This window comes from Cellulomonas chitinilytica (assembly GCF_016862675.1).
In the GTDB taxonomy this organism is placed as follows: domain Bacteria; phylum Actinomycetota; class Actinomycetes; order Actinomycetales; family Cellulomonadaceae; genus Cellulomonas; species Cellulomonas chitinilytica.
Window position 1 is genome coordinate 54547 of sequence record NZ_BONK01000013.1, and the last position, 55485, is coordinate 110031.

At 73.9% G+C, this 55485-nt stretch carries 58 protein-coding genes and 2 tRNA genes (1 of these 60 only partly in view); 33 read left to right on the forward strand and 27 right to left on the reverse strand.

Going from position 1 to position 55485, the window contains the following annotated elements; all coding sequences use genetic code 11:
- Positions 1 to 70: 70 nt before the first annotated feature.
- Entirely contained in the window at positions 71 to 1177 is a 1107-nt protein-coding gene (locus tag Cch01nite_RS17485; RefSeq protein ID WP_203757774.1) for a right-handed parallel beta-helix repeat-containing protein, read from the forward strand.
- Between the two features lie 28 nt (positions 1178 to 1205).
- On the opposite strand, the gene mtnN is transcribed toward Cch01nite_RS17485, so the two are convergent.
- The 5 genes from mtnN to Cch01nite_RS17510 form a co-directional block, all read right to left on the reverse strand.
- Positions 1206 to 1910, reverse strand: coding sequence for a 5'-methylthioadenosine/S-adenosylhomocysteine nucleosidase (gene mtnN, locus Cch01nite_RS17490; protein ID WP_203757775.1), 705 nt, complete (start codon positions 1908 to 1910; stop codon positions 1206 to 1208).
- Positions 1907 to 2359 (reverse strand): S-ribosylhomocysteine lyase, encoded by a 453-nt coding sequence (locus Cch01nite_RS17495; protein WP_203757776.1) that lies wholly within the window; start codon positions 2357 to 2359, stop codon positions 1907 to 1909. The genes mtnN and Cch01nite_RS17495 overlap by 4 nt, the downstream gene beginning before the upstream one ends.
- Before the next feature lie 85 nt (positions 2360 to 2444).
- Entirely contained in the window at positions 2445 to 3488 is a 1044-nt protein-coding gene (locus tag Cch01nite_RS17500; RefSeq protein ID WP_203757777.1) for an NAD(P)/FAD-dependent oxidoreductase, read from the reverse strand.
- Positions 3485 to 4009 (reverse strand): isoprenylcysteine carboxyl methyltransferase family protein, encoded by a 525-nt coding sequence (locus Cch01nite_RS17505; RefSeq protein WP_203757778.1) that lies wholly within the window; start codon positions 4007 to 4009, stop codon positions 3485 to 3487. The genes Cch01nite_RS17500 and Cch01nite_RS17505 overlap by 4 nt, the downstream gene beginning before the upstream one ends.
- A complete protein-coding gene (locus Cch01nite_RS17510; RefSeq protein ID WP_203757779.1) occupies positions 4006 to 5079 on the reverse strand; it encodes a type III polyketide synthase in 1074 nt (357 codons plus the stop codon). The genes Cch01nite_RS17505 and Cch01nite_RS17510 overlap by 4 nt, the downstream gene beginning before the upstream one ends.
- Positions 5080 to 5182: 103 nt before the next feature.
- Here Cch01nite_RS17510 and Cch01nite_RS17515 point away from each other — a divergent pair, with 103 nt between their 5' ends.
- Positions 5183 to 6031, forward strand: coding sequence for a UbiA family prenyltransferase (locus Cch01nite_RS17515; protein ID WP_239070887.1), 849 nt, complete (start codon positions 5183 to 5185; stop codon positions 6029 to 6031).
- 7 nt (positions 6032 to 6038) lie between these two features.
- Here the strand turns inward: Cch01nite_RS17515 and Cch01nite_RS17520 are convergent, their stop codons facing one another.
- Genes Cch01nite_RS17520 through Cch01nite_RS17530 form a run of 3 tightly spaced genes read right to left on the reverse strand, consistent with a single transcriptional unit; the run spans position 6039 to position 9146 of the window.
- A complete protein-coding gene (locus Cch01nite_RS17520; RefSeq protein ID WP_239070889.1) occupies positions 6039 to 6884 on the reverse strand; it encodes an ABC transporter permease in 846 nt (281 codons plus the stop codon).
- A gap of 4 nt (positions 6885 to 6888) precedes the next feature.
- Entirely contained in the window at positions 6889 to 7884 is a 996-nt protein-coding gene (locus tag Cch01nite_RS17525) for an ABC transporter ATP-binding protein (protein WP_203757782.1), read from the reverse strand.
- Positions 7881 to 9146 carry a LolA-like protein gene (locus Cch01nite_RS17530; protein WP_203757783.1) on the reverse strand — a complete coding sequence of 422 codons (1266 nt, stop codon included), beginning with the start codon at positions 9144 to 9146 and terminating at the stop codon, positions 7881 to 7883. Before Cch01nite_RS17530 ends, Cch01nite_RS17525 begins: the two co-directional genes overlap by 4 nt.
- A gap of 94 nt (positions 9147 to 9240) precedes the next feature.
- Between Cch01nite_RS17530 and Cch01nite_RS17535 the strand changes: the two genes are divergently transcribed.
- Together Cch01nite_RS17535 and Cch01nite_RS17540 are read left to right on the forward strand one after the other, a co-directional pair.
- Entirely contained in the window at positions 9241 to 9894 is a 654-nt protein-coding gene (locus Cch01nite_RS17535; protein ID WP_203757784.1) for a response regulator transcription factor, read from the forward strand.
- Positions 9891 to 11243: a sensor histidine kinase gene (locus Cch01nite_RS17540; protein ID WP_203757785.1), complete on the forward strand. Its 1353-nt coding sequence runs from the start codon at positions 9891 to 9893 to the stop codon at positions 11241 to 11243. Before Cch01nite_RS17535 ends, Cch01nite_RS17540 begins: the two co-directional genes overlap by 4 nt.
- Before the next feature lie 6 nt (positions 11244 to 11249).
- Here the strand turns inward: Cch01nite_RS17540 and Cch01nite_RS17545 are convergent, their stop codons facing one another.
- The 3 genes from Cch01nite_RS17545 to Cch01nite_RS17555 form a co-directional block, all read right to left on the reverse strand.
- Positions 11250 to 12059, reverse strand: coding sequence for a pentapeptide repeat-containing protein (locus tag Cch01nite_RS17545; protein WP_239070895.1), 810 nt, complete (start codon positions 12057 to 12059; stop codon positions 11250 to 11252).
- A gap of 9 nt (positions 12060 to 12068) precedes the next feature.
- Entirely contained in the window at positions 12069 to 12296 is a 228-nt protein-coding gene (locus tag Cch01nite_RS17550; RefSeq protein WP_203757786.1) for a hypothetical protein, read from the reverse strand.
- A 106-nt stretch (positions 12297 to 12402) separates the two neighbouring features.
- Positions 12403 to 13344, reverse strand: coding sequence for a DNA-3-methyladenine glycosylase family protein (locus Cch01nite_RS17555; RefSeq protein ID WP_239070897.1), 942 nt, complete (start codon positions 13342 to 13344; stop codon positions 12403 to 12405).
- A gap of 61 nt (positions 13345 to 13405) precedes the next feature.
- Between Cch01nite_RS17555 and Cch01nite_RS17560 the strand changes: the two genes are divergently transcribed.
- Entirely contained in the window at positions 13406 to 14299 is an 894-nt protein-coding gene (locus Cch01nite_RS17560) for a DUF72 domain-containing protein (RefSeq protein ID WP_239070903.1), read from the forward strand.
- 3 nt (positions 14300 to 14302) lie between these two features.
- On the opposite strand, the gene Cch01nite_RS17565 is transcribed toward Cch01nite_RS17560, so the two are convergent.
- The gene (locus Cch01nite_RS17565) at positions 14303 to 14674 is read right to left on the reverse strand and encodes an RNA-binding S4 domain-containing protein (protein WP_203757788.1); all 372 of its coding nucleotides are present in this window, start codon (positions 14672 to 14674) and stop codon (positions 14303 to 14305) included.
- A gap of 135 nt (positions 14675 to 14809) precedes the next feature.
- Here Cch01nite_RS17565 and Cch01nite_RS17570 point away from each other — a divergent pair, with 135 nt between their 5' ends.
- Positions 14810 to 15946 carry a GDSL-type esterase/lipase family protein gene (locus tag Cch01nite_RS17570; protein ID WP_203757789.1) on the forward strand — a complete coding sequence of 379 codons (1137 nt, stop codon included), beginning with the start codon at positions 14810 to 14812 and terminating at the stop codon, positions 15944 to 15946.
- A gap of 29 nt (positions 15947 to 15975) precedes the next feature.
- Positions 15976 to 17211, forward strand: a complete 1236-nt coding sequence (locus tag Cch01nite_RS17575) for an amidohydrolase (RefSeq protein WP_203757790.1) — start codon at positions 15976 to 15978, stop codon at positions 17209 to 17211.
- A 62-nt stretch (positions 17212 to 17273) separates the two neighbouring features.
- Here the strand turns inward: Cch01nite_RS17575 and Cch01nite_RS17580 are convergent, their stop codons facing one another.
- Both Cch01nite_RS17580 and pgi read right to left on the reverse strand, forming a co-directional pair.
- Positions 17274 to 18596, reverse strand: a complete 1323-nt coding sequence (locus Cch01nite_RS17580; protein ID WP_203757791.1) for a pectate lyase — start codon at positions 18594 to 18596, stop codon at positions 17274 to 17276.
- A 208-nt stretch (positions 18597 to 18804) separates the two neighbouring features.
- Complete coding sequence (gene pgi / locus Cch01nite_RS17585; RefSeq protein ID WP_203757792.1) at positions 18805 to 20487, reverse strand: glucose-6-phosphate isomerase; 1683 nt, start codon at positions 20485 to 20487, stop codon at positions 18805 to 18807.
- A gap of 133 nt (positions 20488 to 20620) precedes the next feature.
- On the opposite strand from pgi, the gene Cch01nite_RS17590 reads away from it, so the two are divergent.
- A complete protein-coding gene (locus Cch01nite_RS17590; protein WP_203757793.1) occupies positions 20621 to 20944 on the forward strand; it encodes a hypothetical protein in 324 nt (107 codons plus the stop codon).
- Positions 20945 to 20948: 4 nt separating this feature from the next.
- Here the strand turns inward: Cch01nite_RS17590 and Cch01nite_RS17595 are convergent, their stop codons facing one another.
- Positions 20949 to 22010: an LLM class flavin-dependent oxidoreductase gene (locus Cch01nite_RS17595; protein WP_203757794.1), complete on the reverse strand. Its 1062-nt coding sequence runs from the start codon at positions 22008 to 22010 to the stop codon at positions 20949 to 20951.
- Positions 22011 to 22179: 169 nt separating this feature from the next.
- On the opposite strand from Cch01nite_RS17595, the gene Cch01nite_RS17600 reads away from it, so the two are divergent.
- From Cch01nite_RS17600 to Cch01nite_RS17640, 9 genes are all read left to right on the forward strand, one after another.
- Complete coding sequence (locus Cch01nite_RS17600) at positions 22180 to 23358, forward strand: ROK family transcriptional regulator (RefSeq protein WP_203757795.1); 1179 nt, start codon at positions 22180 to 22182, stop codon at positions 23356 to 23358.
- Between the two features lie 85 nt (positions 23359 to 23443).
- Positions 23444 to 24769, forward strand: a complete 1326-nt coding sequence (locus Cch01nite_RS17605; RefSeq protein WP_203757796.1) for an extracellular solute-binding protein — start codon at positions 23444 to 23446, stop codon at positions 24767 to 24769.
- 103 nt (positions 24770 to 24872) lie between these two features.
- On the forward strand, positions 24873 to 25811 hold the full coding sequence (locus Cch01nite_RS17610; RefSeq protein ID WP_203757797.1) for a carbohydrate ABC transporter permease: 939 nt from the start codon (positions 24873 to 24875) through the stop codon (positions 25809 to 25811).
- Complete coding sequence (locus tag Cch01nite_RS17615) at positions 25808 to 26731, forward strand: carbohydrate ABC transporter permease (protein ID WP_239070906.1); 924 nt, start codon at positions 25808 to 25810, stop codon at positions 26729 to 26731. Before Cch01nite_RS17610 ends, Cch01nite_RS17615 begins: the two co-directional genes overlap by 4 nt.
- A 1-nt stretch (position 26732) precedes the next feature.
- Positions 26733 to 27671 (forward strand): ROK family protein, encoded by a 939-nt coding sequence (locus Cch01nite_RS17620; protein ID WP_239070908.1) that lies wholly within the window; start codon positions 26733 to 26735, stop codon positions 27669 to 27671.
- A 28-nt stretch (positions 27672 to 27699) separates the two neighbouring features.
- Positions 27700 to 28482, forward strand: coding sequence for a glucosamine-6-phosphate deaminase (gene nagB / locus Cch01nite_RS17625; RefSeq protein WP_203757798.1), 783 nt, complete (start codon positions 27700 to 27702; stop codon positions 28480 to 28482).
- 71 nt (positions 28483 to 28553) lie between these two features.
- A complete protein-coding gene (locus Cch01nite_RS17630) occupies positions 28554 to 28949 on the forward strand; it encodes a DUF3039 domain-containing protein (RefSeq protein ID WP_203757799.1) in 396 nt (131 codons plus the stop codon).
- On the forward strand, positions 28946 to 30772 hold the full coding sequence (locus tag Cch01nite_RS17635; RefSeq protein ID WP_203757800.1) for a DEAD/DEAH box helicase: 1827 nt from the start codon (positions 28946 to 28948) through the stop codon (positions 30770 to 30772). Before Cch01nite_RS17630 ends, Cch01nite_RS17635 begins: the two co-directional genes overlap by 4 nt.
- Positions 30773 to 31029: 257 nt before the next feature.
- Positions 31030 to 31185: a hypothetical protein gene (locus Cch01nite_RS17640; RefSeq protein ID WP_203757801.1), complete on the forward strand. Its 156-nt coding sequence runs from the start codon at positions 31030 to 31032 to the stop codon at positions 31183 to 31185.
- 80 nt (positions 31186 to 31265) lie between these two features.
- Here Cch01nite_RS17640 and Cch01nite_RS17645 read toward each other — a convergent pair whose 3' ends face one another.
- Positions 31266 to 32615, reverse strand: a complete 1350-nt coding sequence (locus Cch01nite_RS17645) for a nicotinate phosphoribosyltransferase (protein WP_203757802.1) — start codon at positions 32613 to 32615, stop codon at positions 31266 to 31268.
- A gap of 99 nt (positions 32616 to 32714) precedes the next feature.
- Here Cch01nite_RS17645 and clpS point away from each other — a divergent pair, with 99 nt between their 5' ends.
- The 7 genes from clpS to Cch01nite_RS17680 are packed head-to-tail and all read left to right on the forward strand — an operon-like array spanning position 32715 to position 38533.
- On the forward strand, positions 32715 to 33008 hold the full coding sequence (gene clpS / locus Cch01nite_RS17650) for an ATP-dependent Clp protease adapter ClpS (RefSeq protein ID WP_203757803.1): 294 nt from the start codon (positions 32715 to 32717) through the stop codon (positions 33006 to 33008).
- The gene (locus Cch01nite_RS17655; RefSeq protein WP_239070911.1) at positions 32978 to 33709 is read left to right on the forward strand and encodes a DUF2017 family protein; all 732 of its coding nucleotides are present in this window, start codon (positions 32978 to 32980) and stop codon (positions 33707 to 33709) included. Before clpS ends, Cch01nite_RS17655 begins: the two co-directional genes overlap by 31 nt.
- A 10-nt stretch (positions 33710 to 33719) precedes the next feature.
- Entirely contained in the window at positions 33720 to 34535 is an 816-nt protein-coding gene (murI, locus tag Cch01nite_RS17660) for a glutamate racemase (protein ID WP_203757804.1), read from the forward strand.
- Positions 34532 to 35320: an MBL fold metallo-hydrolase gene (locus Cch01nite_RS17665; RefSeq protein WP_203757805.1), complete on the forward strand. Its 789-nt coding sequence runs from the start codon at positions 34532 to 34534 to the stop codon at positions 35318 to 35320. Before murI ends, Cch01nite_RS17665 begins: the two co-directional genes overlap by 4 nt.
- Before the next feature lie 52 nt (positions 35321 to 35372).
- Positions 35373 to 36155 carry a ribonuclease PH gene (gene rph, locus Cch01nite_RS17670; RefSeq protein WP_203757806.1) on the forward strand — a complete coding sequence of 261 codons (783 nt, stop codon included), beginning with the start codon at positions 35373 to 35375 and terminating at the stop codon, positions 36153 to 36155.
- Positions 36152 to 36778 carry an RdgB/HAM1 family non-canonical purine NTP pyrophosphatase gene (gene rdgB, locus Cch01nite_RS17675; protein WP_203757807.1) on the forward strand — a complete coding sequence of 209 codons (627 nt, stop codon included), beginning with the start codon at positions 36152 to 36154 and terminating at the stop codon, positions 36776 to 36778. Before rph ends, rdgB begins: the two co-directional genes overlap by 4 nt.
- Positions 36779 to 36784: 6 nt before the next feature.
- Complete coding sequence (locus tag Cch01nite_RS17680) at positions 36785 to 38533, forward strand: ABC-F family ATP-binding cassette domain-containing protein (protein ID WP_203757808.1); 1749 nt, start codon at positions 36785 to 36787, stop codon at positions 38531 to 38533.
- A 16-nt stretch (positions 38534 to 38549) separates the two neighbouring features.
- On the opposite strand, the gene Cch01nite_RS17685 is transcribed toward Cch01nite_RS17680, so the two are convergent.
- Entirely contained in the window at positions 38550 to 39104 is a 555-nt protein-coding gene (locus tag Cch01nite_RS17685; protein WP_203757809.1) for an NUDIX hydrolase family protein, read from the reverse strand.
- 132 nt (positions 39105 to 39236) lie between these two features.
- On the opposite strand from Cch01nite_RS17685, the gene trxA reads away from it, so the two are divergent.
- Together trxA and Cch01nite_RS17695 are read left to right on the forward strand one after the other, a co-directional pair.
- Positions 39237 to 39608, forward strand: a complete 372-nt coding sequence (trxA, locus tag Cch01nite_RS17690) for a thioredoxin (protein WP_203757810.1) — start codon at positions 39237 to 39239, stop codon at positions 39606 to 39608.
- A gap of 167 nt (positions 39609 to 39775) precedes the next feature.
- The gene (locus Cch01nite_RS17695; protein ID WP_239070914.1) at positions 39776 to 42931 is read left to right on the forward strand and encodes a glycosyl hydrolase; all 3156 of its coding nucleotides are present in this window, start codon (positions 39776 to 39778) and stop codon (positions 42929 to 42931) included.
- Between the two features lie 82 nt (positions 42932 to 43013).
- Here Cch01nite_RS17695 and Cch01nite_RS17700 read toward each other — a convergent pair whose 3' ends face one another.
- The 4 genes from Cch01nite_RS17700 to Cch01nite_RS17715 are packed head-to-tail and all read right to left on the reverse strand — an operon-like array spanning position 43014 to position 46642.
- Positions 43014 to 44273 (reverse strand): ABC transporter permease, encoded by a 1260-nt coding sequence (locus Cch01nite_RS17700; RefSeq protein ID WP_239070915.1) that lies wholly within the window; start codon positions 44271 to 44273, stop codon positions 43014 to 43016.
- A complete protein-coding gene (locus Cch01nite_RS17705) occupies positions 44270 to 44980 on the reverse strand; it encodes an ABC transporter ATP-binding protein (RefSeq protein WP_203757811.1) in 711 nt (236 codons plus the stop codon). The genes Cch01nite_RS17700 and Cch01nite_RS17705 overlap by 4 nt, the downstream gene beginning before the upstream one ends.
- Positions 44977 to 46026: a peptidoglycan-binding protein gene (locus Cch01nite_RS17710; protein ID WP_203757812.1), complete on the reverse strand. Its 1050-nt coding sequence runs from the start codon at positions 46024 to 46026 to the stop codon at positions 44977 to 44979. Before Cch01nite_RS17710 ends, Cch01nite_RS17705 begins: the two co-directional genes overlap by 4 nt.
- Before the next feature lies 1 nt (position 46027).
- Complete coding sequence (locus tag Cch01nite_RS17715; protein ID WP_203757813.1) at positions 46028 to 46642, reverse strand: hypothetical protein; 615 nt, start codon at positions 46640 to 46642, stop codon at positions 46028 to 46030.
- Positions 46643 to 46803: 161 nt separating this feature from the next.
- Here Cch01nite_RS17715 and Cch01nite_RS17720 point away from each other — a divergent pair, with 161 nt between their 5' ends.
- The 3 genes from Cch01nite_RS17720 to Cch01nite_RS17730 all read left to right on the forward strand — a co-directional run bounded on the left by Cch01nite_RS17720 (position 46804) and on the right by Cch01nite_RS17730 (position 49126).
- Complete coding sequence (locus Cch01nite_RS17720) at positions 46804 to 47466, forward strand: response regulator transcription factor (protein ID WP_203757814.1); 663 nt, start codon at positions 46804 to 46806, stop codon at positions 47464 to 47466.
- Positions 47463 to 48593 carry a sensor histidine kinase gene (locus tag Cch01nite_RS17725; RefSeq protein WP_203757815.1) on the forward strand — a complete coding sequence of 377 codons (1131 nt, stop codon included), beginning with the start codon at positions 47463 to 47465 and terminating at the stop codon, positions 48591 to 48593. The genes Cch01nite_RS17720 and Cch01nite_RS17725 overlap by 4 nt, the downstream gene beginning before the upstream one ends.
- Positions 48594 to 48655: 62 nt before the next feature.
- Positions 48656 to 49126: an LbetaH domain-containing protein gene (locus tag Cch01nite_RS17730; protein ID WP_203757816.1), complete on the forward strand. Its 471-nt coding sequence runs from the start codon at positions 48656 to 48658 to the stop codon at positions 49124 to 49126.
- Positions 49127 to 49170: 44 nt separating this feature from the next.
- Here Cch01nite_RS17730 and Cch01nite_RS17735 read toward each other — a convergent pair.
- Both Cch01nite_RS17735 and bcp read right to left on the reverse strand, forming a co-directional pair.
- Positions 49171 to 49253, reverse strand: a tRNA-Leu gene (locus tag Cch01nite_RS17735).
- Between the two features lie 41 nt (positions 49254 to 49294).
- Positions 49295 to 49762: a thioredoxin-dependent thiol peroxidase gene (gene bcp / locus Cch01nite_RS17740; protein ID WP_203757817.1), complete on the reverse strand. Its 468-nt coding sequence runs from the start codon at positions 49760 to 49762 to the stop codon at positions 49295 to 49297.
- 110 nt (positions 49763 to 49872) lie between these two features.
- Between bcp and Cch01nite_RS17745 the strand changes: the two genes are divergently transcribed.
- The 3 genes from Cch01nite_RS17745 (at position 49873) to Cch01nite_RS17755 (ending at position 50585) form a co-directional block, all read left to right on the forward strand.
- A complete protein-coding gene (locus Cch01nite_RS17745; RefSeq protein ID WP_203757889.1) occupies positions 49873 to 50169 on the forward strand; it encodes a GroES family chaperonin in 297 nt (98 codons plus the stop codon).
- A gap of 70 nt (positions 50170 to 50239) precedes the next feature.
- Positions 50240 to 50443 carry a hypothetical protein gene (locus Cch01nite_RS17750; protein WP_203757818.1) on the forward strand — a complete coding sequence of 68 codons (204 nt, stop codon included), beginning with the start codon at positions 50240 to 50242 and terminating at the stop codon, positions 50441 to 50443.
- 66 nt (positions 50444 to 50509) lie between these two features.
- A tRNA-Lys gene (locus tag Cch01nite_RS17755) sits at positions 50510 to 50585 on the forward strand.
- Between the two features lie 179 nt (positions 50586 to 50764).
- Here the strand turns inward: Cch01nite_RS17755 and Cch01nite_RS17760 are convergent.
- Entirely contained in the window at positions 50765 to 50947 is a 183-nt protein-coding gene (locus tag Cch01nite_RS17760) for a hypothetical protein (RefSeq protein ID WP_203757819.1), read from the reverse strand.
- A 5-nt stretch (positions 50948 to 50952) separates the two neighbouring features.
- The gene (locus tag Cch01nite_RS17765) at positions 50953 to 51528 is read right to left on the reverse strand and encodes a hypothetical protein (RefSeq protein WP_203757820.1); all 576 of its coding nucleotides are present in this window, start codon (positions 51526 to 51528) and stop codon (positions 50953 to 50955) included.
- Positions 51529 to 52123: 595 nt separating this feature from the next.
- Between Cch01nite_RS17765 and Cch01nite_RS17770 the strand changes: the two genes are divergently transcribed.
- On the forward strand, positions 52124 to 53563 hold the full coding sequence (locus Cch01nite_RS17770; protein WP_203757821.1) for a dihydrolipoyl dehydrogenase family protein: 1440 nt from the start codon (positions 52124 to 52126) through the stop codon (positions 53561 to 53563).
- 3 nt (positions 53564 to 53566) lie between these two features.
- On the opposite strand, the gene Cch01nite_RS17775 is transcribed toward Cch01nite_RS17770, so the two are convergent.
- Both Cch01nite_RS17775 and narI read right to left on the reverse strand, forming a co-directional pair.
- Complete coding sequence (locus tag Cch01nite_RS17775; RefSeq protein ID WP_203757822.1) at positions 53567 to 54778, reverse strand: MFS transporter; 1212 nt, start codon at positions 54776 to 54778, stop codon at positions 53567 to 53569.
- Between the two features lie 15 nt (positions 54779 to 54793).
- Positions 54794 to 55485 carry the 3' portion of a respiratory nitrate reductase subunit gamma gene (narI, locus tag Cch01nite_RS17780; protein ID WP_203757823.1) on the reverse strand. The gene runs 52 nt beyond the window's last position, so 692 of the gene's 744 nt are visible here — the last part of the coding sequence; the start codon falls outside the window, past its right edge — the gene reads right to left on this strand; its stop codon occupies positions 54794 to 54796.

A 55485-nucleotide genomic window follows, 5' to 3' on the forward strand; every position in this document is an offset into this window, starting at 1 on the left:
GACGGGGCGTGGAGGAGCGTGGTGCCCGCGCCCGTCATCGCGGGCCGACGAACGCTCAACGGGGGAAGCGATGCGTCTGTCCGTGCTCGTCATGCCTGTCGTGGTGGCTGCCGCCGCGATGACCACCGCGCTCGCCGCACCCGCGGGCGCCTACCCGCCCGAGCCCGCGTGCGGCACGACGCTGACCGTCGACACGTCCCTCCGGCGGGACCTCGCGTGCCCGGGCGACGGGCTGACCCTGGCGCCGGGCGTGACCCTGAACCTGCGCGGGCACACCCTGTCCGGGTCGAGGACGGGGACCGGCCTGTCGGTCTCGGCGTTCGGGCCGGTCGTCGTGAGGAACGGCACGGTCGCCGGGTGGGGCACCGGCATCGCGACCCTCCTGGAGGGCGAGTGGGAAGGTGTCGGCAGTCCTCTCACGGTCGAGCGGGTGACCTTCCGGGACAACCACCGAGGACTGGACACGACCGGGCTGGACGGCACCGGCGAGTACGTCAAGCCGACCACGGTCGTCCGCTCGACGTTCGACCGGAACGACGAGGGCCTCGTCGCCGGCTGGCAGACCGGGGCGAAGGTCGACCGGTCGACGTTCGTCGGCAACGGGGTCGGCGCCTGGTCGGCGGGGTTCTCATCCGTCGACATCGATCGCTCCCGGTTCGAGGGCAACGCCACGGCCCTGCGGGTGTACGAGGCCTGGGCGACGGTGGCGCGCAGCACGTTCGTCGACAACACCCTGGGGGTCACGCACACCAACCTCGGTGCGGTGACGATCGCCGACAGCCGGTTCGCCGGCGGAGACGTCGCCGTCACCGCCTCGTGGGACTCCGACGTCGCCGTGAGCGGTTCCACGTTCACCGGGAGCGGCACGGGCGTGCTCATGGACGTCGGCATCGGGACGTTCGAGCGGAACACGTTCACGTCCAACGGGATCGGGTTCCACCTCACCGTCGCCGGGGCCGGCGTGGTGCTGCGGGACAACGTGTTCCGGGCCAACGGCGACGGGATCCTGTCGGACGTGGACGCACCCGGCCTCCAGCTCGGTGGCAACACCGCACGACGGAACACCGGCTGGGGCATCTACGCGCCGGGCGCCGTCGACCTCGGGGGCAACACGGCACGGGGCAACGGCAGGTCGCCGCAGTGCGTCGGCGTCGTGTGCGCGACGCAGGCGTCCTGAGGGCGCCGCGACGGCACGACCGGTCGTGCTAGCCGGTCACCTCGAGCGAGCGCAGCACCTCGACGACGACCGCCGCGGACCGGTCCGCCGCGTCGTCGACGTGCGCCAGGAAGTCCTCCCCGGCGACGGGCCCGCACAGGTCGGAGATGCCGCGGACCGACAGGAACGGCACGCCGTACAGGTGGCTGGTGTGCGCGAGCGCCGCCGACTCCATGTCGGTCGCGAGGGCCCCGGGGAACGCCGCACGGATCCGGTCCACCCGGCTCGCGTCGATGAACGCGTCCCCGGACAGCACGGTGCCGGAGAGCACGGTCAGGTCGACGGACGCGGTCGCGGCGGCGTCGTGCAGCGCCTTCTCGGCGGCGTACACCTCGGGCATCCCCGGCACCTGGCCGAGCGAGTAGCCGAACGCCCGGGCGTCGGCCCCGGAGTACAGGTACTCGGACCCGACGACGACGTCGCCGACCCGGACGTCGACCCCGACGCCCCCGGCCGAGCCCGCGCTCACCAGGGCGCGGGGGTGGGTGGCGTTGATCGCGACCGCCGCGGCCGTCGCGGAGTTCACCAGACCGATGCCGCACGTCACGAGGAGCACCTGGCGCCCCGCGAGCGTCGCCATCCGGTGCTCGGCGTGACCGACCCGGGTCGCGGGACCGACGAAGTCCGCGCGGTCGGCGAACGGCGCGGCCTCGTCGGCCATCGCCGTGACGATGACGGCGTCGACGGCGATCACGCGGTCACCTGGCTCCACTCGTCGCGCGCGGCGAGGAACGTCCGAGCCGCCTCCTGCGCGCCGGCGAGCGTGTGGTTCGCGCCCCAGCCGCACTGCACCTCGTTCGCGGCGGGCACCTCGGTGGCCGTCGTGACGTCCTGCAGCGTGCTCTGCACCAGGTCGAGGACGTCGTCGTACGCCCACTCGCCCTGCAGGATCAGGTAGAAGCCCGTCTGGCAGCCCATCGGCGAGAAGTCGACGACCCGGTCCGAGTGGTTGCGGGAGTGCTCCGCGAACAGGTGCTCCAGCGAGTGCACGGTGGGCATCTCGAGGTGCGCCACGTTCGGCTGCGTGAACCGCACGTCGTACTTCTGGATGACGTCGCCCGCGGGCAGCACCTTGGTGTCGGCGAGGCGGACGTACGGGGCGGCGACGGTGCGGTGGTCGAGGTTGAAGGACTCGACGTTCATGCGGGGCTGGTTCACGGCAGAGGTCCTGTCGGTCGGGAGTGCTCCATTGTCCCTCGTGAGACCGGTGCGGTTGACGCGCGTCCGCTCAGCGGGCGAGGCGCTCGACGATCGCGCCGTACAGCGCCGGGAGGGCGGCCGCGAGCGGCACGATCCCGCCGCGCACCGGTGAGCCCGCGGCGGACACCAGGCCGGCCGTGATCAGCCGGTAGTCCCGGGTGGCCGCCGTCCACGCCCGCTCGTACGCCGCGTTGGACCGGGCGACGTCCGCGCCGAGCGTGACGACGGCCGCGTGCGCCTGCGCCAGGCCGACCCGCAGGCCCTCCCCGGTGAGCGCGTCGACGTATCCCGACGCGTCGCCGACGAGCCGGATCCGTCCCGCCGTGCGGGCGGTGGTGCGCTGCCGGAGCGGACCCGCGCCGCGGGTGGGACCCAGCACGGGTGCGCCGGCCAGGTGCTCGCGCAGCGCGGGCATCGCGTCGAGCGTGCGGTCGACGTCGGTGCGCGGCGGGCCGAGCAGCGCGATCCCGACGACGTCGTCGGACACCGGCGTCACGTACGCCTCCGTCGTGCGGCCCCAGTGCACCTCGACGAGGTCCGACCACGGCTGCACCCGGAAGTGCCGGCGGACGCCGTACCGCCGCCGGGCGCGCGCCTGGCTGTTCGGGGCGTCGAGCCCGGCCTGGCGGCGGACCACGGAGTGCAGGCCGTCGCACGCGAGGAGCCACCGGCCGCGCACCCCCGCGGCGGTCGCGCCGTCCCGGTCCTGGTGGACGACCTCCGCGCGACCGGCGACCACCGTCGCGCCCAGCTCGTCGGCCCGTGCGGCGAGCGCGGCGTGCAGGGTGGTGCGCCGCACGCCCAGGCCCGGGCCGGTGGCGAACAGGTGGTCGGCGACCCGGTCGCCCGACACGTACCGGATCCCGGTCAGCACGTGGCCCTCGGGATGCACCCCGAGACGTGCGAGCGCCGCCACCGCGCCGGGCATCAGCCCCTCGCCGCACGCCTTGTCGACGGGCGTGGCGCGCGGCTCGACGACGACGACCGACAGTCCCGCGAGCCGCGCCTCGATCGCGGCGGCCAGCCCGACGGGCCCGCCGCCGACGACGAGCACGTCCGCGTCGGTCCTCATGTGCCGGCGGGCTCGGCCGCGCGCAGGGCGCGCTCCTCGGCCGGGATGCGAAAACCGAGCAGCAGCACGGCGTTGAGCACCGTGAACGCGAGCGCCGTGACCCACGCGGTGTGGACCAGGGGGAGCGCGGCGCCCTCGACGGCCACCGCGACGTAGTTGGGGTGCCGCAGCCACCGGTACGGCCCGCGGTGCACCAGGTCGGCGCCGGGCACCACGATGATCCGGGTGTTCCACTGCGGCCCGAGGGTCGCGATGCACCACCACCGCAGCGCCTGGGCGGCCAGCACGGCCGCGAACGCGGTCCACCCGAGCACCGGAAGGAACGGCCGGTCGGCGACGTGCACCTCCACGACGCACGCCACGAGCAGGCCGGTGTGCAGGGCCACCATCGGCGGGTAGTGCCGGGCGCCCGTCTCGACACCGCCCCGCGCGAACGCCCACCGCGCGTTCCGGGACGCGACGACCAGCTCGGCGAGCCGCTCGAACCCCACGGCGAGCACGAGCGCGTCGTACCAGGTCACGCGACCTCCTCCGGCCACCGCAGCAGGACCGCCTCGGCGCTCACGCCCGGCCCGAACGCGAACACGACCCCCGCCGACCCGGGGACGGCGCCGCCGTCCCGCAGCCGGTCCGCCAGCACGTGCAGCACCGACGCGGACGACAGGTTGCCGACCCGGGACAGAGACTCCCAGCTCGCGGCGAACGCCCCCTCGGGCACGTCGAGCGACCGGGCGGCCGCCTCCAGGATCCGCGGGCCGCCGGCGTGCGCCACCCACGTGTCCACGTCGCTCACCTTGAGGCCGTGCGCGGCGAGCAGGTCCACGACGTCGGGGCCGAGGTGACGCTCGACGACGTCGGCGAGGCTCGCGGCCAGCACGATGCGGAACCCGCTGCCGCCGATGTCCCAGCCGAGCATCCCCGCCGTGTCCGGGTAGAGCGCGCTGCGGCTGTCGACGACGTCCACGCCGCCGACGTCCTGCGCCCGGGCGGACCCCACCATGACGGCGGCGGCCGCACCGTCCCCGAACAGGCCGCTCGAGACGACGTTCGCCATCGAGTCGTCCCCGCGCTGCAGCGTCAGCGAGCACAGCTCGACGGACACCAGCAGCGCGACGTCGTGCGGGTGCCCCTGCAGGTAGTCCCGGACGCGGGCGATCCCCGCCGCCCCGGCCACGCACCCCAGCCCGAACACGGGGATCCGGCGCACGTCGTTCCGCAGGCCCAGGTGCTCGACGAGCAGCGCGTCGAGCGACGGGGCACCGATCCCCGTGATCGAGGTGAACAGCACGAAGTCGACGTCGGCCGGCGCGAGGCCGGCGCCCGCGAGCGCCGCGCGGCAGGCGGTGCCCGCCAGGGCGAGGCCCTCGCGCAGGAACGCGTCGTTGGCGTCCGCGAACGACGTGAGCGAGGCGTACGCGTCGAGCGGCAGCGCCGTGTGCCGCGTCGCGATCCCGGTGCCGGCGTGCACCCGCTCGATGACCGCCCGTCGCCGCGGGTCCGCGGTGAGCAGGGGGGCGAGCGTGGCGGTGATGTCGGACTGCGGGTACGAGTGCGGGGGAAGGACGGGGGCGATCGAGGCGATCCGCGCCATGGGGGCATCGTGTCACGCACGTCCGGTTCCGTCGCCCGTTCGCCGGGCCTGTCCGGGCAGGTCGCGCACCTGCGACGATGGCGCGGTCCGGGGAGGTGGGCGCGTGAGCGAGGTGGACGTGCGACCGCGGCGTGCGGCCGTCGAGCTCGCGCTCGCGTCCCACCCGGGACCGACGGTCGCGGTCACGCTCTTCGCGGCGGCGATGGCGCTCGGCGCGGGTGCGCCGGCCCGGACGGCGACGCTCGTCACGCTCGCGGTGCTCGCCGGGCAGCTGTCGATCGGCTGGTCGAACGACTGGGTCGACGCGGCCCGGGACGCCGCCGTCGGCCGCACCGACAAGCCGGTGGGCGCGGGTCGGCTGCCGGTGCGCGCCGTGCGGGCGGCGGCGTGGGCGGCGGCGGCGGCCTGCGTGGTCCTGTCCGCGACGCTCGGGTGGCGTGCCGGGCTGCTCAACGTCGCGACCGTCGCGTCGGCCTGGTCCTACAACGTGCGCCTCAAGAGCAGCGCCTGGTCCTGGGCGCCGTTCGCGTTCTCGTTCGGGCTGCTGCCGATGGTCGTCGCGCTCGCGCTGCCCGGGGCGCCCGCCGCGTCCTGGTGGGCGGTCGCGGGCGGTGCGCTGCTCGGCGTCGGCGCGCACCTGGCGAACGTCCTGCCCGACCTGGAGGACGACGAGGGCACGGGGGTGCGCGGTGCGGGGCACCGGCTCGGCCGGACCGGCACGAGCGTGCTCGCCACGGGCACGCTGCTGGCCGCGACCTTGCTCGTCGTCGTCGCCCCCGCTGGCCGCCCGACGCCGGCGGCCGTGGCGGCGCTCGTCGGGGCGGCCGTGCTGGCCGTGACGGGCACGCTCGTGGCGCTCCGGGCGACACGGAGCAGGCTGCCGTTCGCGGCGGCGATCGCGGTCGCCGCCGTCGACGTCGTGCTCCTCGTCGCCTCCGACTGGGTGGTCTGAGCCCGGCTCAGGACGACACGTCCGCCGTCGTGAACCGCGCCCACGCGAGCGCCGAGAACACCGCCACCCAGGCCGCCTGCACGCCGAGGCCACCGGCGACGACCTGCCAGTCGGGCTCGATCCGCAGGAACTCCGCGAAGTCGAGCCAGTGGTGGGTGAGCAGCCACGGGTGGATCGCCGAGAGCGCCGGCAGGGTGTCGAGCACGCCCGAGACGATCGCGGTGACGACGGTCGCGGCCATCGCCCCGACCGGCACCTCGGTGAGGGTCGAGTAGAACAGCCCGACGGCGACGAGCCCCGTCATCGACAGCGCCACGTAGGCGACGACCCCCGCGATGCGCACGGCGCCGACGCCGAGCGGCACGGTGTCGCCGGACAGCAGGACGACGTCGTGCAGCCCGAAGAACGCCGCACCCGCCACCAGGCCGACGACCGCGATCGCGAGCACGGCCGAGCCCGCGAACGCGAGCGCGGCGAGCGCCTTGACGACGAGCAGCCGGGTCCGCGCGACCGGCACCACGAGCAGGTACCGCAGCGTCCCCGCCGACGCCTCGCCCGCGACCGCGTCACCGGACGCGATCCCGATGGTCAGCGGCAGCAGGAACGGCAGGCACACGAAGATCGACGCGACGACGAGGAAGATCCCGTTCTCGGTGACCTTGCCGACGAACCCGGGACCCTGCCCGGCGAGGTCGGTGTCCCGCGTGAGGAACAGGACGAGCCCGAGCAGCAGCGGCACGGCCGCGAGCCCGGCGAGCAGCACGAGGTTGCGGCGGCGCCCGAGCTGGAGGCGCAGCTCGCTGCGCAGCAGCCGCCCGAACGCGCCGCGGACCTGCACGGGTGCGCCGACCATGGTCTCAGCGTGCGACATCGAAGCCCTCCCCGGTGAGCTCGACGAAGACCTGCTCGAGGCTGGGCCGCCGCACCTCGAACCCCACGACGGGCACGTCCGCGCGGACCAGCGCCGCCGAGACGTCCTCGGGGGCGAGCCCGTCGACGGGGGCGTCGAGCCGCAGGCCGTCGACGACCGGCTCCTCCAGGCCCAGCCCGCGCAGCACGCGGGCGGCGGCGCCGACGTGCCCAGTGGTCGTCGTGACGGACACCCGGGCCTGCCCGCGCTCGGCGAGCACGGACCGGGCGCCCTGCAGCACGAGGTGCCCGCGGCTCATGATCCCGACGTGGGTGCACACCTGCTCGATCTCGGCGAGCAGGTGCGACGAGACGAGCACCGTCGTGCCGGCGTCGGCGAGCTCGCGCACGAGGTGGCGCACCTCGCGGGTGCCCTGCGGGTCGAGCCCGTTGGTCGGCTCGTCGAGCACGAGCAGCTCGCGGGGCTGCAGCAGGGCCGCCGCCAGCCCGAGGCGCTGCTTCATGCCGAGCGAGTACTGCCGGAACCGCTTCTCCGCCGCGGCGCCGAGCCCGACCCGCTCGAGCGCCTCGTCGCGCCGGCGCGCGGCGGTCCGCGGGTCGGCGGTGGCGTCGACCGCCGCCAGCCGGTCGAGGTTCGCGCGGCCGCTGAGGTACGGGTGGAAGGCGGGCCCCTCGACGAGCGCGCCGACGCGGGGCAGCACCGCGGCGCCGGCGTCCGGCATCGGCTGGTCGAGCAGCCACGCCTGCCCGCCCGTGGGGCGCACCAGGCCGAGCAGCATCCGGATCGTCGTCGTCTTCCCGGAGCCGTTGGGGCCGAGGAAGCCGTACACGGCCCCGCGCGGCACCCGCAGCGCGAGGTCGTCGACGGCCACCTGCCCGGACCGGAACCGTTTCGTCAGCCCGTCGGTGCGCACGGCCAGGGGCCCGGTGTCGTCACCGGACCCCTGGCCGACCCGTGCGGGGTCGAGCACGCCTGTGCTCACGCCATCGCCTGCAGCGTCGCGGCCGGCACCGCCCCGGCCAGCACGCGGCCGTCGTCGGTGATCAGGACGCTCAGCAACGCCGAGCTGATGAGGTGTCCCTCGGGGACCTTCGTCGTGAGCGAGTCGTAGAGGGCGGCGGGGTCGAGCCCCTGGAACTTGCTCGCGGGGCCGGCGCCGTCCTGCGGCCCGAACTGGTCGAGCAGGCCCTGCGCGCTCTCCGACCCGATCGTCGGGTGCCCGCTGGGCACCGCGGCGAGCGCCGACGGGTCGCCGGCGACCAGGCCGGGCACGTCCACGCCGGTCGCCTGCACGACGGTCGCCCACCCGGTGCCGGACACGGTCACGCCCTCGGGCAGCTCGCCGTCGGCGCCGGCGGCGTGGTCGGCCGCGATCTGCTCGTCGGTCGGCAGCGTCACGACCTTCTCCGTCGTGGTCGCGCCCGCCGGTGCGGAGAACGCCAGGACCGAGTCGGACGGCGTCGCGAACGTGACGTCGGTGAAGCCGACCTCGAGCGCCGGGGTCTGCGCGTCCTGGGTGCTCCACACCTGGACCCGCAGCGGGGTCTGGGTCTGGGCGTCGATCGCGACGACGACGCGGGCCACCAGCGTGCCGGGCGTCTTCGGTGTGACGACGAGCTGGTACGCGCCGCGGCCGGCGACGGTGCTCTCGGCGTCGAGCGAGACGTGGGAGAGCTGCTCGGCCTGGTCGAGCACCTGCTGGGCGGCCTCCGTGGGGGTCGGCAGGTCCGCGCCGCCCGGCACCTGGCCGGCCGCGGCGTCGTCCTTGAGCGACTCGTAGCGCGCCCGGTCCGCGTCGCTCACGGTGTAGTGCACGACCGCGTCGTCCGAGCTCGCGTACGTCCACACCTCGGGTCCGTCGTGCACGACGGAGAACTCCGACATGTCGCCGAGCAGCGACACCCGGCTGCGCTCGCCGCCGTCCGTCCAGACGCGCAGCGTCGAGGAGCCGTCGAGCAGGTTCACCGGGTCCGCGGTCTCGGGACCGAACGGGAGCGACGGCAGCCCGAGCCGGGCCGTGTACACGACGGTGCCGGACAGCGCCTGCGGCTGCGCGGCCGCGACCGCGGCGACGAGCTCCTCCGGCGTGACCGGCGGGAGCCCGCTGCTGTCCGCGGAGGCGAGCAGGGGCGGGGCGGCGAACGCGGCACCGACGCCGACGGCGACGACCGCGGGGAACGCCCAGCGGGCGCGGGCCGACAGCGTGCGCCGCGGCGACGGGGGGAGAGGCGATGTCTCGGTCATGGCTCCATGCTGCGTCGCGGCCCCTGAGGCCACGCTGAGAGGGTGTCCGGGTCGGGGGCACGAGCGGGTGGGATCCGGGTGGGATGCTGCTCACGTGCGGGTTCTGGTGGTGGACGACGAGCGCGGGCTCGTGCGCGCGCTGCACCGCGGGCTGAGCGCCGAGGGGTTCGCCGTCGACGTCGCGTTCGACGGCGAGACCGGCCTCCAGCTCGCGACGGACCACGAGTACGACGCGATCGTCCTGGACATCATGCTCCCGCGGCGCCACGGTTACGACGTCGTGACGGCCCTGCGGGAGCGCGAGGTCTGGACACCGGTGCTCATGCTCAGCGCGAAGGACGGCGAGTACGACGTCGCGGACGGCCTCGACGTCGGTGCGGACGACTACCTGACGAAGCCGTTCTCGTTCGTGGTGCTCGTCGCCCGGCTGCGGGCCCTCGTGCGCCGCCCGTCGCAGGCCCGGCCCGCGGTGCTCGAGGTCGGGGACGTGCAGCTCGACCCGTCCGCCCGGACCGTCACGCAGGCGGGCAGGCCGGTCGCGCTCACCGTCCGTGAGCTGGCGCTGCTGGAGTACCTCATGCGGCACGCCGACCGGGTCGTCGGGAAGGTCGAGCTGCGCGACCACGTGTGGGAGGGCACCGGCGAGGACGTCAACGTCGTCGAGGTGTACGTCGGGTACCTGCGGCGCAAGCTCGGGCGGCAGACCGTGGCGACCGTGCGGGGCGCCGGCTACCGCGTCGCCGGGTGAGCGTGCGCCCGCGCGGGCCCGGCTGGCGGGGCCGGTCGCTGCGGCTGCACCTCACGGTCCTCACGTCGGGGCTGCTGTGCGCCGCGCTCGTCGCGGGTGCGGTGGCGCTGACGACGGTGCTCTCGACGAGCCGGGTCGCCGCGCTGCACGACGTGGTCACGGCCCGGACGGCCACGGTGGCGGAGCTCGCGGCGGGCGACCGGCTGCCGTCGACGCTGCCCGTGCAGGAGCCCGGCGAGATCGCCCAGCTGCTCGACGCGGACGGCCACGTGCTCGCGACGTCGCCGAACGCGAGCGCGACGCTGCCGCTGCTCGACGCGGGCCCCCTCGCCGACCTGCGGCCGGCGGGCGACGGGGTGGCGGTCACCACGGCGGCGACCGGGTACGACCAGGAGGCCCTCGTCGCCGCCCGGGCCACCACGTTCCGGGGCGAGCCCGCGACGGTGGTCGCGAGCGTGCCCCTCGGCGAGGTCCGCGGGCTGGTCCGCGCGCTGCGGCTGTCGCTCGTGGTGGTGGTGCCCGTGCTGACGCTGCTGCTCGCCTGGACGATCTGGGTGGTGCTCGGCAGGGCGTTGCGTCCCGTCGACCAGATGCGCCGGGCCGCCGCCGAGGTCGCCCGCAGCGGCGGGCCCGGCTCGCTGCCGGTGCCGCACGCCGACGACGAGATCGCCGCCCTGGCCCGCACCCTCAACGAGATGCTCGACCGGCTGGAGACGTCGGCCGCCCGGCAGCGCACGTTCGTCGCCGACGCCGCCCACGAGCTGCGCTCGCCGCTGGCCGCCCTGCGCACCTCGGTCGACGTCGCCCGCGCCCACCCGGAGTCGTACGGGACGGGTGAGCTAGCCGCCGACCTGGAGCGCGAGGTCCTGCGGATGCAGGCCCTCGTCGACGACCTGCTGCTGCTCGCCCGGGTCGGGTCCGCCCCGACCGTGCGCACGGACGTCGACCTGGGCTCGCTGGCCCGCGACGTCGCCGCGATGCCGCGCACCGGCGCGCCGGTGACGGTGGTCGGGTCGGGTGCGGGGCTCGGCCAGGCCGCGTCGCTCGGCCGGGTCGTCCGCAACCTCGTCGACAACGCCGCCCGGCACGCGGCGACGCGCGTGCTGGTGACGGTCGCCGACGGTGCGGTGGTGGTCGAGGACGACGGCCGGGGCATCGCCGAGGCGGACCGGGAGCGGGTGTTCGAACGGTTCGTGCGGCTCGACGACGCCCGCGAGCGTGAGGCGGGCGGGAGCGGGCTCGGGCTCGCGATCGCGCGGGAGGTCGCGCGGGAGCAGGCCGGCGACGTGCTGCTCGGGGTGTCGGAGCTGGGCGGTCTGCGGGCCGAGCTCGTCGTGCCGCGCCGGTGAGGGCCGTCAGGCCCAGTGGGCGGGGCGGGTCACCCGCGTGGGCAGCAGGGTCGTCGCGTCACCGCGTGCGGCCGCGGCCTGCGGCTGGGTCAGGTACAGCGACCCGGTGAGGTCGGCGCCGCTCAGGTCGGCCCCGCGCAGGTCCGTCCCGAGCAGGTCCGCGTCCCGCAGGTCCGCGCGCCGCAGGTCGGCGCCGAGCAGCAGCGCGCCCCGCAGGTCCGCTGCGCGCAGGTCGGCGCCGGCCAGCCGGGCGCCGACGAGGTCCGCGCGGCGGCGGTCCGGGCCGGCGAAGGGTGCTCGCACGAGCCGGCTCGCGGCGGCCAGCAGCGCGCCCACCCGTTCCCGGTGCGGGCCGACGTCCAGGCCGGTGAGCTCGTCGGCCGGGAGGTCGGCGAGGTCGCGCACGTCGTCGACGGCGCGGCCCAGGTCGTCGTGCAGGGGGCGGGTCGCGTCGCGCTCCTGCGCGTCCGTGAGGTACCAGAGCAGCTCGTGCAGCTGGCGGGCCACCGCGAACGCCGCGAACATCTGCCCGGCGACCTCCGGGCCGTCCCGCCACGACCGGCCCTCGAACGTGCCCTGGGTGACGTGCTGGCCCGCGCCGAAGCAGTCGAACACCGTGCACCCCGGGAAGCCGCGCTCGCGCAGGTGCGCGTGGATGCCGCAGCCGTCGTCATGCCGCAGGTGCCGGCACGGGACGCCGCCGGGCTTGTCGAACGCGAAGTCGGTGGACGCCGCGAACGGCAGCGCCACGCAGCACAGGGCGACGCAGCGGGAGCAGTCCGCCCGCAGGTCGCGCAGGCTCAGCGGGGCCGGCACCGGGTCCGGCTACTCGCCTTCGATCGCGGGCAGGATCGTGGTGGGGATCATGAACGCGAGGGTGATGCTCGCGATCGCCCCGAGGAACGTCCACGACACGGTTTCGTCGCCGCTGAACGACAGGCCGAACAGCACGAACCCGCCGATCAGGAACACGAACGCGAAGAACGTCCCGACCACCCGGCCCGCCGACTCGCTGCTCTGCTCGTCGCGAGGCTCGATCACGGGGTACGTCATGGCGGGGGCTCCTTCGTCGTCGAGGGACCGGCGGTCCTGACGTCGAGTTTCCCCCGCGGCGAGGTGCGCCCGCCACCCGCGTCCACGGTGTGTCGGCGCGGGTGCGTCACACCAGCGGCCGGGCGCGCGGGGCGCGGGGCCCGAACCGGGGCGCACGGGACGCCTGCGTGATCTCGAGCAGCCGGATCACGCGCTGCCGGTGGCCGCGCCACGGCTCCAGCAGCCCGAGCATCCCGGCGTCGTCCGTCCGTCGTCCGGTCAGCGCCCACCCGACGAGGTGCGCGAGGTGGAAGTCGCCGACCGACACCGCGTCGGCGTCGCCGAGCGCGCGCGACGCGACCTCCGCGACGGTCCACGGGCCGACGCCCCGCACGGTCAGCAGCCGCCGTCGCGCCTCGTCGAGCGGCAGGTCGGCGCCTGCTTGCAGGCCGCGCGCGACGGTCGCCGCCCGGCGCACGGTCCCGGACCGTGCCTCCTCGACGCCCGCGCGCCGCCACTCCCACACCGGCAGGTCACGCCACACGGGCGCCGACGGAGCCACCCGCATCCCGGACGGGGCGGGACCGGGGGCCGGCGTGCCGTGCCGGAGCACGAGCCGCCGCCACGACGCCCGGGCGTCCAGCCCGACGACGCGCTGCTCGAGGATCGCGGGCACGAGCGCCTCGAGCACCTGGCCGGACCGCGGGATCCGCAGGCCCGGCAGCCGTCGGTGCGCCTCGCGGACGAGCGGGTGCAGGTCCGCCCGGAAGCCCGTGGGGTCGTCGCCCGCTCCGAGCAGCGCCGGGACGCCGTCGACCGCCCGCTCGGCCCCCGGACCCCACGCGGTCGCGTGCACGCCGTCCCGCCGGACGTGCAGGTGGAGGGTCGCCGGACCGGCCGCGTTCGACGTCGCCCACCAGAGTGCACCGTCGGGCGTCGACGCCCAGGTCGGGTCGCCCGCGCCGCGCCGCAGCGGCGACAGGGTCAGCCGGACGTCGACGGGCGCCCGCGGCCGGTAGACGGTGCGCAGCACGCGCTCGTCGTCCGGCGGGGCGACGAGGGGGAGCACGCCACCAGTCTGCGCCCGCGCCGGGATGCCACAGACCCGCCCGACGGGCACACTGCGCCACGTGACGATCCGGGTCGGCATCGCGGGCTGGCGGTACCCGCCGTGGCGCGGCGTGTTCTACCCGAAGGGCGTGCCGCAGAAGGACGAGCTCGCGTTCGCGTCCCGCCGGATGACGTCGATCGAGGTCAACGGGTCGTTCTACTCGTTGCAGCGGCCCGAGAGCTACCAGGCGTGGGCCGCGCAGACTCCCGACGGGTTCGTCTTCTCCGTGAAGGGGCCGCGGTTCGTCACGCACATGAAGAAGCTGGCCGACGTCCGGATGCCGGTCGTGAACTTCCTCGCGAACGGGATGCTGGCGCTCGGCCCGAAGCTCGGCCCGGTGCTGTGGCAGCTCCCGCCGAACCTCGGGTTCGACGCGGACCGGCTGGCCCGGTTCTTCGACCTGCTGCCCCGGACGACGACCGCCGCGGCGGCCCTCGCGGCGGAGCACGACGACCGGGTCGAGGACCGGGCGTGGACCACGACGGACGCGGACCGTCCGCTGCGGCACGTGATCGAGGTCCGGCACGCGAGCTTCGAGCGCCCGGAGTTCGTCGAGCTGCTGCGGGCGCACGACGTCGGCCTGGTCGTCGCCGACACGGCGGGTCGCTGGCCGGTGCTGGAGGACGTCACCTCGGACGTCGTCTACGTGCGGCTGCACGGCGACACCGAGCTCTACACGAGCGGGTACGACGACGCCGCGCTCGACCGGTGGGCGGCCAGGATCCGGGCGTGGGCGGACGGCGGCGAGCCGGCCGACGCCCGCCGGCTGGCCCCGCCTGCGCCGGCGACGGCGGGCCGGGACGTGTTCGTCTACTTCGACAACGACCTGAAGGTGCGCGCACCGGTGGACGCGATGGCGCTCGAGGCGCGGCTCGGGATCCTGCCGGCCGAGGCGGTCACGCCGGTCTCGTGAGCGTCAGTGCCCGCGGAGCTTCTCGATGAGCCGGCGGTCGCGCTTCGTGGGGCGGCCCGCGCCGCGGTCCCGCTGCCCGGCGACGACGACCTGCTCGCGGGGCACGACGGCGGGGGAGCGGTCGAGGTAGCACGCCACGGCGACGTCCGCGCCGACCCGCTTCACGATCGTCCGCTGCACGATCACGATCCGCTCGCGCGCGCCGCCACGGACGTGCACCTCGTCGCCGGGCACCACCTGGGTGGCTGGCTTCGCGCGGTCGCCGTTGACGCGCACGTGGCCCGCCCGGCACGCCGCACCGGCCGCCGACCGGGTCGGGAACAGCCGTACGGCCCACGTCCACGCGTCGACCCGGGCCCGCACCACCTCCGCCATGGCTCGACCTTCTCACGCCGTCGAAACGCTTCACCGCCGTGCCCGTCGCGAGCCCGCCCGCCACGCTCGGCGGTGGCGGGCCGCCGCCCGCCGCCGGGCGACGACGCCCGCCCCCACGCGCCCCGGAGGGACCCCATGACGACCCGACCGACGACCGGCCTCACGCGTCGACTCGCAGGCGTGCTCGCCGCGCTCGCGCTCCTCGTCGGCGGGGCGCTCGCGCTCGCGGGCCCCACGTCCGCGGCGGACCCGGTCCGCATCATGGCCCTCGGCGACTCGATCACCGGCTCGCCGGGCTGCTGGCGGGCGCTGCTGTGGCAGAAGCTCCAGCAGACGGGCTACACGAACATCGACATGGTCGGCACGCTGCCCGCGCAGGGGTGCGGCTTCACCTACGACGGCGACAACGAGGGCCACGGCGGCTACCTCGTCACGAACGTCGCCGCGCAGAACCAGCTCGTCGGCTGGCTGTCGTCGGCCCACCCCGACGTCGTCGTCATGCACTTCGGCACGAACGACGTGTGGAGCAACATCTCGACCCAGCAGATCCTCGCCGCGTACACGACGCTCGTGAACCAGATGCGGGCGAGCAACCCCCGGATGAAGATCCTCGTCGCGCAGATCATCCCCGTCGCGCCGTCCTCGTGCGCCGAGTGCCCCGGGCGCACGACGGCGCTCAACGCGGCGATCCCGGGGTGGGCGGCCGGGCTGACGACCTCGGCGTCGCCCGTCACGGTCGTCGACCAGTGGACCGGCTGGGTCCCGTCGACGGACACGGGCGACGGCGTGCACCCGAACGACGCCGGCATCGTGAAGATGGCCGACCGCTGGTACCCCGCCCTCAAGGCGGCGCTCGACGGCACGACCCCGACGACGACGCCGACCCCCACGCCGACCCCCACGTCGACCCCCACCGTCACCCCGACCCCGACGCCCACCCCGAGCCCGACGTACACGATGCCCACGCCCCCGCCGGGCACCCCCGGCTGCATCGCCACGTACACGCTCGCCAGCACGTGGCCGGGCGGGTTCGTCGCGAGCCTCCGGGTCACCGCCGTGAACGGCCCGATCACCGGCTGGTGGGTCAACTTCTCCCTGCCGGACGGCAAGGTCGCGAACGCGTGGAGCGCGCAGCAGACGATGACGGGCGACCCGCTGCAGTTCGCGAACGCGCCCTGGAACGGCACGCTCGCCGTCGGACAGCACACGGACTTCGGGTTCCAGGGCACCGGCTCCGGCCAGGTGGCGGCCCTGTATTGCACCCCGCGCTGACCCGGGGCGGGCCCGCCTACGGTGGGTCCATGCCTGATGCCAGCACGCCCCACGTCGTCGCGATCACCGGCGGCCACGTCGTCCCTGTCTCCTCCGCACCGATCGACGGCGGCACGGTCGTCGTCACCGACGGACGGATCACCGCCGTCGGCGCCGACGTCGCCGTGCCGTCCGGCGCGCACGTGATCGACGCGACCGGGCGGTGGGTGCTGCCCGGGTTCGTCGAGGCGCACGGCCACGTCGGGATCCACGAGGAGTCGCAGGGCTGGGCCGGCGACGACACGAACGAGATGACCACGCCGAACACCGCCGGGGTGCGGGCGGTCGACGCCGTGAACATCGAGGACGAGGGCTTCCGGGACGCGCTCGCGGGCGGCATCACGTCCGTCGTGGTCAAGCCGGGGTCGGGCAACCCGATCGGCGGGCAGTCGGTCGCGATGAAGACGTGGGGAGGCCGCACGGTCGACGAGCAGGTCATCTCGGCGTCGGTGAGCGTGAAGTCGGCGCTGGGGGAGAACCCGAAGCGGGTCTACGGCGACCGCAAGCAGCTCCCGTCCACGCGCCTCGGCACCGCGTTCGTCATCCGCGACGCGTTCGGCCGCGCCCGGCACTACGCGGCCGGCCGCGCGGCGGCGGTAGCCGAGGGCAAGCCGTTCGCCCCGGACCTGCACCTCGAGGCCCTCGTCCGGGTGCTCGACGGCGAGCTCGTCTGGGACCAGCACACGCACCGGCACGACGACATCGCGACCGCGCTGCGGCTCGCCGACGAGTTCGGCTACCGGCTCGTCGTCAACCACGGCACCGAGGCGCACAAGATCGCGGACGTGCTCGCCGAGCGGGACGTGCCGGTGATCTTCGGGCCGCTGTTCACGAGCCGGTCCAAGGTCGAGCTGCGCGACCGCGCGATCGCGAACCTCGCGACGCTCGCGGCGGCCGGCGTCCGCGTGGCGATCACCACCGACCACCCGGTCGTGCCGATCCACTTCCTGGTGCACCAGGCCACGCTCGCGGTCCGTGACGGCCTGCCGCGGCAGACCGCCCTGGAGGCGCTCACGACGAACCCGGCGTCCTTCTTCGACCTCGACGGGCGCATCGGTGCCCTCGAGCCGGGCCGTGACGGTGACGTGGTCGTGTGGTCGGGCGACCCGCTGGACATCGACTCGCGCGCGGAGCACGTCCTCATCGAGGGCCGCACGGTCTACACGTGGGACGCCGACGAGCGCCGAGGCCGGGTCGTCGAGCGCGCGGAGCGTTTCGCGTCCTGAGCGCGGCGACGGCGCCGTCCCGAGGAGTCCCCAGGACGGCGCCGTCGGTCAGCGGCGAGGTGTCACCTGTAGGCGATCGCCGACGGGTCGTACTGGCAGGCGCTGCTCGGGCCGCTGCCGATCTTCGACGGCTCGCCGGACGTCACGCCCTTGTACTGGTCGCAGATCGAGATCTTCTTCGACGAGTCGCCGACGATCGTGAGGCCGGACAGCTTCGCCTTGTCGCCGAGGTTCGGGTTGATCCCGACGAGGGCCTTGCCCGGCGCGGTGACCTGGACGTTCTCGACGACGACCGAGCGGGCGTACTGCGTCTTGCAGTTGCCGCACGAGCGGTAGAGCTTGCCGAAGTCCGACACCTGGAAGTTCCTGATGACGAACGTGCCGGGGCCGTTGTGCTGGAACACCTTGTCCGACGCCGACCTCGCGCCGCCGCCGTCGACGGTCATGACCTGCGACGACGAGCTGCCCTTGAGGGTGGCGGCGTCCTCCTCGACGTCCTCCCACCACACGTTCTGCAGCGTGCAGGTGCCGGTGCAGTGGACGCCGTCGCCCGCGCCGCTGCCGAGGATGACGTTCTTCAGGACGGCGCCGTCCGAGAGCAGGAACATCGGCGGCTGGGACTCGCTCTGACCGTCGGAGGACAGGCCGTAGTAGCGGACGAGGCCGCCGTCGAACGTGCCGCTGACGGAGATCGTGCTGGACACCTTCTTCTCACCCTTGGCGGACGGCCAGGACGGGAACGTGCCGGGGTTCGACGTCGGGCTGCTCGTCGGGCTGCTCGTCGGGGTCGGCGAGCTGGTCGGCTTCGGGGTGGTCGTCGCGGTGGACGTCGGTGTCCCGCCGCTGCCGACCTTCACGAGCTGCCACTGCTGGTGGTACGACTTCGCGTCGGTGCCCTGGACGATCGCCGCGCCGCTGGACTTCGACGCGTCGGCGACCTCGGCGACCTTGGACGACTTGCGGTTGACGAGCCGCACGTAGTCGCTCTGGTCGACGAGCGAGAACTGCTGGTTCGTCGCGCTCGCGTCGGTCTGCTGGACGATCGCGGCGCCGTCGCTCGTGCTGCCGCCGCTGACGGACACGACCTTGCCCGAGCCGCGGTTCTGCAGCTCGTACCAGCCGCTGCCCGCGGAGACGAACCGGAACTGCTGCGACGTGGCGTCGGTCCGGGTGGTCTGGACGAGGGCGGCGCCGTCGGACGTCGAGCCGCCCTTCACGTCGAGCGCGAGCCCGCTCTTGCGGCTGACGAGCACGTACCAGGCTGACCCGTCGGGCGTGGTGGCGGAGGCGGACGGTGCGACCGCGACCGCGACCGTGGCGCCGAGGACGGCGGCGACGGCGAGGGCGACGGTCTGTCGTAGGTGGGTGGTGCGACGCGATGTCATGAGGCCTCCGTGGGTTGGTAAGCGTTTGCCATGACACCGAACCACGGGTCGACCCTCTCTGGGTCGGATATGAGAGGTTTCACACGATCTCGACCGGTCCAGACTTTCCCGGCCGCTGCGGTGACTGCGTCGACCGCCGTGACGAGCCGGGACGCACGAAGGGCGCCGCCCGCCGAACGGCAGGACGACGCCCCTCGTCGCGGCTGCGTCAGTGACGCAGCTCGAGGTACTTCGCGATGAGCGCCTTCGTCGACGGGTCCTGCGCGTCGAGCGCGGCGGCGTCGCCCTCGACCGCCGGGGCGATCTCGGTCGCGAGCTTCTTGCCGAGCTCCACGCCCCACTGGTCGAACGAGTCGATGCCCCACACGACGCCCTGCACGAACGTGATGTGCTCGTACAGCGCGATGAGCTGACCCAGAACCGACGGCGTGAGCGACGGCGCGAGGATCGACGTCGTCGGGCGGTTCCCGGAGAACACCCGCGCCGGCACGATCTCCTCCGCGGTGCCCTCGGCCCGCACCTCGTCGGCCGTCTTGCCGAACGCGAGCGCCTTGGTCTGCGCGAAGTAGTTCGCGAGGAACAGCGAGTGGACGTCGGTCCCGCCGTCCTTCAGCGGGTGCGCCGGGTTCGCGACCGCGATGAAGTCGGCAGGGATGAGCCGGGTGCCCTGGTGGATGAGCTGGTAGAACGCGTGCTGGCCGTTCGTGCCGGGCTCGCCCCAGAACACCTCGCCCGTCTGCGTCGTGACGGGTGTGCCGTCCCAGCGCACCGACTTGCCGTTCGACTCCATCGTCAGCTGCTGCAGGTACGCCGCGAACCGGTGCAGGTACTGCGCGTACGGCAGCACGGCGTGCGTGTGCGCGCCGAGGAAGTTGACGTACCAGACGTTGAGCAGCCCCATCAGCACCGGGACGTTGCGGTCGAACGGCGTGGTCGCGACGTGCTCGTCGACCGCGTGGAAGCCCGCGAGGAAGTCGCGGAAGCCGTCCGGCCCGATCGCGATCGCCAGCGACGTGCCGATCGCGGAGTCCACCGAGTAGCGGCCGCCGACCCAGTCCCAGAACCCGAACGCGTTGGCCGGGTCGATGCCGAACGCGGCGACCTTGTCGAGGGCCGTCGAGACGGCGACGAAGTGCTTCGCGACGGCGTCCGTGCGGGCCGCGTCGTCGTCCGCGAGGTGCCCCGCCGCGGCGAGCTGCTCCCACAGCCAGGCCCGGGCGAGCCGCGCGTTCGTCAGCGTCTCGAGGGTGCCGAACGTCTTCGACGCGACGATGAAGAGCGTCGTCGTCGGGTCCAGGTCCTTGACCTTCTCGGCCAGGTCGGTCGGGTCGATGTTCGACACGAACCGCAGCTCCAGGCCGGCCTGCACGTACGGCTTGAGCGCCTCGTACGCCATCACCGGGCCGAGGTCGGACCCGCCGATGCCGATGTTGACGACCGTGCGCACCCGCTCACCCGTGACGCCCGTCCACTCGCCGGACCGCACCGTGTCGGCGAACGCGTACACCTTCGCGAGCACCTCGTGCACGTCGTGGTCCACGTCCTGGCCGTCCACCACGAGCGGCGGCTGCGCGCCGGCCGGCCGACGCAGGGCCGTGTGCAGGACCGCACGGTCCTCCGTCACGTTGATGTGGTCGCCGCGGAGCTGGGCCTGCACCCGGTCGGCGAGCCCGACCTCGTCGGCCAGGCGGACCAGCAGCGCGAGCGTCTCGTCCGTCACCAGGTTCTTCGAGAGGTCGACGTGCAGGTCGGCCAGCGGGAACGACAGGCGCTCGGCCCGTCCGGCGTCCGCGGCGAACCAGCCGCGCAGGTCCGCGTGCAGCGTCGACTCGTGCGTGCTGAGGTCCTGCCAGGCGCTCGTGCTGGTCGCGTCGACGGGTGGCGTGGGCATGAGGACTCCCTCTGTGACGGGTGGGCGGCCCGCGGCTGCGCGCGAGTGGGTGGCCGCGTCCAACCTAGTGCGCCGCACGAGGGGGTCGCACGGGACGTCCGGACCTGGGCGGCGGTGTGCCTAGGGTGTGGGCGTGCCTCGTCTCCCCACCGCCGTGATCGCCGCCCTCACCCTCGTCGTCGGGTTCGCCGTCGCCCAGTCGACCGGCGTGCGCGCGCTCGGCGGGATCGTCCTGCTCGCGGGCGTCGCGTGGTGCGCGGTCCGCGCGTGGCGCCCCGCCGGCCCGGCCCGGACGGTCGCGGTCGTCGTCATCGGGGCGCTGTGCTTCGTCGCGTCGCACCTGCTCGCGCCGCACCTGGGCGCGTGGCCGTCGGTGGTCCTCGTCGCGGCGGTGCTCGGGATCTCGACGTGGGTCCTCGTCGACCGCCGCACGAGCGGGCTGCTCGCGCAGTCCTGAGCCTTCAGGCCGAGGCCCTCCCGAGCGCCTCCCGCACGAGCGGCGCGACCTGCGTGCCGAGCAGCTCGATCGCGTGCAGCGACTCGCGCTGCGGCACCCCGGACAGGTCCATCTGGAACGCCTGCCGGTCGTGCCGGAGCACCCCGTGCAGCTCGACGATCCGCTCGGCGACCTCCTCGGGCTGCCCGACGAAGTAGGCGCCGCCGCGGGCGGCCTGCGACTCGAACGCGATCCGGTTCGGCTGGGAGAACCCGCGCTCGGCCGCGATGCGGGCCATCGACTCGCGCCAGTAGGGGTAGAAGAACTCGCGGGCGGCGCGGCCGTCGTCGGCGAGGAACCCCATGCCGGCCACGGACACGAACGGCCCGTCGGGCCGCGGGTTCACGGCGTGCGAGAACGAGAGCCGGTACGTCTCCACGAGGGAGGCGAACGACGCGGGCCGGCCGCCGATGATCGCGTAGCTGACGGGCAGCCCGAGGGCCCCGGCGCGGACCGAGGACCGGGGGCTGCCGCCGGTCGCGACCGCGATCCGCAGGCGCGAACCGAGGCCGGGCTTGTCGGACGGCCGGGGGAGGACGAGGGCGTCCTCGAGCGGGGGGCGGAACCGGCCCGACCAGGTGACGCGCTCGGCCTCGTCGAGGGCGAGCAGCAGGCCGATCTTCTCGTCGTAGAGCTCGTCGTAGTCGTCGAGGGACGCCCCGAACAGGGGGTAGGACTCGATGAACGAGCCGCGTCCGGCGAGCAGCTCGACACGGCCGCCGGAGTAGAGGTCCATGGTCGCGAACTGCTGGTAGACGCGGACGGGGTCCTCGGTGGACAGCACGGTGACGGCCGACCCGACGGTGATGCGGGACGTCTGCGCGAGCCCGGCGGCGATGACGGTCGACGGCGAGGAGATCGCGTAGTCGGGGCGGTGGTGCTCGCCGATCCCGACGTAGTCCAGGCCGACCTCCTCGGCGAGGCGGATCCGTTCGAGGACGTCCCGGAGGCGCTGGGCGGGGGAGGTGGGTGCGCCCGTGACCGGATCGGGGTGAATGTCGCCGAACGTGTAGAGACCCAGTTCCATGTCCACGCAACGTACGGGCGTTCGTCGGCGTTCCGGTGAACGCGCTGGTCGCCGCGCCGCGGCCGCCCGATTCGTCCCATGAGTCGATCGTGTGAACGCACGGTCACGATGTGATCACGGTCACCGCAGAGAGTTGACTTCGATTAATAAGGAAGTTCTACTAACAAACATGAGAGCGACGACGGCGCCGCCCGCGGGAACCGGGCGAGGAGTCGGCCGGGCACTGCGGCCGACGGGCAAGGTGCTCCCCGAGCACGCCCGGGCCCACAACCGCTCGCTCGTCCTCGGCCACCTCTTCCACGCGACCGCCGCCTCCCGCGCCGACATCGCCCGCAGCACCGGCCTCACCCGCGTCACCGTCTCGGGCCTCGTCGCCGAGCTCATCGCCGAGGGCCTCGTCGAGGAGCAGGGGCTGCGCATCGAGGGCAAGGTCGGCAAGCCGGCCACGCTCGTCGCGATGCGCACCGAGGCGTTCCAGATCGTCGCCGTCGACCTCACGAGCGACACGCGCATCCTCGGCGGCGTCCTGTCGATCGTCGGCGACGTCGTCGTCCGCCGCGAGGTCCCGCTCGACGGGCAGACGGGGGAGCGGGCCGTCGACCTGCTCGAGGCGCTCTGCCGCGACCTGCTCACCGCCGCCGACCGGCCGGTGCTCGGCATCGGCATCGCGTCGCCGGGTGTCATCGACCCCGACGGCGTCGTCGTCCAGGCCCCCAACCGCGGCTGGTACGGCGTGCCGCTCGCGGCTCTCCTCACGGACCGCCTCGACGTGCCCGTGCACGTCGGCAACGACGCCAACACCCGCGCGCTCGGTGAGTTCACGTACGGCCAGGCAGCCGGCGGCGGCACGATCGTCGTCACCGTCGGCGAGGGCGTCGGTGCCGGGCTCGTCGTCGACGGCGCCCTGGTCCGGGGCCGGCACCACGCCGCCGGCGAGATCGGGCACGTCACGGTCGTCGACGACGACTCGCGCGACGAGATGCCGCACGAGTGCGCCTGCGGGCGCGTGGGCTGCCTCGAGACGGTGCTCAGCGTGCCGGCCCTGCGCCGCCGCACCCAGGGGCTCGCCCCTCACGACTCCGACGCCGCACTGGCGTCGGTCGGACGACTGCTCGGGATCGCACTCGCGCCCGTCGTCTCCGCGCTCGACCTCGCCGAGGTCCTGCTCTCTGGGCCCCCGGAGCTGCTGGACGGTCCTCTGCGGGAATCGGCGCTCACCACCCTCCGCGCACGCACCATGCCAGTCATCGGGCAGGGACTGGACATGCGGATGGGTTCCTTGGACGAGGACGGGGCTCTCGCCGGTGCGGCGGTCCTCGTCCTGTCAGGTCAGCTCGGGGTCACGTGACGACCCCGAGCCGACCGACTGCAGTCGGAATCACCACCCGGCGTCGCCGTCCGGCGAACGCCTCGCTCACGGGAGGAACCCCAACGTGAAGATCCTACGTTTCGCCGCCGTCGGCGTGGCGGCAGCACTGGCGCTGACCGCTTGCTCTTCTGGCGACGACACCTCCGACCAGCCCAGCGACAACGGCACCCCTGAGGCCGCCACGATCAAGCTGTGGCTCAACGGCACGGACACGCCCCAGGCGCTCCGTGACTACCTGACGACGACCTTCGAGAAGGAGAACCCGGGCTCGAAGCTCGTCATCGAGGAGCAGGACTGGAGCGGCCTCGTCCCGCGCCTCCAGACGGCCCTCGCGTCCGAGGACCAGACGCCCGACGTCGTCGAGATCGGCAACACGCAGTCGCCGACCTTCACGTACGCCGGCGCGTTCGCCGACATCACGGGCATGTACGACGAGCTGGGCGGCGACAAGCTGCTCCCCGGCTTCGTCGAGGCCGGCAAGGCCGACGGCAAGCTCTACTCGGTGCCCTACTACTCGGGTGCCCGCGCCGTGTTCTACAACAAGGACGCGTTCGCGGCCGCCGGCGTCGAGGTCCCGACCACGCTCGCCGACTTCACGACCGTCGCGCAGAAGCTCCAGACGGACGCGGTGTCCGGCTTCTGGTTCCCCGGCCAGGACTGGTACAACGGCGCCGCCTGGATCTACACGAACGGCGGCGACCTCGCCACGTACGAGGGCGGCACGTGGAAGGGCGGCCTGTCGAGCGAGAAGTCGCTCAAGGGCCTCGAGGAGGTGCAGACGCTGTTCAAGACGGCCACGCACGCCCCGGCGGACTCCGACTCCAACGAGCCGTGGGTGCCCTTCAACGCCGGCCAGGCCGCCATGTTCTCGGCGCCGACCTGGGCGCGCTGGAGCATCGACCTGCCCCAGTGCAACAAGGGCGTCGCGGCGGACGACAAGTCCGACGCCGCAAAGGCGCTGCTCGGCGAGCAGCAGGCCTGCAACGAGGAGCACACCGGGATCTTCCCGCTCCCCGGCCTGACCGCCGACAAGGTCGCCACGGGCTTCGCCGGTGGCTCGAACATCGCGGTCGCCGCGAAGTCGAAGCACCCGGAGCTGGCCAAGAACCTCCTGCGGATCATCTTCTCGGGCGAGTTCCAGAACCAGCTCGGCGAGAACGGCCTGATCCCGGGCAACTCGTCGTACGCCACCTCGATGGGTGACGACGTCTACGCCAAGGCGGCCGTCGCGGCGGCGCTCAACGCCAAGCTCACGCCGGCGGCCGAGAACTGGGCCACCGTCGAGGGCGACCGCATCCTCGAGGACTTCTTCCAGAAGGTGGCCTCGGGCGCCGACGTGAAGCAGGCCGCGGCCGACGCGGACAAGCTCATCGAAGACGCGCTCAACTGATCACCGGCGGGCCGGTGACCACCGGCCCGCCACCTGATCCGGGTGCCGGTCGGGCTGCCCATCACGGCAGCCCGACCGGCACCACCAGACAGGAGCCCCTCGAATGGCAGTCACGACCCTCGAGGTGCCGGGCGACGGCACCACGACGACCCTCCGCCGCCGGCGGCCCAAGCTGGGCGTCTACGGCCTGCTGGTCCCCGCCAGCATCCTCATGGCGGTGGCCCTCGGCTACCCGCTCGTCCGGCAGTTCGTCATCTCCTTCCAGGAGTACGGGCTGCGTCAGCAGTTCGGCCAGCCCGCTGAGTGGGTCGGCCTCCAGAACTACGTCGACCTCCTGACGGACCCCTACGTGTGGACCGTCATCGCCCGCTCCATCGCGTTCTGCCTCGTCAACGCCGCCGTCACGATGGTGATCGGCATCGCGTTCGCCGTGCTCATGAACCGCGTCGGCAAGGCCGCCCGCATGACGCTGCAGGTGTCGCTGCTCCTCGCGTGGGGCACCCCCGTGCTCGCGTCGATGACGGTGTGGCAGTGGCTGTTCGACTCGCAGTACGGCGCCATCAACTGGGTGCTCAGCAACGTCCTCGGCCTCGAGGGCATGGCCCACCACTCGTGGATCATCCAGCCGCTGTCGTTCTACTTCGTCGCGACCGTCATCGTCGTGTGGATGTCCGTGCCGTTCGTCGCGTTCTCCGTCTACGCGGGCCTGCTGCAGGTCCCCGAGGAGACGATGGAGGCCGCCCAGCTCGACGGCGCGTCCGCGCGTCAGCGGTTCTGGAACATCACGATGCCGATGGTCCGGCCGGTCCTGTCCGTCGTCCTGCTCCTGCAGGTCATCTGGGACCTCAAGGTCTTCACGCAGATCTACGTGCTCCAGCGGGCGGGCGCGCCGACGCGCGACACCAACCTGCTCGGCACCCTCATCTACTCCTACGCCAAGGAGTTCTCCACGGCGGGGGCCCTGGCCACGATCATGCTGGTCATCACCCTCGCGCTGACCGGGTTCTACATCCGGCAGATGCTCAAGGAGGACGAGCTGTGAGCACGCTCGCCACGCCCGCCCAGCCCGCCATGACGGACGCGGCCGACCAGCCCGTCCGCCCGACGAAGGCCCGCCACGGCGACGGCCCCGCGGCCTCGTCGGCCGGGCGCCGCGCCTGGGGCGTCGTCGCCGTGGTCATCGCCGTCGTCTGGGTGTTCCCCATCTACTGGATGATCAACAGCGCGTTCCTGCCGCTGAACAAGCTGCAGGCGCCGGACCCGACGTTCCTGCCGTTCGGCGGGACGATGGCGAACTTCCGCCAGGTGCTCGACGACCCCACGTTCTGGGCCGCGATGCGCATCTCGCTGTCCGTCGTGGTGCTCGTCCTGGTCGCCGCGCTGATCTTCGCGTTCCTCGCGGCGCTCGCCGTCAGCCGGTTCCGGTTCCGCGGCCGCAAGGCGTTCATCCTCACGATCCTCGTCGTGCAGATGATCCCCGCGGAGGGCCTGTTCATCTCGCAGTTCCAGATGCTCGACGGCTGGCACCTGGTGAACAAGGTCGCCGGGCTCGCGCTCGTGTACATCGCCGCGATCCTGCCGTTCACGATCTGGATGCTGCGCGGCTTCGTGCAGGGCGTGCCGATCGAGCTCGAAGAGGCCGGCATGGTCGACGGCCTGTCGCGCACCGGTGCGTTCTTCCGCATCACGTTCCCGCTGCTCGCACCGGGCCTCGTGGCCGCGGGCGTGTACGGGTTCCTGCAGGCCTGGAACGAGTACACCCTCGCGCTCGTCGTCATGACCGACCCGTCCCAGCGCACCCTGCCGCTGTGGCTGCAGGGGCTCGTCGAGGCCAACCGGGCCACCGACTGGGGTGTCGTCATGGCCGGTGCGGCGCTCATCGCGATCCCGGTCATCGTCTTCTTCCTGTTCGTCCAGAACAAGATGACGTCGGGCCTCGTCGCCGGAGCGGTGAAGGGCTGACGTGGCACAGGACCAGAGGCTGACGATCGGGCTCGACGTCGGCGGCACCAAGGTGCTGGGAGTCGTCGTCGACGCCCAGGGGTACGTCCGTCACGAGATCCTCGCGGCGACCGTCCCGGGCGCGGACGGCGTCGTCGCCGGTGCGGTCGCGGCGGTCCAGACCCTCGCGACCCGGGCGGGCGTGGCCGTCGACGACCTCGCCGGGGTCGGGATCGGCCTGCCGGGCGTGGTGCGCGCCGCGGACGGCACCGTCGAGCACGCGGTGAACCTCGGCATCGAGGGGAGGGTCCCGCTCGCGACCATGCTCGCCGAGGCGCTCGGCGGGACGGTCCCCGTGCGGGTGGAGAACGACCTCAACGTGGCCGTCGTCGGCTCCGCGCACGCGCTGGGCCCGCAGGCGCAGGACATCGGGTTCCTCGCGCTCGGCACGGGCGTCGCCGCGGGGCTGCTGCTCGACGGGCGGCTGCGCCGCGGCGCGTGGGGTGCGGCGGGGGAGATCGGCCACCTGACGCTCGTCCCGGGCGGGCTGCCGTGCAAGTGCGGCCAGCTCGGCTGCCTCGAGCAGTACGCGTCGGGCTCCGCGCTCGACGCGGCATGGCCGAGCCGGCAGGGGCTGCCCTCGCCGGCCGAGGTCTTCGCCGCGGCCGAGGCCGGGGACCCGGACGCGGTCGCGCTGCGTGACCAGTTCGCGTGGGCGGTCGCGTCCGCGGTGCGCATCCTCGTCCTGACGTGCGACGTGCGGCACGTGGTGATCGGCGGGGGCGTGAGCTCGCTCGGGGAGCCGCTGCTGCGCGCGGTGCGCGGCGAGCTGGACCGGGAGGCCCAGGCGTCGCCGTTCCTGCGTACGGTGCGGTTGTCCGAGCGCGTCACGCTGACACCGGTCGGTGTCCCTGTGGGGGCGCTGGGCGCTGCGATCGTCGGACGAGGAGCCCAGCCGTGACGGTCTGGAGCCGGGAGGGAAGTGCCTGATGGAGGTCGTCATCGCCCCCGCCGAGCGGCTCGCGCGGATCGCGGCCGACGCGGTCGAGCGGCTGCTGCGGGACCGTCCGGACGCCGTGCTCGGACTCGCGACGGGGTCCAGCCCCCTCGCCGTGTACGACGAGCTGGCGCGGCGGCACACCGAGGGTGGCCTGTCGTTCGCGCGGTCGCGCGCGTTCATGCTCGACGAGTACGTCGGCCTGCCGGCGGACCACCCCGAGCGGTACCGGAACGTCATCGAGAAGGAGATCGCCTCGCGCGTCGACTTCGCGCCCGGTGCCGTCCAGGGGCCTGACGGCCTCGCGTCGGACGTGGTCGGCGCGTGCGCGGCGTACGAGCAGGCCATCGTCGACGCGGGCGGTGTCGACCTGCAGATCCTCGGCATCGGGACCGACGGCCACGTCGCGTTCAACGAGCCGGGGTCGTCGCTCGCGTCGCGGACGCGCATCAAGACGCTCACGCGGCAGACCCGGGAGGACAACGCGCGGTTCTTCGGCGGCGACCTGGCCCAGGTGCCGACGCACTGCCTGACGCAGGGGCTCGCGACGATCATGTCCGCGCGCCACCTGGTGCTGCTCGCGACCGGCCGGGGCAAGGCCGAGGCGGTCCACCAGCTCGCGGAGGGTCCGGTGAGCGCGATGTGGCCGGCGACGATCCTGCAGCACCACCCGCACGTCACGGTGCTCGTCGACGACGCCGCGGCGAGCAGGCTGCAGCTCGCCGACTACTACCGCGAGACGTTCGCCGCGAAGCCCGCGTGGCAGGGGCTGTAGGGCTCGTCGTGGCGGTCCGCACACCGGCGCGGCCCCGGGTCGCGTCGGACCTCCGACGTACACTCGTCGCCATGAGTGAGCCCTTCCCGCCGAGCACCGGACCCGACGACCCGTCCGGCCCGGACCAGGGCACCTCGACGAGCGTCCTGGAGCGCCAGGAGACCCACGAGCAGGTCGAGCCGGGCGACCACGAGCGCTTCGCGCACTACGTGCGCAAGGAGAAGATCATGGAGTCGGCGCTGAGCGGCCGGCCCGTCGTCGCGCTCTGCGGGAAGGTGTGGGTGCCGGGTCGCGACCCGAACAAGTTCCCCGTCTGCCCGGTCTGCAAGGAGATCTACGAGGGCCTGCGTGAGCCGCAGGACGGCGACGGGGCCGGCGGTGAGTCGGGCGGCTCCGGCGGGTCCGGAGGCTCCGGGGGTTCCGGCGGACGTCGCTGGGGCTTCGGCCGCGGCTCGTCGGCCAAGTGACGGCCACCCCGCGCCCGTCCTCCCTCACCTCGAGCCACGCGTCGTCGTCGGCGGCCTCCCACCTGCCGCCGGCGTTCCCGTCGCGTGCGCCGTGGGGGACTGCGGGCAAGCTGCGCGCGTGGCAGGCCGAGGCGCTGGAGATCTACCGGGCGCGTGAGCCCCGCGACTTCCTCGCGGTCGCCACGCCGGGTGCCGGCAAGACGACGTTCGCCCTGCGGATCGCGACCGAGCTGCTCGAGGCCCGGGTGATCCGCCGGGTCACCGTCGTCGCGCCGACCGAGCACCTTAAGCGGCAGTGGGCGGACGCCGCGGCGCGGGTGGGCATCACGCTCGACCCGAACTTCAGCAACGCGCAGGGCCGCCACGGTCACGGGTTCGACGGCGTCGCCGTCACGTACGCGCAGGTCGCGAGCAAGCCGGCGCTGCACGCGGCACGGACCACCGCCGCGCCGACGCTCGTGATCCTGGACGAGGTGCACCACGGCGGTGACGCGCTGTCGTGGGGCGACGCGGTCCGGGAGGCGTTCGAGGACGCCACCCGGCGGCTCTCGCTCACGGGCACGCCGTTCCGCTCGGACACGGCGGCCATCCCGTTCGTCGAGTACGCGGCCGACCGCGAGGGCATCCGTCGCAGCGTCGCCGACTACACGTACGGCTACGGGGACGCGCTGCGCGACCACGTGGTCCGTCCCGTGATCTTCCTGTCGTACTCCGGCTCGATGCGGTGGCGGACCAAGGCGGGCGACGAGGTCAGCGCGCGTCTGGGCGAGCCGTTGACCAAGGACATGACGTCGCAGGCGTGGCGGACGGCGCTCGACCCGAACGGCGAGTGGATTCCGAGCGTCCTGGCGGCGGCGGACCGCCGGCTCACCGAGGTCCGCCGTGCGGTGCCGGACGCGGGCGCCATGATCATCGCGACGGACCAGACGGACGCCCGCGCCTACGCCGGCCACCTCGCGCGCCTCACGGGCGAGTCGCCGACGGTCGTCCTGTCCGACGACGACGGTGCGAGCGACCGGATCGACGCGTTCTCCGCCGGGGACTCCCGATGGCTCGTCGCGGTCCGGATGGTCTCCGAGGGGGTCGACGTGCCGCGCCTCGCGGTCGGTGTGTACGCGACGAGCACCGCGACGCCGCTGTTCTTCGCGCAGGCCGTCGGGCGGTTCGTCCGGGCCCGTCGCCGCGGCGAGACGGCGTCGGTCTTCCTGCCGTCCGTGCCGCAGCTGCTCGCGCTCGCGAACAGCATGGAGCTGGAGCGGGACCACGCGCTCGACCGCCCGAAGACGGCGGAGGAGCAGGGGCTCGACTACAACCCCGAGGATGCGCTGCTCGCGGCGGCGAACTCCGAGCGCAACGGTGCCGACGCCCTCGGGCCCGACGGCAAGCAGGGCGCGTTCGAGGCGCTCGAGGCGCAGGCGTCGTTCGACCGGGTGCTGTTCGACGGCGGCGAGTTCGGCACGGGCGCGGAGGTGGGCTCGGAGGAGGAGCTCGACTTCCTGGGCCTGCCGGGCCTGCTGGACGCGGACCAGGTGTCGGCGCTGCTGCGGCAGCGTCAGGCGGACCAGCAGAGCGGGAAGCGCCGGGCGGCGTCGGCGGCTGCTGCGGCCGACCTGGCGGCGATGGACCACCGCAAGCAGGCGGAGCTGCGCAAGGAGCTCGCGCAGCTGGTCGGTGCGTGGTCGCGCCGGTCGGGTCAGCCGCACGGGTCGGTGCACAACGAGCTGCGCCGGCGGTGCGGTGGTCCGGAGGTGGCGCTGGCCGACCCGGACCAGCTGACCGCGCGCGTGGACATGCTCCGGGGATGGTTCGTCGGCAAGCGCTGAGCGCTTCGTGAGCATTGGCCGATGCATTGACGACCGTCCGCGCACAAGCCCCGTCTCACATGGTGGACGCAGACCTCGGCCGACGTCGTCGCAGGTCAGAGCCTTGGACGCGTGACCACATAACACCGCGGCGGGAACTCGCAACTTCGCCCTCGACGTGCCGACCGCGCCGACCGCTGCAAATCTCGTGGTGTGCCCAACCGGCCCCGGGTCCCCCCGGACGCCGTCTCGGTGACCATGCAGAAAGAGGTCAACCCATGCCCGCCTGGCTCATCCTCATCCTCGTCGGTGTCGTCCTCCTCGTCCTCGGGGTCGCGACGAACATCGGCTCGTTCCTCATCTGGATCGGCGTGATCGTGCTCGTCGTCAGCCTGATCCTCGGGCTGGTGGGACGCGGCCGAAGCCGGGTCTGACCGGGCCGCCGCCGGCGGGGCGGGCACCCCTGGCCCGCCCCGCCGCGCGAGCGGTCCCGTCTCGACGCTGCGGGTCCCCGTCAGTCCCCGAGCCGCAGCGTCACGGTCGGCACCGCGGCCTCGTCGGCCGACAGCCGTCGCGCCCCCCGCGGCAGCTCGTCCCGCGAGGCGCGGTGCCGATCCCGGGCCCGGGCCACCCCCGACGCCCCCGTCCAGCCCCGGTCCACGACCCCGTCCGCGACGAGCGGCACGTGCAGCGCACGCAGCTCGTCCCCGTCGGGCGTCCAGCCCAGGACCCGCTCGTCGGGCCCGGTGACCAGGACCTCCTCGACGGCCCGCCCGTCGCCGCCCCTCCGCCGCGCCGCCGCCTTGCGGCCCCCGACGCTGACCTTCGACCGCGACGCCTTCGCGACCGGTTCGAGCGTCCCGTCGCGGCCCTGCCGCGCGACGAGCTTGTAGACCATCCCGCACGTCGGCGCTCCCGACCCCGTCACGACCGACGTGCCCACCCCGTAGGCGTCCACCGGGGCCGCGGCGAGCGCAGCGATGGCGTACTCGTCCAGGTCCGACGTCACCGTGATCCTCGTCCCGTGGGCGCCGGCCTCGTCGAGCTGGGCGCGCACCTCCTGGGCGAGCACGCCGAGGTCGCCCGAGTCGAGCCGCACCGCCCCGAGCCCGGTCCCCGCGGCCGCGAGAGCGTTCGCCACGCCGCGCCGGACGTCGTAGGTGTCCACCAGCAGGGTCGTGCCCGTGCCGAGCGCGGCGACCTGGGCCGCGAACGCGCTGCTCTCGTCGTCGTGCAGGAGCGTGAACGCGTGCGCGGCCGTCCCGATGGTCGTGAGCCCGTACCTGCGGCCGGCCTCCAGGTTCGACGTGCCCGCGAAGCCCGCGACGACGGCGGCGCGCGCGGCCGCCACGGCCGCCTCCTCGTGGGCGCGGCGCGACCCCATCTCGAGGCACGGCCGGTCGACGGCGGCGCTCGTCATGCGGGACGCGGCGGACGCGACGGCCGAGTCGTAGTTGAGGACCGACAGCACGAGCGTCTCGAGGAGCACCGCCTCCGCGAACGTGCCCTCGACGACGAGCACGGGCGACGACGGGAAGAAGACCTCGCCCTCCGCGTACCCGACCATCGAGCCCGTGAACCGGTAGCCGGCGAGGAAGTCGAGCGTCGCGTCGTCGACGACCCGGGCGTCCGCGAGCCAGTCGAGCTCGGCCGTCGAGAACCGGAACGCGTCGAGCAGCTCCAGCAGCCGCCCGGTGCCGGCCAGCACGCCGTACCGCCGGCCCGGCGGGAGGCGCCGGGTGAACACCTCGAACACGCACCTGCGGTCCGCGGTGCCGTCCCGCAGGGCCGCCTCCACCATCGTGAGCTCGTAGCGGTCCGTGAGGAGCGCGCTGCTCGTGCCCTGCTCCGGGGACGTGGTCATGTCGCCAACGTAGGGGCGGGGCGCGGCGGGTGCACGCACGTGCGCGGGGCCGGGACGCGGGTCGGAGCACGGGTCGCAGACCCACCTACAGTGGTGGTCGTGCCAGTGCAGACCACGCCCGACGAACGGGTCGAGGCCGTCGAGGAGACGTCGCTCGGCGACCCGTGGGTCACGATCGTCTGGAACGACCCCGTGAACCTCATGAGCTACGTGACGTACGTCTTCGAGACCTACTTCGGCCACCCGCACGCGACGGCCGAGAAGCTCATGCGGCAGGTCCACGAGGAGGGCCGCGCGGTGGTGTCGACCGGCGTGCTGGAGTCCATGGAGGTCGACGTGCAGGCGATGCACGGGTTCGGGCTGTGGGCGACCCTGCAGCGCAGCGGCGCCTGATGCACGGGTTCAAGGCCCGGCAGGGCCGGTTCGTGGCGCGCGTCGACGAGGGTGAGCGGGCGGTCGTCGCGTCGGTCGTCGCCGACGTCCTCGAGCTCCTGGGCGCGCCGCGGCCCGACGAGGAGCACGCCGGCGACGACCGTCCTGCCGCCCCGCAGGAGCCGGGCGGGCTGCCCCACCTGCGGACCGACACGCCCGCGCCGCCCGGCGACCCCGCCGTGCGCCGCCTCCTGCCGGACGCCTCCCGGGACGACCCGTCGCTCGCCGCGGAGTTCCGCCGGCTCACGGAGGACGACCTGCGGGCGCAGAAGGTCGACCGGCTCGAGGCGCTGTGGCGGGCGCTCGAGTCACCGGGCGGGGGCCGCCGGCGCGACGAGCTCGTGGTCAGCGCGCAGGACGCCCCGGCCGTCGCCGCCGCCCTCACGGACCTGCGCCTCGTGCTCGCGGAGCGCCTCGGCGTGCACACCGACGCCGAGGCCGACGCCATGTACGCGGTGCTCGGCGAGCCGCCGCCGCCGGCGTCCGCCGCCCGCGGGGACCACGAGACACGCCGGTACCTCGTGTCCGTGTACGGCGCGCTGACGTGGCTCCAGGAGTCGCTCGTCGTCCTCATGCTCGCGGACGCCCGGCAGGCCCGCCGGGCTCACGGGGACGGCCCGCCCGGGACCCAGGGCACGGGTGACGTCGCTGGCAGCGGTTAGGCTCGGCTGCGTGAACGACGCCCCCATCGGCATCTTCGACTCCGGCGTCGGTGGTCTCACCGTGGCGCGTGCGGTCCTGGACCAGCTGCCGCACGAGTCGACCCTCTACATCGGTGACACCCTCAACACCCCGTACGGCAGCAAGCCCCTCGCCGCGGTCCGGGCGCACGCCCTCGAGGTGATGGACGACCTCGTGGACGCCGGGGTGAAGCTGCTCGTCATCGCGTGCAACACGGCGTCGTCGGCGATGCTGCGCGACGCCCGGGAGCGGTACACGCTGCGCCGCGGCATCCCGGTCGTCGAGGTGATCCTGCCCGCCGCCCGACGCGCGGTCGCGGCCACCCGGTCCGGCCGCATCGGCGTCATCGCGACGAAGTCGACCGTGGAGAGCCGGTCCTACGACGACGCGTTCGCCGTCGCGCCAGGCGTCGAGCTCACCACGCAGGCGTGCCCCCGGTTCGTCGAGTACGTCGAGAAGGGCATCACGTCCGGCCCGGACGTGCTGGCGCTCGCGCGGGAGTACCTCGAGCCGGTGCGGGCCGCGGACGTCGACACGCTCGTGCTCGGCTGCACGCACTACCCGCTGCTCACCGGCGCCATCTCCTACGTCATGGGGGAAGAGGTGACCCTCGTGTCGAGCGCCGAGGAGACCGCCAAGGACGTCTACCGCACGCTCGTCGCGCACCACCTGGAACGGGACGTGGCCGCCGGGCCGCCGCAGCACCGGTTCCTGGCCACGGGCGACCCGGACGCGTTCCATGCCCTCGCCCGCCGCTTCCTCGGGCCCGAGGTCGGCGCCGTCGAGCCCGCGGGGTCGCTGCGATGAGGCTCGTCGTGCTGGGCTGCGCGGGGTCGTTCCCCGGTCCGGACTCCGCCGCGTCCGGGTACCTCGTGCAGGCCGACGACGCCGACGGCCGCACCTGGACCGTGCTGCTCGACCTCGGCAACGGTGCGCTCGGACCGCTGCAGAAGTACGGCGACCCGACCGCGCTCGACATGATCGGGCTGTCCCACCTGCACTCCGACCACATCGCCGACATGGTGGTGCTCAACGTGCTGCGGCGGTACCGCCCCGACGGGCCGTGCGACCCGGTGCCCGTCTACGGCCCCGTCGGGACCGCCGACCGGCTCGCGACCATGGCCGGCAAGGACCCTGCGACCGACGTCGGCGGCCAGTTCGCCGTCCGCGAGTGGGACCCGGCCGTGCCGGTCCACGTCGGGCCGATGACCCTCACCCCCGTCCCCGTCGAGCACCCCCTGCCCGCCTTCGGCGTGCGCGTCACCGGCCCGTCCGACACCGACCCGGCCCGGACGGTCGCGCTCGCCTACACCGGCGACACGGACGCCTGCCCGGGTCTCGCCGCGCTCGCCGCCGGCGTCGACCTGCTGCTGAGCGAGGCGGCGTACATCGAGGGACGTGACGACCACTGGCGGGGGATCCACCTCACGGGACGTCGCGCCGGCGAGGCCGCTGCCCGAGGGGGTGCCGGGAGGCTCGTCCTGACGCACATCCCGGCGTGGAACGACCCGGCGGTGGCCGTGGCGGAGGCGCGCAGCGTGTACGACGGCCCGGTCGACCTCGCCGTCCCGGGCGCCGTGCACGCGCTCTGACCGCCCCGGACCGCGACCGGGACTGTCGGCCCCCGCGGTTAGGCTCGTCCGCATGACTGCCACCACCCCCGTGCTGCGCGCCGACGGCCGTCGGCCCGACGAGCTGCGCCCCGTGACGATCACCCGCCGGTTCCTCGAGGCCGGGGAGGGCAGCGTGCTCGTCGAGTTCGGCGGCACGAAGGTGCTGTGCGTCGCGTCGTTCACCGAGGGCGTGCCGCGCTGGCGCAAGGGGTCGGGCGAGGGCTGGGTCACGGCCGAGTACGCGATGCTGCCGCGGGCCACGTCGAGCCGGTCGGACCGCGAGTCGATCAAGGGGCGCGTCGGCGGCCGGACGCACGAGATCTCCCGCCTCGTCGGGCGGTCGCTGCGCGCGATCATCGACGTCGCGCAGCTCGGCGAGAACACCATCGTGCTGGACTGCGACGTGCTGCAGGCCGACGGCGGGACGCGGACGGCCGCGATCACGGGCGCCTACGTGGCGCTCGCCGACGCGGTGGCGTGGGCGACGGAGAAGCGGCTCGTGCCGAAGGGCCGCACGGTGCTCAAGGACTCGGTCGCCGCGGTGAGCGTCGGCATCATCGACGGCGTCCCGATGCTCGACTTGCCGTACGTCGAGGACGTGCGGGCGGAGACGGACATGAACGTCGTCGTCACGGGGTCGGGCACGTTCGTCGAGGTGCAGGGCACCGCCGAGCACGCGCCGTTCGACCGTCGCGAGCTCGACGTGCTGCTCGACCTGGCCGTGGCCGGGACCGACCGCCTCGCGCAGATCCAGGCCGCGGTCCTCGCAGCGCCGCCGGCCGACGGGTCGGCGACCCGCGTCACGCTCCCGTGAGCGTGCCCGCCGGCGCCAGGCTCGTCCTGGCGACCCACAACGCGCACAAGGTCGGCGAGCTGCGCGCGATCCTCGCGCCCGCGCTGCCGGGCCTCGACCCGTCCGCCGTCGTCGGTGCCCGCGAGGTCGGCGCGCCCGAGCCGGTCGAGGACGGGGTGACGTTCGCGGAGAACGCGCTGATCAAGGCGCGGGCGCTCGCGGCGTTCACGGGGCTGCCCGCGGTCGCCGACGACTCGGGACTCAGCGTCGACGTGCTCGGCGGCGCACCCGGCATCTTCTCGGCCCGCTGGGCCGGGCGGCACGGCGACGACGCGGCGAACCTCGACCTCCTCCTCGCCCAGCTCGCCGACATCGCGCCCGAGCACCGGGGTGCTCGATTCGTCTGCGCGGCCGCTCTCGTGACCCCCGACGGGTTCGAGCACGTCGAGACGGGTGCCCTCGTCGGCACGCTCGCGGGGAGCCCGCGCGGCGAGCACGGCTTCGGGTACGACCCGGTGCTCGTGCCGCTCGGGGAGTCCCGGACGTGCGCGGAGCTGTCGCCGCAGGAGAAGAACGCGATCAGCCACCGCGGGCAGGCCTTCCGTGCGCTCGTGCCGGCGGTGGTGCGGGCGCTCGGAGGGTGACGGCCGGTGGCTGACGCGAGCGCGGCAGACGTCCAGCTGGTCGCCGACGGCGTGACCTTCGGCTACCCCGGGCACCCGGTGCTCGACTCGGTCGACCTCGTCGTCTCGGCGGGCGACCGGATCGGCCTGGTCGGCGAGAACGGCGCGGGCAAGACGACGCTGCTGCGGGTGCTCGCGGGCGACCTGGTCCCGTCGGCGGGCAGCGTGCGGCGGGTCGGCAGCCTCGCTGTCGTGGACCAGGAGCTCGACGTGGCGAGCGACGAGACGATCGGCTCGATGGTCGCGGGTGCGCTGGCGACGGTCCGGGCCGCGTCGGACGCGCTCGCCGCCGCCGTCGAGGCGTTCGACCACGAGTCGGGGGACCTCGCGGCGCTCGGCCACGCGATGCACCGCTACGAGCACCTGGCCGCGTGGGACGCCGACCGGCGGATCGACGAGGCGCTGACCCGGTTCGGCGCCCCGCGCGACCACGAGCGGCGGCTCGCGCAGCTCAGCGTGGGGGAGCGGTACCGCGTCCGGCTGGCGTGCCGGCTGGGGGAGCGGGCGGACCTGCTGCTGCTCGACGAGCCGACGAACCACCTCGACGCGGCGGGGATCGACCACCTCACCGCGCAGCTCCAGGGATGGCCGGGCGCGCTGGTGATCGTCACGCACGACCGCCGGCTGCTCGACGACGTGATGACGGCGATCCTCGACCTCGACCCGGCGATGGACGGCCGCCCCGCGCTGTACGGGGCGACCCGGTACGCCGACTACCGGTTCGCGAAGGACCAGATGCTGCGCCGCTGGCGGGCCCGCTACCGCGCGGAGCGCAAGCGTGCGCTGCAGCTCGCGGAGCGGCTCGACCAGGCGTACGAGGGGCTGTCCGACGAGTGGCGCCCGCCGAAGGGGTCGCAGGCGCACCGCCGGGCCACGCGCGCCCGCATCCACGTGAAGGCCGCGGACCGGCTGGTCGAACGGCTCGAGGCGCAGGCCGTGGAGGTGCCCGTGCCACCGCTCGCGCTGTCGTTCCCGGACCTGCCGTCGATCCCGCGGCACGCAGGCGTCCAGGACCCGGACCGCCCGTCCCGCGACGACGACCTGGCCGCGGCGGCACCGCAGGTCAGGGGACCGCTGCTGGAGGTGCGGGCACCGCGTGTCGAGGGGAGGCTCGACCTGCCCGGGGTCCGGATCGACGTGCCGCCGTGCGGGCGCCTGCTCGTGACCGGGCCGAACGGGTCCGGCAAGTCGACGCTCGTCGCGGCGCTCGCCGGGCGGCTGCCGCTCGACCGCGGGTCGCGGACGGTGGCGCCCGGCGTCCGGCTGGGGGTGCTCGCGCAGGAGGGCCCGACGGAGCACGCGCGCGACGCGGGGAGGTCCGAGCCGGACGTCCCGGGGGCCGTGACCGCGGCGGCGCCGCCCGTGTCGGCCTTCGACGCGTACGCGCGGCATGCGCTCGACCTGCTGCACGGCGGGCTGCTCGACCCGGACGAGCTGGTGCCCGTCGCGGCGCTGGGCCTGCTCACGGAGGAGGACCTGGACCGGCCGTTGCGCGACCTGTCCGTCGGTCAGCGCCGCCGGTTCGACCTGGCGTGCGCGCTGCTGGCGGCGCCGCACGTGCTGATCCTCGACGAGCCCACGAACCACCTGTCGGTCGGCCTGGTCGACGAGCTCACGCAGGCGCTGCGGCTCACGTCCGCGGCGGTGGTCGTCGCGACGCACGACCGCAGGATGCGTGCCGACCTGGGCGACTGGCCGGAGCTCACGCTGTCCTGACGCGGGACGGCGCGAGTCAGGGCAGGCGGCCCACGTGCGCCATCGCCTGCCGCAGCAGGAGCCCCTGCCCGCCGTTCATCTCGACCTGCACCTGCTCGGCGCACGCCTCCTCGGGGGTGAGCCACGCGAGGTCGATGGCGTCCTGCTGCGGCCGGCAGTCGCCGAGCACGGGCACGACGTAGGCGAGCGACACGGCGTGCTGGCGGGGGTCGTGGTACGGCGTGACCCCGGGGGTCGGGAAGTACTCCGCGACGGTGAACGGCTGGGGCGACGAGGGGATCTGCGGGAGTGCGACGGGGCCGAGGTCCTTCTCGACGTGCCGCACGAGCGCGTCGCGCACGCGCTCGTGGTACATCACGCGGCCGGAGACGAGGGCGCGGGACATCACGCCCTCGGGGGTGACGCGCAGGAGGAGGCCGACGGCGACGACGTCGCCCGAGTCGTCGACCCGGACGGGCACGGCGTCCACGTAGAGGATCGGGAGCTGGAGTCGCACGGCGCCGATCTGCTCGGGGCTCAGCCAGCCGGCGGGACGCTCGGGGCCGGAGGGGAAGTCGGCGGTCTCGGTCACCGTGCAGTTGTACCCCTGACGCACCGGGTGCCGGTAACGGGCGCGCGGGCGGCGGGGCGGTCCGCGTCGCCCGGGAATAGTCACCGGTACCGTGACGCTCTACCACGCGACACTCATCACGGGAGGTATCACGTGGCCACGACCACCCTGACCGCCGACACCATCGGTCAGACCATCAAGGACAACGAGATCGTCCTCGTCGACTTCTGGGCGGAGTGGTGCGGTCCGTGCCAGCGCTTCGGCCCGGTGTTCGAGGCGTCGTCGCAGGAGCACCCGGACGTCGTGCACGCCAAGGTCGACACCGAGGCGGAGCAGGCGCTCGCGCAGGAGCTGCAGATCTTCTCGATCCCCACGCTGATGGCGTTCCGCGACGGGATCCTGGTGTTCAACCAGGCCGGCGCGCTGCCCGCGCCCGCGCTGGAGCAGGTCGTCAACGCCGTGAAGGGCCTGGACATGGACGAGGTGCGCGAGAAGATCGCCGCCTCGAAGACCGAGTCCGCCTGACACGAGTCACCTCCAAAGGGAGCCGGTCGTTCACACGAGTCACCGGCTCCCTTTGTGTTGGGTTTGCCTAAACTTCACCCTCGTGGTTACCGTGACTGTGATCTCCCTCACACCAGCACGTCCAATGGGGGCCGTGCGGGGGGTGATCCCCGGGAGACCACGTCGGCGTGGTCACCCGGACTCGGCAGCTCGCCACCGCCCTCACCGCCGAGACGGTCGCGCCTGCCCACTTCTGGGGGCCACACACCATGCAACCTGCGCCACGGACGTCCCGTCCGCTCGTCCTGTTCCTCGCCCTGACCGCCGCCCTCGCGCTCGCCCTCACGGCGGCGCCCGCGGCCTGGGGATCGGTCTCACGCGCGAACGTGCAGACCGCCGCCACCGTCTCCGTCGGTCAGGGCGGGTACGTCGCGACACCCGTCGGACCCACACCCGAGGGGTGCGACGCGATCGAGACGGACCCGCGATCCGCCCTGACGGCGGACGCCCCGCAAGGCGCACTCCCGACGAACGACTGGTGGTCGTCGCTTCTCTACAAGCGCCTCGACTGCCGGTGGAGCCAGCCGCTGCACGCGCACCCCGTGTCCTACCTGCCGTCGGCGGGCGGCCTCGGGCTGTCGTCGACGCGCGTGCCGGTCCTCACCGGGACGCCGGGCGGGGTGGGGGAGTTCCACTACCCGTACTCGCAGGACGTCCTCGTGGGCGTCGCGGGCCTGGCCGCCCCGGAGGTCAAGGTCGCCGGGTGGAGCGACTGGACGGTCACGCCGTCGTGGTCGGACGGGACGCGCACGCTCACGGCGACGATCGGGCACGGCCTGCCGTTCAGCTGGTACCACGTGAGCGGCGGCGCGGCGACGCTGACCGGCACCGGCACGGTCACGGTCTGGCTGAAGGACGGACCGACCCTCGGCTTCACCGCCGGCGGCCACGACTACGTGGCGTACGCCCCGACGGGCTCGACGTGGACGGTGCAGGGCAGCACGCTGACCAGCACGCTCGCCGGGAAGGGGTACCTCTCGGTCGCCTCGCTCACCACCGGCGCCACGAGCAGCGACGCCGACCGGGTGGCGCAGGCGACCGCGTTCGCGCCGTACGCGTACGCCGAGGTCACCGGCACCAAGGCCACGTACACGTACGACGAGTCCGCGTCGGTGGTCCGCACCACGTACGCCCTGACCACGAAGGCGCTCGAAGGCTCCGCGAAGGGGACCGTCGTCGCGCTCTACCCGCACCAGCAGCAGTACGTGACCAGCGCGGGCGGCGGCAGCAAGCTGTCGTCCACCTACGTCTCTCCCCGCGGCCCGATGACGGCCTACGTCGGGTCGCCCTCGTTCACCACCGCGACGCCGTTCACCGGCGTCCTGCCCGAGATCCCCGCCGTCGCCACGAGCACGGGAACGCTCCGCGCCCGGCTCGACGAGCTGCTCGCCGCCGAGGACCCCGACAGCCTCGGGGCGCTCAAGGCCGACACCTACTGGACCGGCAAGGCCCTCGGCCGGGCCACGCGCATCGTCGAGATCGCCGACCAGCTCGGTGACACGGACCTGCGCGACCGCACGCTCGCGACCATCAAGGCCACGCTCACCGACTGGTTCACCGCGACACCCGGCAAGACGTCGCAGGTGTTCGCGTACGACGCGGACTGGGGCACGCTCATCGGCTACCCCGCCTCGTACGGGTCCGACACCGAGCTCAACGACCACCACTTCCACTACGGCTACTTCGTCGTGGCCGCCGCGACGCTCGCACGGTTCGACCCAGCCTGGGCGAGCAAGGACGCGTACGGCGGGATGGTCGACACGCTCGTGCGCGACGCGAACAGCTACGACCGGTCCGAGACGCGGTTCCCGTACCTGCGCGACTTCGACATCTACGCCGGTCACGACTGGGCGTCCGGGCACGGTGCGTTCGACGCCGGCAACAACCAGGAGTCCAGCTCGGAGGGCATGAACTTCGCCGCCGGTCTCGTCGAGTGGGGCGAGGCGACCGGTGACACGGCCGTCCGCGACGCCGGCGCGTACATCTACGCCACCGAGGCGGCCGCGATCCAGGACTACTGGTTCGACGGGTCGGGGGCCATGCCGCAGGGCTTCGGCCACTCCACGGTCGGCATGGTCTGGGGCGACGGCGCGTCGTACTCCACGTGGTTCAGCGCCGAGCCGGAGATGATCCAGGGCATCAACACGCTGCCCGTCACCGGCGGCCACCTGTACCTCGGTCTGCGACCCGACGACGTCGAGGCCAACTACGCCGAGCTCGTCAAGGCCAACGGCGGCCAGCCGTCCGCGTGGCAGGACATCCTGTGGAGCTACCTGGCGCTCGCGGACGGTCAGGCGGCGCTGACCAGCCTGCTCGCCAACCCCGGGTACGCCGTCGAGGAGGGGGAGAGCCGGGCGCACACGCTGCACTGGGTCGCCAACCTCGCGTCGCTCGGTCACGTCGACCCGACGGTGCGCGCCGACCACGCGCTCGCCGTCGTCTTCAAGGGCGCGGGCGGACGGACGTACGTGGCGTCGAACCCGACCTCGGCGCCGCTCACGGTGACCTTCAGCGACGGGACGCTGCTCGCCGTGGCCGCCGGGAAGACGGTCACGTCCGGGGCGTTCACGTGGAGCGGCGGCGGCGCGACGGGCGGTCCGACCGGCACCCCGACACCCACGCCGACGCCGACGCCGACTCCGACGCCGACTCCGACGGTCACGCCGACGCCGACGCCCACCGTGACGCCGACGCCGACGCCGACCCCGAAGCCGACCAAGACGCCGACGCCCACCAAGACGCCGAAGCCGACGAAGACGCCGAAGCCCACGAAGACGCCGACGCCGACCCCGACGCCGACGGGACCGCAGCCGAGCGTGTTCACGCGATACCTCGGCCCGAACGGGTCGCTCGTCGCGCAGCAGCCGACCAGCCCGCCGACGGTCGTCGTCCCGCAGGCGTTCGGCATCGACACGGGCCAGGAGTCCCCGAACGCGCTCGTGTGGACGGCGAGCGGGCTCAACGGCACCCCGACGGGGGCGGGGCCGACGTTCGACGTCGCGCTCGACGCGGGCATGGTCGTCGGCAACGGCACCCGGATCTCCCTCTCGTACGACCTCACGGGTGACGGGACGTGGGACCGGACGGAGATCTACCGGTACTTCGCGACCGACCCGATCCCCGGTTTCGAGCACCTGACGGAAGCCGTCGGGCTGCAGTCGGCCACCGGGACGCTCGGTGCGCTGCACGGCGGGACCGTCCGGGTCGCGCTGTGGAACGCGATCGGGTCCGGCCCGACGAGCGTGGGGGTGCCCGAGACGGTGATCAGGCTGCCGCTGAGCTGATCGCCCCCACGGACGGACGGGCCGCCGGACCCCCCTCGGGACCGGCGGCCCGTCCGCGTCGAGAGGACCGTCCCGACGCCCGTCACGCGGTCCGCAGCGCCTCGGTGGGCGGCACCCGGGCGGCGCGCATCGCCGGGTACAGGCCCACGAGCGAGCCGATGACGAGCGAGCAGGCGAGCCCGGCCACGACGGGCCGCCACGGCACGACGATCGCCCAGCCCTGCGCGGTCGCGTACCCCCAGGTCAGGGCCACGCCGAGCAGTGCGCCGGCCACCCCGCCGAGCAGCGAGAGCAGCACGGACTCCACGAGGAACTGCCCCCCGATGGAGCCCCGGGTGGCGCCGAGCGCCCGGCGCACACCGATCTCCCGGCGCCGCTCCAGGACCGACACGACCATGACGTTCGCGATCCCGACTCCACCGACGAGCAGCGCCACGCCCCCGAGGCCGAGGGCCAGCAGCGTGAACGACCGGGTCGCGGCGTCCTGGGCGGCGAGCGCGTCGGACGGGCGGGACACCTGCACCTCGTCGGGGGCGGCGGGGTTGGCGGTCCTCCCGAGCAGCGCCCGCGTCGCGACGACCTCGTCGGGGTCGACCCGCACGTACACGCCGGACGGCGGCAGGTCCTCGTCGGAGACCGCGTCGGCGACGGTGGTGCCGATGATCGCCGCCTCGTTCAGCTCCGACGCGAGGACCACCGGGTCGAGGATGCCGACGACGGTGAACGGCCGGCTGCCGATCCACACGTCGACTCCGCCGTCGAGCGAGCCGATCGCGAGGCGTCGCGCGGCCGTCGAGCCGAGCACCACCGCGGGGTACCGGGACGTCGCGTCGTCGAGCCAGCGACCCTCGCGGAGCGTCGCCGCGACGGTCCGGAGCAGGTCGAGGTCCGCCGCGACGACACCGATCCCGCTCGTCTCGCTCGTCGGGACCAGGTCGTTGCGCCGGACGGTCGCGTCGACCTTGCGCACGGCGGCGGCGGACTCGACCGTGGGGATCCGGGCGATCATCGCGACGGACTCGTCGGGCAGCGTCGCGTCGTCGCCGAGCACCCCTTGGCCCGGGGCGACCGTGAGCAGGTTGGTGCCGAGCGCGTCGAGCTGCGCCTGCAGGTCGGCGCGCGACGACTCGGACAGGCCGAGCACCCCGACGAGCGCGGTGATCCCGATCGCGACGCCGAGCGCCGACAACGCCGTGCGGCCCTTGCGGACGGTGAGTCCGCGCGCGCCGAGCCGGAGCCGGTCGCCGGCGGACATGCGCCGGACGACGGTCGGGCCGTCCGGCCCGTGCGGACGGCGGTCCCGCGGGCGGGCGACCGGGGGCCCGACCTCGGTGCGCGTCACGACGTCACCCCGGCGGACGACGGCGGCACCGGGCACGTGTCGTGCTCCACGCGCCCGTCCCGCATCGACACGACGCGCGGCAGCCGCCCGGCGATGTGCTCGTCGTGCGTGACGACGACGATCGTCGCGCCCTCCTCGTGCAGCGTGTCGAACAGGTCGAGCACCGCGGCGCCGGACGCCTGGTCCAGGTTCCCCGTCGGCTCGTCCGCGAGCAGGACCCGCGGCCCGTGCACGAGCGCCCGGGCCACGGCGACCCGCTGGCACTCGCCACCCGACAGCTCCGTGGGCGTGTGCCCCGCACGCGCACCGAGCCCGACGCGGTCGAGCGCCTCCCGGGCCCGGCGCAGCCGCTCGGGTCGCCGGACACCCTGGTAGAGCAGCCCGTCGGCGACGTTCTCGAGCGCGGACCGGCCGTCCAGCAGGAAGAACTGCTGGAACACGAACCCGAGGTGCACGGCCCGGACACGGGACAGGGCGGCGTCCGACATCGCGGTGACGTCGTCGCCGGCGAACCGCACCCGCCCCGTCGAGGGTCGGTCGAGCGCCCCCATCACGTGGAGCAGCGTCGACTTGCCCGAGCCCGACGGCCCGACGACGGCCATGTAGTCGCCGGCCTCGACGCCCAGGTCGAGGTCGTGCAGCACCGTGAGCGCCGCCGGGCCCGTGCCGTACGTCTTGGTGACCCCGTGCAGCTCGACGACGGTCATGGCGTGACCACCACCTCGTCGCCCTCGGCGACGTCGTCGCCGGACACCTCGACGTCGGTCCCGGCGAACGCCCCGGTCGTGACCTGGACGTACCGGGTGGAGCCGTCGTCGAGGACCTTCTCCACGCCGTGCCCGCCGGTGGACAGCGCGACGAGCGCGGTGACCGGGACGACGAGCACGTCGGTCGCGACGACCTGGTCGAGGACTACCTGCACGGGCGCCCCCTCGAGCAGCGCCGCCACGGCGTCGCCGGTCGCCGCGATCGACACCTCGAGCTGCTGCTGCTCGTCGGTCGTGACGAGCTCGACGGCCGACACGGTGCCGTCGGTCGTCGTCCCGTCGGGCAGCGTGAGGTGCGCGCTCGCCCCGACGGGCGCGAGCGCCGCCTGGCTGGTGCGCAACGCGCACGTGACGACCATCGGCGTGCCGCCGACGGCGAGCACGGGCTTGCCCGGCTCGACGGTCGCTCCCAGGTCGAGGAGGTGCTCGGCGACCCGCACGTCCTGGGGGGTGAACACGACGTCGCCGAGGGCCACCGTGCCCGTCTGCGTCTCGCCGAGCGCCTTCTGCCAGCGCTTGACGGCGGCCGTCGTGGCCGCCGTCCAGTCCTCGTCGACGGTGAGGCCGAGCCCGGTCGTGTACCCGAGGTCGACGAGCGCCTGCTCGAGCTGCTGCACGTCGGCACCGTCCGTCGACGACGGGCCGAGCTGCCGCCACGCGGGTTCCGCACCGGTCAGGCGGACCACGGGCCGGGTGTCGACGGCGTAGAGCACCCCACCCTGACCGACCGTCTCACCGACGGCGGCGAGCGCCGTCAGCGTGCCCTGGTCCCGGGCCTCGAGCGGCGTCGTCGCGCCGTGGCCGAGCTCGCACTGGGTCGTCGTGCTCGAGACGAGGTCGGACCGCGTCACGGTGGCGGTCGGGCGGCTCGCGGAGGCGGACGGCGACGCGCCGGACGCGGGGTCGGCAGGTGCGCCGCACGCGGTCAGCAGGCCACCGACGGCCAGCAGGGCGAGCGCGGGGACGAGGCGGACGGAGGTCGTCATGTCAGCCCTCGTTCTGCGGGGGCTCGACGCCGGCCTCGTCGGCGCACTCCAGCAGGTCCTGCTCGAACTGCGGGTCGCCGGGCTTCGGCTCGCCGGGCGTGGCGGCACCGTCCGGGCTGCGGTGGTGGTGCTGCGTCACGCGGCCGCCGTCGAACTCCGGGTCGGACACGTCCCAGCCGCGGTCGCGCATGCACTGCGCCTGGTCGAGGAACGCCTGCTTCTGCTCCTCGGAGAGCTCGCGCCCGTCGTCCTGCGGCTCGGCCATCTCCTGCCAGGTCGCGCACGCGTCCTCGGCCGCCTGCATCTGCTCGGGCGACAGGCCCTTGCCGTCGACGGTGACCTTCCCGTCGACGGGGTCCGGCACGTCCACGCCCTGCTCGCGCATGCAGCGCGCCCACTGGAGCATCGCGTCCTCGGGGTCGAGCGAGGCGGACGCCGACGGCGTGCTGCCGGGGTCCGCGTCCCCGGTGGCTCCCGGGAGCGCCGAGGAGGGTGTGTCCGCGGTGCAGGCGGCGGCGGCGAGCACGACGCCGACGGCGCCGAGCGCGCACAGCAGGTGGCGGAGCGGCGGGCGGCTGGTCCTGGTGGGGTGCGGACGCGTGTCGATGGTGGTCACGGTGGGCTCCTCGGATCGTCGGGAGGGACGGCCCCAGCCCACCGCCGCGCCCGTTCGGCCAGCGTTGGCTGCGGGACCGGCCGCGTCCCGCGCGCTTACGCTGGCTGAACACAGCCGGTCCGATGCTGCGCAGACGAGTCCGATCGCGACGGAGGTGCTGGGTGCGGGTGCTCGTGGCCGAGGACGAGGAGGTCATGGCGGACGCGCTCGCGCGCGGCCTGCGTCGTGCCGGGTACGCGGCGGACGTCGCCGCCGACGGCGGCACCGCGCTGGCGCTGGCGGGCGTGAACCGGTACGACGTGGTGCTGCTCGACCGCGACCTGCCCGTCGTGCACGGCGACGACGTGTGCCGGGCGCTGGTCGACGGCGGCTCGCCGGCCCGCATCCTCATGCTGACGGCGGCCGGCGGCCTGGACGAGAAGGTCGGCGGCTTCGCGCTGGGAGCCGACGACTACCTCGCGAAGCCGTTCGCGTTCGCCGAGCTGCTCGCGCGCGTCCAGGCGCTCGCCCGCCGCACCGCCCCCGCGCAGCCGCCCGTGCTGACCGCCGGCGACCTGCGGGTGGACGTGTCGCGTCGCGCGGTGACGCGGGCGGGGCGGCCCGTCGACCTCACGCTCAAGGAGTACGGCGTCCTCGCGGAGCTCGTCCGCGCCGACGGTGCCGTCGTCTCGGCGGAGGACCTGCTCGAACGGGTCTGGGACGAGAACGCCGACCCGTTCACGAACGCGGTGCGGGTCACGATGGTGGGCCTGCGGCGCAAGCTCGGGGACCCGCCCGTCATCGAGACGCTCCGGGGCGCGGGCTACCGGGTGGTGGTCCCGTGAGGCGGTCGCTGAGCGTGCGGTGGCGGCTCACACTCTTCTACACGCTCGTCGTCGCCCTGTCCGGGGCGGTGCTGCTGGCGCTCGTCTACGGTCTCGTGACGCAGGCCCAGAGCCGCAGCATGCGCACCGAGTCGCACGTGCTGCCCGGGTCCGGCGTGACGGCGCCCCTGCCCCCACCCGTGGTCTCGGAGGTCCGTGAGGACGCGGTCGGGTCGACGATGGACCAGCTCGTGCGGAACTCGTGGCTCGGGCTGCTGCTCGTCACGGCCGCCTCCGTCGGCATCGGCTGGGTGGTCGCCGGTCGCGTCCTCGCGCCCGTGCACACGATCACCGCCCGCGCGCAGCGGATCTCGGCGGACTCCCTGGACGAGCGGATCGCCCTCGGTGGCCCCCGCGACGAGCTCCGCGAGCTGGCCGACACGTTCGACGCGCTGCTGGCCCGCGTGCAGCAGACCGTGAGCTCGGAGCGGCGGCTCGTCGCGACCATGTCCCACGAGCTGCGCACCCCGCTCGCGAACCAGCAGGCCGCGCTCGACGTCGCGCTCGCGGACCCCGACGCCGACGCCGGCGAGCTGCGCGCCGCGGCGGCGACCGCGCTCGACCAGAGCAGGCGGGCCGCCCGCACGATCGACGCGCTCCTCGTGCTCGCCCGTGCGCAGTCCGGCGAGGCTGTCGGGCCGCCGACGCCGGTCGACCTGCGCGGCGCCGTCGCGGACGCCGTCGACCAGGTGCGCCGCCCCGACGACGGCCTGGCCTGGGACGTGCGGCTCACCGACGTCACCGTGCCGGGGGAGCCCGCCCTGCTCGGCCGGGCCGTGGCCAACCTGGTGCACAACGCGGCGCACCACAACGTCCCGGACGGTCGCGTCTCGGTACGTCTCGCCGAGGAGCACGACGGTGCCCGGGTCGTCGTGACGAACACCGGGCCCGCGGTGGCGCCCGACGAGGCCGCCGACCTCGTCCTGCCCTTCCGGCGTGCCTCGGCGGACCGCACGACGAACGGCACCGGGGTCGGCCTCGGCCTCACGGTGGTGCGAGCGGTGGCGGACCACCACGGTGGACGCCTCGTCCTGACGCCACGGACGGACGGGGGCCTGGTCAGCGAGCTGTGGCTGCCGATGCGGTGATTTCTGGCCGTCTGTCCAGAATCACCCGCTCGGCACCCGCCCCGGGTAGTAGCGTCCGGCCCATGATTCCCCGCGTCTGGGTCCGCCTGTCGGGCGGATGGTGGCAGCACCGCGAGCGCTGCCTGCGTTCGCGGGGGTTCGTGCGACGGATCCAGGTCGGCGTCTACAAGATGTACGTCGAGGAGCACGGCGGGTACGTGTCGCTCCTTGCGGAGTTCGCCGGTGAGCCGAGGCTGCCGCACAAGATGCTCAGCGTGTTCATCGCCCCCGGAGCCCGGATCGGCAGCGGGGTGACGATCCACCAGCAGGTGACGATCGGGAAGAACGACGACCCGGACAGCCCCCGCTTCGGGTCGCCGACGATCGGCGACGGCGTCTACATCGGTGCGGGCGCCCAGGTGATCGGTGCCGTGACCGTGGGGGCGGGGGCGCGCATCGGCGCGGGTGCGGTGGTCGTGCACGACGTCCCGCCGGGCGCGACCGTGGTCAGCGCGCCGGCGCGGGTGATCCTGCGGGACATCACGCCCGTCTGACCCGCCGGGTTCCGCCCGCGAGGGCGACCGCACGTGTCGACGAGTGCGGGAGACGGGACTTGAACCCGCACGCCCTCTCGGGCACCAGGACCTAAACCTGGCGTGGCTGCCGTTTCACCACTCCCGCGCGGCCGAGTGTCCCACAGCGGGCCCCGGCCGGACCGTGCGTCAGGCGACCTTGAGGTCCCGCCGCAGCTTGGCCACGTGACCGGTCGCCTTCACGTTGTACTGCGCGAGCTCGACGCGCCCCTCGGGGTCGACGACGACCGTCGAGCGGATGACGCCCGTGACCGTCTTCCCGTAGAGCTGCTTCTCGCCCCACGCGCCCCACGCCTCCAGCACCGAGCGGTCCGGGTCGGACGCGAGCGGGAACGTGAGGTGCTCCTGCTCGACGAACGCCGCGAGCTTCTCGACGGGGTCGGGGGAGAGCCCGACGACGGCGTACCCGGCGCCCTGCAGCGACGCGAGCGAGTCGCGGAAGTCGCACGCCTGCGTGGTGCACCCGGGCGTCATGGCCGCCGGGTAGAAGTACACGATGACGTGCCGTCCGCGCAGGTCGGACAGCGTGACACTGCCACCGTCGGCGGTCGGCAGCGTGAAGTCGGGGGCGAGGTCGCCGACGGCGAGACGAGGCACGGGAGCTCCAGACGAGGTGAGGCGGGGACGGCGTCAGCCTACGTCGGCCGGGTACCGTCAGGCCCGTGAGCGCACAGAACGCCGAGCCGTCCCCGCACCTGCCCATCCGGATGCTGAACGACCGTCTGCTCGTCACGATCGACCGCGAGACGGCCGAGCGGCGCTCGAGCTCGGGGATCGTGATCCCCGCCACGGCCGCCGTCGGCAAGCGGCTGTCCTGGGCGGCCGTCGTCGCCGTCGGCCAGCACGTCCGGCAGGTCGAGGTCGGCGACCGGGTCCTGTTCGACCCGGAGGACCGCGCGGAGGTCGAGCTCGCGGGCACCACGTACCTGCTGCTGCGGGAGAAGGACGTGCACGCCGTCGCGGCCCCGGGAACTATCGGGGAGGGCACGGGGTTGTACCTGTAGCCGGCACGGTTGCACGACCGTGCGTTCGGTGCTGGGCTGAGTGATCACGAGAGACGAAGGAGGAGACGCCGTGCACCCCGACGCCGCCCCCGACAACATCGAGCCCGTCAAGGACCTGCTGGACGCGCACGTGCCGCTGACGCTCCTGGTGGACCTCCTCACGGACGCCGCGCCGCCGTCGGCCGAGATCCTCGAGTCCGAGGGTCTTCCCGACACGCCGTGGTGGGAGCAGGACACCCCCGGGACCGGGACGTCCGGCGAGCCGCCGGCGTGACGGTCGTCACTGCGGCCCGTTCTGGTTCGCTTGCCGGGCCCCGGGCCTGCTAACGTTCTCAACCGCGCGCCATTAGCTCAATTGGCAGAGCAGCTGACTCTTAATCAGCGGGTTCGGGGTTCGAGTCCCTGATGGCGCACCATCGAGGGCCTCTCGTCTGCGGGAACGCGGACGAGGGGCCCTTCTGGTTGGGCGCGCAGTGGTGCGCGGACGGTCCGTGGGACCGGAGCGAGCCGCTGCGTGGCGCGATCCGGTGTCAGGTTCGAGTCGACCCTGACGAATGGCCCCCGGCGGCTGCCGGAGGCCATTCGCGTTCAGGTGTCAGCGGTGTCGACTGCGATTCACCGAGATGCCGACCCAGCTGCCGAGCCCGGCCATCGCGGCAGCGACGATCGCCGTCAACGCGGTCTCGCGCGCGTCATGCTGAGCCGCCCACGACATTGCCGTGACACACACCACGAACAAGGTCGCGATCCCCACGGCCCTTCGGGTGTCTGCCTGCATGCCGGTCACTTTACGCATCCGAAGACTGCGCCCCCGATCGGGAACGTGTACGGCGCCACCATGCGCAGGCGCGGCTTGGAACCCGTGCAGATGGAGCCTCGCTCGAACAGCCACTGGAGGCCGCTGGCGAGGAGGGCCGCCGCCGGGACGCAGACGGGTGCCGCGACGGCGCAGATGGCCGTACCCAGGCCGGTGACATCGCCTGCGAGCAGGATCCGCTGCTCGGCCTGGCTGAGCGTGACGGTGAAGTTCGCCCAGTTGAGATCGACGTGGGGGTCGGCCACCACGGGGTAGGTGAGATCCGCCCCCGCGTGCTCGACGACCTGCACCAGGCCATCGGCAGTGGATTCGAAGTGCGTCGGCACCCTCCTTCCCTCGGCGTCCTTCGCCCACGGAGCCTGGACCGTCGCCAGGTCGATCACGGTGGCCGCACCGACCGGCACCGTCAGGGTGGCGGAGCCGTCCGGATTGATGACCGGCACCACCCCGTCGGCGAGGCCGTAGGTGTACGTCGACGGGGCGTCCTTGCTGGACAGAACCGTCAGCACTCGTGCGCCGGTGGTGGTCGCCTGCACGGCCACGTCGACGGACCTGCCGGCGTAGACCGCCGTGCCGTCCTGCGCGACCTTGGCTGCAGCGGTTGCCTCCCGAGGAAGCCCGAGAGTGACGGACGCACCCTCGACGCTCCTCAGAACGACCACCCCCGACGTCGACTCGGGGGCAGCCACGTCGACCCTTCCTCCTGCGGTGAACCGGCCGTCACGGCCTCGCGCGAAGTCCCTGAGGGAAGCCTTCGGCGCGACGCGCTCGATCTGGTCTGCCACCCGGTCGGGAGCGGACGGTGCCGCGTCGGCGCCCGTGCCGACACCGATGGTCAGCGCCAGAGCAGCGGTTGCCAGCAGGGCGGTCGAACGGCCCGCACGTATGACTCGTCGCATCTACGTACCTTCTTGTGAGTGTTGTCACCGTGGTGACGCTGCTCGATGCCGAGCAGCCGGACGGAAGTTAGCGAGAACGGCGAATCGAACAAGCGTTCTATCCACAGCCCCTGCGGGAGTCGCGACCAGCCGCGGCACCGGACGGGCTCGGCCTGCGGACTCCGGCGCTCGCGGCCAGCATGGGAGGCACCGCCCTGACGTCCTCGGGGTGGCCCTCGGCGCGGACGGGAGCCTCGTGATGGTGCAGCAGGTGCAGGAGTTCGACGTGGTGGTCGTCGGTGGCGGTGCGGTGGGGGAGAACGCCGCGGACCGGGCCGGGCGGACCGGGCTGAGCGTCGCGATCGTCGAGCATGCGCTGGTCGGAGGCGAGTGCTCGTACTGGGCGTGCATGCCGTCCAAGGCGCTGCTGCGGCCGGGCTCGGCGCTCGCTGCGGCCCGTGCGGTGCCCGGCGCGGCCGCGGCCGGCACGGGTACGGTCGACGTGGCTGCGGCGTTCGCGCGACGCGACGAGGTGGCGCACCACTGGGACGATGGCTCGCAGGTCTCCTGGCTCGACAGCGCGGGCATCACGCTCCTGCGCGGGCACGCCCGGTTCACGGGCCCGCGCGCGCTCACGGTGACGGACGGCAGCGAGGAGACGCCCGTCGTCGCGCGACGCGCCGTCGTGCTCGCGACCGGGTCGGAGCCGATCGTCCCGGCGACGCTCGCCGACGTCCGCCCGTGGAGCAGCCGCGACGCGACGTCGGCGCAGCACGTGCCGGCGCGGCTGGCGATCCTCGGCGGCGGCGTGGTCGGCGTCGAGATGGCGACGGCGTTCGCGGACTTCGGCAGCGAGGTCACGCTGCTGGTCCGTGGCGCGCGGCTGCTCGGCGGGGCGGAGCCGTTCGCGGGGGAGCTGGTGGCGGACGCGCTGCGAGCGGCCGGCGTCGACGTCCGCTTCGGCACGGAGGTCACGGGCGCGACGCGCGACGACGGCGGCGTGCACCTCGAACTGAGCAGCGCGGACGGCACCGTGCGGCTGGACGTCACCGAGGTCCTCGCCGCGACCGGGCGGCGCCCCAGGACGTCGGACGTCGGCCTGGAGACGATCGGCCTCACCCCCGGGAAGCCCGCCGAGGTCGACGACGCGCTGTGCGTCACCGGCGTCGAGGACGGCTGGCTGTTCGCCGTCGGCGACGTCTCCGGCCGGACCGCGACCACCCACCAGGGCAAGTACGACGCGCGGGTCGCGGGGGACGTGGTCGCGCACCGGTTCGGGCCGGGCGGCGGCGACGAGCGTGACGCGGCCCCGTGGAGCCGGTTCCGGGCCACCGCCGACGTGGCGGCCGTGCCACAGGTCGTGTTCACCCGGCCGGAGGTCGCGTGGGTCGGACGGTCGGAGGCGGCGGCGCGCGACGCGGGGATCGACGTGCAGGTCCTCGACTACGCGCTCGAGGACGTCGCCGGCGCCACCGTGCTGTCGCCGGACTACCGGGGCCGCGGGCGGCTGGTCGTCGACCGGTCACGCGGCGTCGTCGTCGGAGCGACGTTCGTCGGGCCGGACGTCGCCGAGCTCCTGCACGCCGCGACGGTCGCGGTGGTCGGCGAGGTGCCGCTCGACCGGCTGTGGCACGCGGTGCCCTCGTACCCGACGCTCAGCGAGGTGTGGCTGCGCTTCCTGGAGACCGCGGGCCTCTGACGGTCAGGACGTGCGCGCGGGCGCCTCCTTGCGCAGCCGCAGCAGCACGTACAGGAACGCGACCAGGGCCGTCGCGGACAGCAGCACCAGGCCGACCGTGTACGTGTGGTCCACCTCGTCGTACGTCGCACCCATGACGAGCGGCGGGAAGAACCCGCCGAGACCACCCGCGGCCCCGACGATGCCGGAGACGCTGCCGACCCGCTCGGCGGGTGTCCGCAGGGCGACCCACGCGAACACGCCGCCGGTGCCGAGTCCGAGGAAGAAGGCCATCGCCACGAACACGGCGCCGGCGGGGACCTCGGGCTGCGGCTGGGTCGCGATGACGAGCGCGAGCGCGGCGACCGCACCGAGGGACACCAGGACGATCGGCTTCGGGTGCAGCCGGTCGGAGAGCGTGCCACCGATCGGCCGCGCGACGACGGCCGCGATCGCGAACCCGGCCGTCCGGGTGCCGGCCCCGGCCAGGTCGAAGCCGTAGACGTCCTTGAGGTAGGTCGGCAGGTACGTCGAGAACGCGACGAAGCCACCGAACGTGACCGCGTACAGGAACGACATCTGCCAGGTCACCGGCAGCTTGAGCGCCGCCGCGAGCTTCGGCAGCACCGACTGGGTGCTGCGTTTCCACGCGGGGGCGTCCCGCATGACGACGAGCACCACGATCCCGGTCACCGCGAGCGCGACGGCCACGATCACGTGGGCGGTCGTGTACCCCCACTTCTCGACGAAGCGGGGCGTGAAGAACGACGACAGGGCCGTACCGCCCATCCCGGCGCCGAACACGCCCGTCGCGAAGCCGCGGCGGGACGGCTCGAACCACGCGTTGACGAACGGCACGCCCGCCGCGAACGTCGTCCCCGCGATGCCGAGCACGAAGCCGAACACGAGGAGCAGCTCGTACGACCCCTGGTTTCCCGCGTACGCGACGAGCAGGACCGGGACGATGCTCGCGAGGCTGAGCACGCCCAGCATGAGCCGACCGCCGTAGCGGTCGGTGAGGGCCCCCACGGGGATCCGGCCCAGCGCGCCGACCAGCACCGGGATCGCGACGAGGAGCGACTTCTGCGTCGACGACAGGTCCAGGTCCTCGGCGTACCGGGTGCCGAGCGGGCCGATGATGTTCCAGGCCCAGAACGTGATCGCGAACGTCCACGTTGCCAGCACGAGGTTCGTGGTGCGGCTGCTGGTCCGCGTGGTGGCGGCGGTCGTGGTCACGTGCCCTCCGGGTGCTCAGCGGTCCCTGTCCCGCGTGCCCACGGGGTCCCAGCCGCGGCGCGGTGCGCTGGCGCCGGGGGTGGGCCGCGCGTCGCGGCTGCGGTAGACGATGTACGGGCGGAACAGGTAGTGCAGCGGGGCCGTGAACGCGTGCACGAGCCGGGTGAACGGGAAGATCGCGATCAGGGCGAGGCCCGTGAGCGTGTGGATCTGGAACGGCAGCGGTGCCGCCGCCATCGAGGCGACGTCGGGCTGCAGCACGAAGATCGACCGGAACCACGGCGAGACCGTCTCCCGGTAGTTGCCCTCGTGACCGGCGGTGGCCCCGGCGAGCGTCGCCCACAGGCCGAGCACGATCGCGCCGACGAGGACGACGTACATGAGCTTGTCGTTCTTGGTGGTGGCCATGAACACCGGGCCCGTCCGGCGGCGGCGGTAGACGAGGATCGCGATGCCGACGAGCGTGCAGAAGCCCGCGACGCCGCCGACGGACAGCGCGACGGCGTGGTACTGCTCCTGCGTGATCCCGACGGCCTCGGTCCACGACATCGGGATGACCAGGCCGCCGATGTGCCCGACGATGACGAACACGAGCCCGAAGTGGAACAGCGGGCTGCCGATCCGCAGCAGCCGGGACTCGTAGAGCTGCGACGACCGGGTGGTCCAGCCGAACTGGTCGTACCGGTACCGCCAGATGGTCCCGCCGA

What these genes read in the sequence shown, in the direction of transcription:
- Cch01nite_RS17770 (WP_203757821.1), top strand. Translation starts at nt 52,124, where the DNA reads ATGGTGCAGCAGGTGCAGGAGTTCGACGTGGTGGTCGTCGGTGGCGGT.
- Cch01nite_RS17550 (WP_203757786.1), bottom strand. Translation starts at nt 12,296, where the DNA reads ATGACGTACCCCGTGATCGAGCCTCGCGACGAGCAGAGCAGCGAGTCG.
- Cch01nite_RS17530 (WP_203757783.1), bottom strand. Translation starts at nt 9,146, where the DNA reads ATGACCGAGACATCGCCTCTCCCCCCGTCGCCGCGGCGCACGCTGTCG.
- Cch01nite_RS17595 (WP_203757794.1), bottom strand. Translation starts at nt 22,010, where the DNA reads ATGGAACTGGGTCTCTACACGTTCGGCGACATTCACCCCGATCCGGTC.
- Cch01nite_RS17570 (WP_203757789.1), top strand. Translation starts at nt 14,810, where the DNA reads ATGACGACCCGACCGACGACCGGCCTCACGCGTCGACTCGCAGGCGTG.
- pgi (WP_203757792.1), bottom strand. Translation starts at nt 20,487, where the DNA reads ATGCCCACGCCACCCGTCGACGCGACCAGCACGAGCGCCTGGCAGGAC.
- Cch01nite_RS17565 (WP_203757788.1), bottom strand. Translation starts at nt 14,674, where the DNA reads ATGGCGGAGGTGGTGCGGGCCCGGGTCGACGCGTGGACGTGGGCCGTA.
- Cch01nite_RS17610 (WP_203757797.1), top strand. Translation starts at nt 24,873, where the DNA reads ATGGCAGTCACGACCCTCGAGGTGCCGGGCGACGGCACCACGACGACC.
- Cch01nite_RS17600 (WP_203757795.1), top strand. Translation starts at nt 22,180, where the DNA reads ATGAGAGCGACGACGGCGCCGCCCGCGGGAACCGGGCGAGGAGTCGGC.
- Cch01nite_RS17500 (WP_203757777.1), bottom strand. Translation starts at nt 3,488, where the DNA reads ATGAGGACCGACGCGGACGTGCTCGTCGTCGGCGGCGGGCCCGTCGGG.
- Cch01nite_RS17510 (WP_203757779.1), bottom strand. Translation starts at nt 5,079, where the DNA reads ATGGCGCGGATCGCCTCGATCGCCCCCGTCCTTCCCCCGCACTCGTAC.
- Cch01nite_RS17710 (WP_203757812.1), bottom strand. Translation starts at nt 46,026, where the DNA reads ATGACGACCTCCGTCCGCCTCGTCCCCGCGCTCGCCCTGCTGGCCGTC.
- Cch01nite_RS17645 (WP_203757802.1), bottom strand. Translation starts at nt 32,615, where the DNA reads ATGACCACGTCCCCGGAGCAGGGCACGAGCAGCGCGCTCCTCACGGAC.
- nagB (WP_203757798.1), top strand. Translation starts at nt 27,700, where the DNA reads ATGGAGGTCGTCATCGCCCCCGCCGAGCGGCTCGCGCGGATCGCGGCC.
- Cch01nite_RS17730 (WP_203757816.1), top strand. Translation starts at nt 48,656, where the DNA reads ATGATTCCCCGCGTCTGGGTCCGCCTGTCGGGCGGATGGTGGCAGCAC.
- Cch01nite_RS17705 (WP_203757811.1), bottom strand. Translation starts at nt 44,980, where the DNA reads ATGACCGTCGTCGAGCTGCACGGGGTCACCAAGACGTACGGCACGGGC.
- Cch01nite_RS17495 (WP_203757776.1), bottom strand. Translation starts at nt 2,359, where the DNA reads ATGAACGTCGAGTCCTTCAACCTCGACCACCGCACCGTCGCCGCCCCG.
- Cch01nite_RS17485 (WP_203757774.1), top strand. Translation starts at nt 71, where the DNA reads ATGCGTCTGTCCGTGCTCGTCATGCCTGTCGTGGTGGCTGCCGCCGCG.
- Cch01nite_RS17665 (WP_203757805.1), top strand. Translation starts at nt 34,532, where the DNA reads ATGAGGCTCGTCGTGCTGGGCTGCGCGGGGTCGTTCCCCGGTCCGGAC.
- Cch01nite_RS17630 (WP_203757799.1), top strand. Translation starts at nt 28,554, where the DNA reads ATGAGTGAGCCCTTCCCGCCGAGCACCGGACCCGACGACCCGTCCGGC.
- rph (WP_203757806.1), top strand. Translation starts at nt 35,373, where the DNA reads ATGACTGCCACCACCCCCGTGCTGCGCGCCGACGGCCGTCGGCCCGAC.
- Cch01nite_RS17640 (WP_203757801.1), top strand. Translation starts at nt 31,030, where the DNA reads ATGCCCGCCTGGCTCATCCTCATCCTCGTCGGTGTCGTCCTCCTCGTC.
- Cch01nite_RS17575 (WP_203757790.1), top strand. Translation starts at nt 15,976, where the DNA reads ATGCCTGATGCCAGCACGCCCCACGTCGTCGCGATCACCGGCGGCCAC.
- Cch01nite_RS17760 (WP_203757819.1), bottom strand. Translation starts at nt 50,947, where the DNA reads ATGCAGGCAGACACCCGAAGGGCCGTGGGGATCGCGACCTTGTTCGTG.
- Cch01nite_RS17520 (WP_239070889.1), bottom strand. Translation starts at nt 6,884, where the DNA reads ATGGTCGGCGCACCCGTGCAGGTCCGCGGCGCGTTCGGGCGGCTGCTG.
- Cch01nite_RS17580 (WP_203757791.1), bottom strand. Translation starts at nt 18,596, where the DNA reads ATGACATCGCGTCGCACCACCCACCTACGACAGACCGTCGCCCTCGCC.
- Cch01nite_RS17745 (WP_203757889.1), top strand. Translation starts at nt 49,873, where the DNA reads ATGCTGAACGACCGTCTGCTCGTCACGATCGACCGCGAGACGGCCGAG.